This is a genomic window from Robertmurraya korlensis, assembly GCF_023715225.1.
Taxonomy (GTDB): Bacteria; Bacillota; Bacilli; order Bacillales; family Cytobacillaceae; genus Robertmurraya_A.
The window spans coordinates 1-57,671 of record NZ_JAMBNS010000019.1 but is presented as its reverse complement, the minus strand read 5'-3'; the positions used below and the strand labels follow the sequence as shown (position 1 = coordinate 57,671).

The window sequence follows — 57,671 nt, the reverse complement described above, 5'->3', positions numbered from 1 at the left end:
TAAGCTTAATGGTGGATGTAAGATGTACAGAGACACTGCTCCAGCCATTTATGAGCTCGTTAAAAATTTGTGATGGAGTTGGGAGAAGCCAAGTTGGAATCTCAGTAATTCTTGCGGTGAATTCCCAGCCAATGAATAAAAGGAGGAGAACAAAAATTGGTCTCCACCCTTTTTGTAATTTTTTTATCATGAACGATATTTCTCCGTAAGTGTATCCATTTTTATACCACTTGGTTGATAAAGAATCTTCACCTGCGAAATAACATTGCTGCTTCCCATTTCTATCATCTTTTCATTCATTTTCGTAATAATTGCAAAAAGTTCCTGAAGATCACCCTCCATAGTTGTTTCCAAGGGATGAACCTCATACTTTACTCCTGATGCATCAATAATGGCTATTGCTGCATCGACGTAAGGAATCACATTTTCCCCGTTTTTTGTCTTCGGGATTATTTGTATACTAACAAGTGCGTTTGTCATATAAACAACTCCTATTGTGGTAAAAATTCATTTGTAAAGGCTTTTTCTGCTTCTAACTCAGATTCTAGCAACCCATTCTCAAGCATCCAAGAAGCATAGTTTTCCCATACTTCTAAACGTTGCTCACCCCATTGGTCTGCATCGTCTTGATATTTGGTTGCGAGCCATTCCTGACTTTTCTTTACAAGCTCTGCGTCAAGCTCTGGAGCAGCTTTGATCAGGACGTCCGCCGCATCGGAAGGATGTTCGATAGCGAATTCATAGCCTTTTGAAGCGGCTTTAACAAAAGCTTTTACTGTTTCTGGATCGTTGTTAATCATGTTTTCACTAGTTGTTAACACAGGTGTGTAGTAGTCAAGCTTTTCGGAGTAATCGGTTAAGTAGACCATATTTATGTCTTCTCCTCGTAATTCCGCTTCCACGCCTGTCCAACCGTAGTATATCCATGCAAAGTCAATATCACGTTCAACAGCAGTAAAGAAGTCGGCATCACCAATGTTTACAATATTCACCTTTTCTACATCAGCTTGCTCCTGCTTCATAATGGAGTCGATGACAGATTCTTCAACAGGTGAACCCCAACCACCGTATGTTTTTCCTTCAAAATCCTTAGGAGACTGAATGTTTTTAGAAGCAGGTGATGCGAAACCAGATGTGTTGTGTTGAATGACTGCAGCTATAGAAACAAGAGGTACGCCTTGAACTCTAGCCTGTGTAATACCCTCTTGATAACCTACACCAAAGTCTGCTTTCTCTGAAGCAACAAGTTGGTCAGCACCAGCCTCTCCAGGCATCTGAATATTCACATCAAGACCTTCCTCTTCAAAAAAGCCTTTTTCTTTTGCAACATATAGCCCTGTGTGATTTGTATTTGGGGTCCAATCAAGAACGACAGTTACTTTTTTTAAGTCAGTGCTTGATTCCTCTTTTTCTGTTTGTTGTTCATTTGTTTCTGAACATCCTACGAGTAACACAGAAGCTGCTAATACAGCAATCCATTTTTTCATTTCTTTCTCCTCCAATGGTATAAGTAGGAATATGAACTGGACCTTGTGACGTCAAAAAAACGCCGCAGTTTTTGAACCGGGCGCATATATTTAAACAAGTGTATTGTCTAAAGAATATGTTCCCTACGCTGGTATCATCCAGATCAGGTTCAAAGGGTCAGCATCAGTTGGATGCACTCTCAACCGGTCTTCACCGGTCCCCCTACAATTCTTACCTATTTAGTTTGATTTCTATCTCATTATAGCAGAAATTATTTTCTTGAAAAGGAAGAACTTTCATGAATAAATGAACATAATGATATGTTTGTGATTGCTTTTGTAAAGAACACATTGCAAACTTCCTACAGTCACGATAAGATTGAAGTTATGGATGAATTTGTGTTAGGAAAGAAAGGAATTTCTATAATGGCAAAAAATTTTAAAGATGATGTACAATCGCGTCGCACATTTGCGATCATTTCCCACCCGGATGCTGGGAAAACGACATTAACAGAAAAGTTATTGTTATTTGGTGGAGCCATTCGTGATGCGGGAACAGTTAAAGGAAAGAAAACGGGTAAGTTTGCAACGAGCGACTGGATGGAAATTGAAAAGCAACGTGGTATTTCAGTTACGTCGAGTGTGATGCAATTTGATTATAATGATTGTCGAGTGAATATTCTTGATACACCAGGTCACCAAGACTTCAGTGAAGATACGTACCGTACTCTTACTGCTGTTGATAGCGCGGTCATGATTATCGATTCAGCAAAAGGGATTGAGGAGCAGACCTTAAAGCTATTTAAAGTATGTCGAATGAGGGGTATTCCAATTTTTACCTTTATCAATAAGCTTGACCGTCAGGGGAAATCACCATTAGAACTTTTAGCTGAACTAGAAGAGGTTATGGGAATAGAATCATACCCGATGAACTGGCCGATTGGAATGGGGAAAGAATTTCTAGGGATATATGACCGTTTCTACAAGCGAATTGAACAATTCCGTGTGGATGAGGAAGAACGATTTGTCGGGTTAAATGAAGATGGAGAAATAGAAGGAGATCATAAACTAAAGCAATACTCCTTGTATGACCAAACGTTGGAGGAAATCATGCTATTAAATGAAGCGGGGAATGAATTTTCTCGTGAAAGAATAGCAAATGGGGAACTAACGCCTGTATTCTTTGGCAGCGCCCTAGCGAACTTTGGTGTTCAAACTTTTCTAGAAACATATCTTCAATTTGCTCCTTCACCTCAAGCACGTGAATCTACAGAAGGAAACATTGATCCATTATCAGAGGATTTTTCTGGCTTTATTTTTAAGATTCAAGCAAATATGAACCCTGCTCACAGGGACAGAATTGCCTTTTTACGTGTATGTTCAGGGAAATTTGAAAGAGGGATGACTGTCAATATTCCACGTTTAGGAAAGTCAATGAAGCTTTCTCAATCCACACAGTTTATGGCTGATGACAGAAACACGGTTGATGAAGCGGTTAGTGGAGATATTATTGGTTTGTATGATCCAGGTACGTATCAAATTGGAGATACACTGACAGTTGGGAAAAACAATTTTCAATACGAAAAGCTTCCACAGTTTACTCCTGAACTCTTTGTTCGAGTTTCTGCTAAAAATGTAATGAAGCAAAAGTCTTTTCATAAAGGAATTCAGCAGCTTGTCCAAGAAGGTGCCATTCAGCTCTTCCGTACGGTTCGAACAGATGATTATTTGTTAGGGGCCGTTGGTCAACTCCAATTTGAGGTGTTCGAGCATCGGATGAGAAATGAATACAATGCAGAAGTATTAATGGAAAGACTAGGTTCAAAAATTGTGCGTTGGGTTGAAAATGAAGAAATAAATGAAAATCTTTCTAGCAGTCGAAGCCTATTAGTAAAGGATCGCTATGATAAGAAAGTATTTCTTTTCGAAAACGATTTTGCTCTTCGTTGGTTCCAAGAAAAAAATCCAGACATTACACTATATAACCCTATGGATGATTACCAATAAGTACCTAGAAGTCCTCGTAGCAGAGGGCTTCTTTTTTCTATGAAAAAATGCAGCTTTTGGTATAATAGTATTGATTCTTAAGACCTGGAGGAGCTTTTATGAAAAAATGTACCGAATGCGGAGTTAGTTACCAAATTGATACCTCAGGGTACTTATTTATCGAGGGAATGAATACTGAAAATACTTTAACTGAGTATGAATACTCTTCGTTTCAGGAATTAGAAGAGCATTTAAAAACATTGACTATAGATCTGAAAAACCGTCCGGATATAAAAGCAGCTTTATCCAGTAATAGAGTAAAACCAACATTGATGACGACATTACCTATTTTATTTGAGAGGGTAAAAAATCGTGATGTTGTTCAAGTTATTCAAACTGGCGAGTTAATTGGCCATTTACAACCTATTATCGATTTACAGAATAACCAATTATTTGCATTTGAATCTCTATTACGGACAAATAGCATGAACCCAATTCCACCAGGGCAGCTATTTCAGGTGGCAGAAAATACAGGACTACTATCGATGCTTGACCAAAGGGCAAGAGAGGTTGCTATACAGACTCGTAGAAAGTATATAAAAAAAGGGGTCAAAAGTTTTATTAATTTTTTGCCTTCGACCATTTATAATCCGGAATTTTGTCTGCAGCATACTTTTCATCTAGTTAATAGATATGGAATTGATCCAACCGATTTAGTATTTGAGGTTGTGGAGACAGAGAAAATTAAAGATGTTGAACATTTGCAAAAGGTGTTTATTACGTACAAAAAACAGGGGATGAAGGTGGCCCTTGATGATGTAGGATCAGGTTTTTCTACAATTGACATGCTAGAACTGTTACATCCTGATTATGTAAAAATTGACCGAAGCTACATTGATCACTGCGATCAAGAGAAGGAAAAGCAAAAGTTTTTAAGGGAAGTTCAACTAGTTGCAAAAGAACTAAACATTCAAGTTCTGGCAGAAGGAATTGAAAGAATGGAAGAACTAGAGTTGTGTAGAGACCTCGGCATGAACCTAGCTCAAGGGTATTTTATTGGAAAACCAAAAGCAGGGGATCAATATATAAATATACAACTTTAAGAATATTTTTTATGTAAGCTTCTCCAATATTGGGGAAGTTTTTTTTGCAGAGAGTTTGAATACAACGCTTATTTGCATACGATATTGTGCTTCTTTTATAATATGGGGCATAAAAGCTTTCAGTCAGCTGAATCTGTTAGGGTTTGAGAGGAGTTAGCGATGGAATGAAGATTAGTGAATATGCTATAAAAAGACCAGTCTTTACAATTGTCACGATGTTCTTAGTGCTCATTCTAGGAATTGTTTCGTTAGTAAATATCCCATTAAAGCTAATACCGGAGATAAAACCTCCTGTAGGTGTGGTAGTAACGAATTATCCAGGTGCAAGTCCTGAGGAGATTGTAGAAAAAATAACAAAACCACTGGAGAGTAACTTAGCCACCCTGCCTGGAATAAAAACACTAACCTCAACTTCGCAAGAAGGCGCAAACTTTATCCTTCTTCAATTTTCTTGGACGACACATATTGATGAAATACAGGATGAAATTATTCAACGTATTGATTTAACAAATCTACCGGACGATGCAGAAAAGCCCAGGTTCTTAAAATTTGACCCTTCTCAGTTTCCCGTAATTCAACTATCGTTAAGTGCGGAAGAGAATGAGGAGATGTTGAGACAGTTAGCCCAGGAATTAGAACTGGAGTTAACAAAAGTAGATGGAGTTGCAAGTGTAAATTTATCTGGAACCTCTGAAAAGGAAGTTAGGGTCGAACTTGATCAGGAAAAATTAAAGGCTTACTCATTAAGTCAAGGTGATATAGTTGATTTGATTCAGGCTAACAATATTTCAATGCCTGGTAACCCTATCCTAACTGAAGGGAAGCAATTAACAACAAGAATAATATCCACCCTTGATTCTATAGACACATTAAAAAAATTAACCGTGTCAATGGATCCTTTATCGGGTGATGAGATTCATTTAGGTGATGTAAGTAATGTAAAACTAGAAAATCGGGATGATCGTACCATTACCCGCACAAATGAAAATCCTTCTGTTCTTCTTAGTGTTCTTCAGCAATCTGATGCAAATACGGCAGAAGTATCTAAAGCATTTGTTCAAGAATTAAAGAAACTGTTGGAAAACGAAAAATATAAAGAGATACAGTCAGATATTATTTTTGATCAAGGGGAATACATAAAAGAAGCCATACAAAATATAACAACTTCCTTACTCCTTGGTGGCCTATTTGCAATGGTCGTTCTTTTTCTCTTTTTAAAAAATGTAAAAAGCCCACTGATTATCGGAGTTTCTATTCCGTATTCAGTTATTTTTACCTTTGTATTAATGTACTTTTCAGATTATACACTAAATATTATGACTCTTGGAGGACTAGCATTAGGGATTGGAATGTTGGTGGACAACTCCATCGTGGTTATAGAAAATATTTATCGTCACTTGGCGTTGGGCAAAGATGCTAAGGACGCGGCTCGTGATGGCTCACAAGAGGTGGGTGGGGCCATCACCGCTTCCACTCTTACCACTGTTGCGGTCTTTTTACCAGTTGTTTTTATTACAGGAATTATTGGAGAGCTTTTTAAAGAATTTGCTGTGACCATTTCGTTTAGCTTAATAGCGTCGTTGTTAGTGTCGTTAACGGTAGTTCCTATGCTAGCAAGTAGGTTATTAAAGACCTCTATACTTAATGTTGAGAAGGAAAGACAAAGCTCCAATGTTCTTCTTCGACTTGAAGGGGGAGTGAGATGGTGTTTACAACATCGAATACTCGTTTTAATCATTTCGACTTTGCTATTAGTAGGAGGAGGGTTTAGTTTAACAACTGTAGGTATGCAGTTTCTACCGAAAACGGACGAAGGATTTTTTACCATTCGTGTTAAGTTAGGAAATGGAATGGCGTTGTCAGAAACAGAAAAAGTTCTAACTTCCATGGAAGAAGAACTTAAAAAGGAATCGGATGTTGAGACATATGTTAGCCTAATTGGAACAACACAGGAGGGCTCCTTCAGAGGAGCAAGAAACGCGAATGAAGCAGAGATGTACGTAAAAATGAAACCGCTTAATGAACGTACACGCTCCATCTTTCAATTCGCGGATGATGTAAAGGAATCGATCGAAGAGGCAGCAAAGTCCACCAATAAAACCGCTAAACTATCATTTAATATGCAGTCAACTGCTGGGTCGAATCCTAATACCCTTACATTCAGCGTCATGGATACGAAAAAGGTGAGGCTAGAAGAATCGGTTGGTAAAATCTATGAAAGATTAAACAAACTGAACGAAGTAAATGAGGTTACAACAGACTTAATGGAACAGCTGGAAGAAATTCAGATCACGGTGAATCGTAAGGAAGCATTAAAGCAAGGCTTAACACCAGCAGCTGTTGCGATGATTGTAAATAACGTGACTCGTGGGAGTGTTGCCACTCAGATCGTAGATGACGATTCAGAAATCCATCGAGTAATTGTTGAATATGATAAAAGTGTAGGCGAAAGTATGGAAAGTATAAAAGGATTGCTAATAAAAAACCCTGCTGGAAAATACGTGGAGTTAGGTGATGTCACTGATATTAACCGTGGATATGGGCCTGTCAAAATAGAAAGAATTAACCAACAGGCTGCTGTTCAATTCACTGTAAAGTATAAAGATTCGACGAATCTGGGTTTTATATCAAGAAGAGTGGATCAAGAGATAGAAAACCTGAAACTAGCTGATGAAACAGAAGTTGTTTTTAGTGGCGATCGTGAATTGCTTGATAGTGCATTAGATCAATTGTTATTAGCATTAGTCTTGGCGATTACGTTTGTGTATCTCGTTATGGCAGCACAATTTGAATCCTTGAAATATCCGTTTGTAATCATGTTTACGGTTCCGTTAATGGTGATAGGAGTTGCCATCGCTCTGACCATTACAAACACGCCAATTAGCTTGACCGTTATCATTGGAGTGATTGTTCTAGCAGGTATCGTCGTTAATAATGCAATTGTAATAATAGACTATATCAATCAAAAGAAAGATCATGGAATGGAAACGACTGAAGCAATTGTAGTATCTGTAAAAGAACGGTTTCGCCCAATTCTAATGACCGCTTTGACAACAATTTTGGGACTTGTTCCGCTCGCGCTCGGAATAGGAGATGGTACAGAAATTAATCAGCCTATGGGGATTACAGTGATTGGTGGGTTAATCAGCTCGACCTTCTTAACATTATTTGTTATCCCAGTTGTTTATAGCCTATTTGATAGAGGAATTAAGAAAAGGAATGGAAATATTGCCTAATGTCGAAAAATGTAGGAAAAGTCTTGAGAGTTCAAGTGATAATTCTTCTATATTTCGTACAACCTATAAGTAATGAAAATTAGCTGGTGATTAGGATGAAAAAACAAGGGAAGTTAGAAGCTGTATTGTGGAGTATTGCGCTGCCTGGATTTAGTCAGCTTCTTCGGGGAAGCTACGTAAAAGGGGTACTATTTGTACTACTTGAATTTGTTGTTAATGTAATGAGTAATTTCAATGAGGCCATTATGTTAAGTTTTTTATGGGAGATAGATCAAGCATTTGCAGTACTTGATTATCAATGGCTGATGTTTTACCCTTGTCTTTATATGTTCGCTATGTGGGATGCATATCGATCTGCCATGCCAGAAACGGAGGAATACTCTTATCTTCCTTTTGCATTCGGAGCTTATTTGGTTACGGTCGGATTGATGTTATCAAAAAAAGTGAAGCTTTTTGGTGTCGTTTTTGGGCCTATTTTTCTTCCGATGATTTTTTTGGTTCCTGGATTGCTTATTGGTTTCGTGATCAGATACTTAATTTTGAGAGCAAAGGTACCAAAAGTGAAGTTCTAACTCTATGTTAGAACTTTTTTTGTTTTTTCTACTTTTACACCCCCATAGTATTCACTTGTTGCTCGTAGGTATTTAGTGACTAGAAGATAGCGGCCGCTTCTTACAATACAACTGAGGTGAATGAGATGAACAAACATACAATCTTTGATACAAACAAAATCATAAAAGGGGCCTTAGCCATTGTTTTAGCTGGTTCACTTTCATTAACAACAACAACTGCATTTGCAGATGAAAACGAGAATGCGGAAACGCAAGTAACTGAAACAACAGTTACAAATGAAGAGACGAATACAAATGAGGAAGTTATCTCATTAGATGATGCCCTTGTTGATGAAAATACAGAAGAAACAGAAAATCCAAAGCTATTACCAGGAGATTTCTTCTATTTTGCAAAAACAGCATTAGAAAAAATTCAGTTAATCTTAACTTTTGATGATGTGAAGGAAGCAAAGCTATTTGCTGAATTCGCAACAGAAAGATTAGCGGAAGCAGAAGCATTGTTCTCAGCAGGTAAAGAGGAAGAGGCTTTAGCTGTAATGGAAAAAGCTTTAGAAAATTTATCTGTTGCTGAAGAGACAGTAACTGAAAATACAGATGCAACTGAGGAAACAACAGAAGAAGAGGTTGATTCTACAGAAGCAACAGAAGAAGTAGATGCAACGATTGAAATTATTGAGAACGATGAAGAAGTTTTTGAAGAAACGGAAAAAGTAGAAAAGCAAATTGCTCAAAATATCATTTCACTAAAGGCTAATATGGAAAAAGTAAAAAATCCTGTAGCTAAAGCTGCTCTTGAGAAGAACATCAAAAAAAGCTATGCTAAGCTAGCTGAAAAAATGGCTAAACTTGAAGAAAAAGCTTCTGAAGAAGAAAGCGAAGAAGTGACTCCTGTTGTAACAGAAGAAGGAACTACTGAAGAAGTAGCTGACGAAACGACTACTGAGCAAACAGTTGTTGAGGAAAACACAGAAGAGGTAACTTCTACAACTCCTGCTCCAGCTACTGTAACAAATCAAGTGAAAGCTGATCAAGCGCAAAAGAAAGCTGAGAAGCAAGAAGCAAAGCAAGTAAAGAAAGCTGAAAAACAAGAAGTAAAACAAGCAAATACACAACAGAAATCTAATGCATCTGAACAAAAAGGAAACGGAAAAAACTAATTTTCCTTCATAAAAAGAGGCCATTTTTAACAATGGCTCTCTTTTTTCCAAAAGCTTACCCTTAAAAATCCCAACAAAGTATCGTATGATATATGGTGATAAGTGAGGTGAAGCTGTTGTTAGGTTTATTATTTTTACAAAAAAAGAAAAAGCGAACATTAGAAGAGACTGTTTTTGCCATTCAAAATGGAGACCAAGGACTTCAAAATGAACTCATTCATCAATATAAACCCTTTATTGCAAAATCTGTATCTTCCGTTTGTAAAAGATATATAAGTGAAACAGACGATGAGTTTAGCATTGGATTAATTGCGTTTAATGAAGCGATACAAAAATATAGTTCAGATAAAGGCAGCTCCCTTCTTAGCTTTGCTGAGGTTATTATAAAAAGGCGAGTAATAGATTATATACGTCAGCAAATCAAGCATCAAAATCTATCAATGGATGTCAATGGATTTGAGGAAACGGACGAAGAGGTTGCTCAGTCAAGTCTAGAAGCAAATATGTCGCTTGAAGAATTCTACAAGAAAACGGACGAAGAGTTAAGAAGGCAAGAAATCATACATTTCTCAAAGCTTCTAACAGAATTTGATCTGTCTTTTAGTGATTTGGTAGAGAATTCTCCAAAGCACGCGGACGCAAGAAAAAATGCGATGCTTGTGGCAAAGGAAATCGTTTCTAATGATGAGATTAAGCAAATATTAGTAGAAAAAAAGAGACTTCCAATTAAGCAAATTGAGGATTCTGTGAGTGTTAGCAGGAAGACGATTGAACGAAATCGAAAATATATTATTGCTATATCTATTATCTTAATGAATGACTATTTATATTTACAGGATTATGTCAAAGGGGTGTTGGAAACGTGAAACAAGGCATCATAATGGAAGTTAATGATCGTTTTTTAACATTATTAACCCCCGAAGGTGAATTTTTAAAGGCACCTAATCAGAAAAGGAATTATCAAATAGGACAAGAAATCTCCTTTGTTCCGGTAAAGAAAGAAAGCTTCTTCAACGGATGGAGCAAAGTTCTTCATAAAAAAACAGCAGGCATCCTTGTCGCGGCATCTCTGCTACTTTTATTTACTTTTATTCCATCAAGAGTAGATAATGAAGTTTATGCTTATATGTCGATAGATGGAGAATCAAGTATTGAACTTGCAGTAAATAAAGATCTCGAAGTTATAAACGTGATTGCTTATAACGAGAGCGGCAAAGAAGTGATTGCTGATATTAATTGGAAAAACGAGCAAGTTGATAAAGTATCATCTGAAATCTTATCTAGTATCGAAAACCAGGAAGTCAACACTGAAACGAAGGAAATCGTTGTTGGAACGGTCTTTGCTGGTACTCAAATTAACAAAACAGATGAAAAACTACATCAGGTGATTGATTCATTAAAGAAAGAAGCTGAAGTGGAAATTGCCGATGTTCAAGCGACTGCTGAAGAAAGAAAAGCAGCAAAAGAACAAGGAGTGTCAGTTGGTAAATACAAATCTCAGCAAGCAAGAGAGAAAGTAAAGGAAAAGAAAGAAGATCACTTGAAGCAAGAGGAGACATCAGTAGAAACACCTGCTCCAAGCGTGACTGAACCAAATAACAATACAACAAACATACCTGCAACTAATAATAATGGGAATGGAAATGCCAATCCAAATGCTCAAAAAGATGAGCTGAATCAACAACAAAACTCTGGAAATGGTAATTCTAATCAAAACAATCCCGGACAACAAAAGAATGAAATAAAAAAAAATGAAAAAAATATAAGTTCAGGAAAGAAAGAAGAAAAATTAAATAATGGTAATAAAGAAGAAAAGCCCCGCAAATAATGCGGAGGCTTTTTGCCATTTGATATGAAGTTTTTAAAAGTTACGACCTGACATTTGTGCCTGTGCTTGTTTGACAAGTCGCTTTGTAATTTCTCCACCAACTGAACCGTTACCTCTTGATACTGTATCTCCACTTAACGTAACGCCAAATTCTTGAGCGATTTCGTATTTAACTTGATCTAAAAATTGCTCCACACCTGGAACCAAAAGCTTGTTACTATTTCTTGCCATAATCTCAGCTCCTTTTAAGTAATTACAGAGAAAATTTCTCTGTATGTGTAGTATGCAAGCAATGACTAAATTACATAAGTGGTAAGTTTTCGTATTTTAGGGAAAAGTGTTATTAATCTTTCCCATGGCTAACATCTTTTGTAGGGTGCATAAAAGGATATCCCTTTGGCTTTTTCTTACTTTCCACAAGGTCTCTATTTTCACTTGTATTCCAACCAATATCGTTTGTTGGATGTACCCATTCATCTCCTGACATAATCGCAGGGTCCGTATCCTCACTCCATTGTTCTAATGGTGAATTTGGAGAAGCATATTGGCTATCTCCGATAACAACTCCTTGAGAGTTAATGAATGGTGGTTGAATGGTTATTCCTGTTCCTTTGAAGTCAGGAGAGTTTATTTGATGTGGCAAGGTCCCGTCGATTGAATAATTTTCTTCCATCTTTTTTTTCTTTTTGCTCATAGCATTCATCCCTTTTTCTTTTATATTTTAGTTTTTAGTGGATTTTTATTAGTAGAAATTGAAGACAAAAAAAGGAAGAGTGAAACATGAAAGAAGAGTGAAAAATATATGTAGTTCCATTTAAGGAGGAATGAAAAATGGCTAAAAGAAAAGCAGAGCGAGATGCTGCCGTAAAATATAGCAAAACACCTAAGAAAAATGTGAATGAATCTGAATTTTCAGCAGAGTTCACTTCTGAAGAAAACACGATGAAGGGATTTAATCGAAACTCTAAAAAAGGAAGAAAAGGTAGATCTTAATGAAAAATAAAAAACAAACACCAAATGTTGAATTTGGAAGTGAGTTTGGTGATATCAATGCAGCAAAACATTATGAAGTCCCACTAATGAATAGTGAAAAAAAGCAAAACAATAAGAAAAAGCAAAATAAGAAAAACTAAGGAGGTGCTTAAAAAGCCCTCCTTAGTTTTTTGTTATTTTTTAGTTCCGAATAATAGTGATTGTTGTTTAGTTGGTTCAAAGTAGGCTAAAAGACTTGTTTTTCCTCGTTTAAATACACCTGTTTGCATATATTCTTGATAGTCAAAAGAAAGCTCTTCTACGATGGAGTGCTTGTAAAGCTCCTTTTCTTTTATCCCTAAAGCAACAAAATCTTCTCCTAATAGGCGAGGATCCTCAAGGAACATGTGGTAAAGTGCTGATCTCTCATCTTTCTCAAGACGATCTTCCCACCAGGATTTTCGTGGTTTAAATTTAGCATTTTCCAAATAATCTATCTTCATTAAGCTTAAGATGATATCTTGGTCAGGAAGATTGCTGGATTTAATAAAGTCAAACAAGCGCATAAATAAATCTTCTAGCTGGTGACCTATTCTAGACCATCCCCTATTTTCCCAATAAGATCCAAATTGTTGGAAGAATTCAAAGGGAGAAGAGAACGAGTTCGTAACAATATATTCAATCGTATGGTCCATACGATGATCATTCCAATACTTCTCTAGCACATCTTCAACCTGTTTAATTTTAATAATATCATCAAAGGATAACACATTATTCCCTAGTATTTCATAAGGAGACTGGTCCATATAAATGTACTGGTGGTCTGCCGCTCGTAAACGTAAGCCAGTACCTCTAAGCATTTTTAAGAATCCTAATTGTAATTCCTCAGGTCGCATCTCAAATACATCATTAAAAGTCTTTTTGAACGTATCATAATCTTCTTCAGGGAGCCCTGCAATTAAGTCAAGATGCTGATCAATCTTCTTACCTTCTTTAACCATCGTTACAGTACGAGTAAGCTTTTCAAAGTTTTGTTTTCTCATCACAAGTTCATTTGTATAATCGTTTGTAGATTGAACACCAATTTCAAAGCGGAATAAGCCTGGAGGTGCTTCTTGGTTTAGAAATTCGATAACCTCAGGTCGCATGATATCAGCAGTAATTTCGAATTGAAAGACTGTACCAGGTAAATGTTCGTCAATAAGAAAACGGAACATTTCAAGAGCATAACTACGGCTAATATTAAAGGTACGGTCAACAAACTTAATCGTTTTTGCACCATTTTTCATTAAATAACGAATATCATCTTTTATTTTTTCACGATCAAAATAACGTACGCCTACTTCAATAGAAGAAAGGCAAAATTGACAACTAAAAGGACATCCTCGACTAGTTTCAATATACGACACTCGTTTTCCTAGGTGTTCAATATCTTCTTTAAAACGGTATGGAGAAGGCAGTTCACGTAAATCGAGCTTATGGCGCTGTGGATTTAGTTTGATTTCTCCTGTTTCGGTACGGTAGGAAATTCCAGCCACTTGAAGATAATCTCTTTCAGAGTCTAGCTGTTGAAGGAGATTTTTAAATGTTTCCTCTCCTTCCCCAATGACGATGAAATCAAATTGAGGTACTCTTTCCATCCATTCCATCACATCATAAGTTACTTCGGGACCACCTACAACAATTTGAATCGAAGGATTAATTTTTTTGATCATACTAATTACTTTTATTGTTTCTTCAATATTCCATATATAACAGCTAAATCCAATTACATCCGGCTTTCTTTGGACAAGGTCCGTCACTATATTCATAGTTGGATCCTTAATCGTATATTCCGAAAGCTCGATTTCAAATTCAGGTGCTGCATAAGCTTTAAGATAACGAATAGCTATATTTGTATGAATAAATTTTGCGTTAAGTGTTGCTGCAATAACTTTCATCTTTTGCTCCTTTGTGTTTCTTTATACAATCAGTATATTTTATCATATTTTCTCCAAATATAGAGAAGGGAAAACATAACATACATAGGGATAGAAAAAAAGGAAGCCAAAGTCTTAATGACTGAGCTTCCTTTTTTCTATAAATTGTTGAAATCTTATAAAGAATTGCTTCATGCGTGACATCTTTAGTTCGATTAAAGGCTGCGCAAAGGTCGTAAAAAGCTTGCTAGAGAGCAGCACTGTAATAACAAATGAAATTAGTAGAAGTAAGAAGAAGGTTTCCATATTATAAAAATAATCTTGTACTTCACTATGTCGGAATGGCTGAACAATAAATCCGTGAAGCAAATAGACGTAAAGTGTATTTTTCCCAAAGGGAGTAAAGAATAGTTGCCTTTTAGGAATGAGTGAGAAGAAGGATAGAACCAGCATAGTACTAAGCAAAAGAAGTCCCAATCTCATCATAGGTGCAGTATAGATTTCCGCGCCTAGTGCTTCGTAAGGTTTTGATCCAAATAACCATTGATAGTTCATGTCAGGTGCTACATAAAAACCAGTGAAGACAATAGCAAATAAAATAAATGATGCTGCTCGGAACGGTGCACTTGTAAGTACTTTAAAATGCTCCTTTTTTAAATAAAACCCAAGTAAAAAGAGCGGGAAAAATACAAATGTCCTTGAGAGACTTAAATAATTCGTCATCCAATCTACATAGCCAACAAGTAAACTTAGAATAACAGCCATCGTAAGAGCGATTTTTCTATCCACTTTCGTAAAAGCAAATAAAAATAGATTCCAAAAGAAAAGACTCATTAAAAACCAAAGTGACCAATGGGGATCGAAGGGGTCCACAACAAAAGTCTCTTTAGAATCTAAAAAGAAATAGAAAATCGAATAGATTAGTTGGAAAATTAAATAAGGGATAATTAATTTAAAGGAAATTTTCCGCAAATAGCCTTCCTTCTGAAATCCTTTAGCAAAGTAGCCTGAGATAAGAATGAAAGCTGGCATATGAAAGGTGTATATCGTTTTGTATATAGTATAGACCGTATGATGGTCTTGAATGAACGATTGGATTAAGTGACCAAACACAACAAAAAAGATTAAAATAAATTTTGCATTATCAAAGTAGTAGTCTCGTTTTTTCATCTTATCCTCCTTCCGAAAGTCTACTATTTCTTACCCTCTTTTTCTAGTCATAAAACCTGACACTTTTTGCCAACCCTCTTTCTTCTCTGTTTTAGTACAAAAAAATATCTGTTATATAACGGATTTTGCTTAATTGTAGAGGGAAAAATCCAAAATAAAGGTGCTGTTTCATAAAAATAATGCAATTGTTTGATATTTATCACAGCGTAAAATGGTTCATTGCCTTAAAATTTAAACAATTACGTTTCGTTTTGGGGGGAGCTTATGTCAATTTTACCTGTTAAAAATGAATTAGGATTTTTTGAAATACGATTGGAATCTATTGGAGGATTAGGTGCGAACTTAGCTGGAAAAATGTTAGCTGAATCTGGAGTACTTGGGCACGGATTAAATGGTTCAAACTTTTCTTCCTATGGATCAGAAAAGAAAGGTTCACCCGTAAAAAGTTTTATCCGGTTTTGTGATGCTGAAGTTGCCATTAGAGATCATAGTCCAATAGAGCAGCCTCATGTGATTGGAGTTTTTCACGAGGCTTTATATAAAACCGTTGATGTCGTAAGCGGTTTAACTGGTGATGGTATTGTATTGGTTAATTCAACTAGAGATTTTGATGTCGTGAAAAAAGACTTGAAACTAAACTATGGTACATTGGCCATCGTTGATGCACTTGGCATTGCCGTTGAAGAAAAAACAAAAGTGAATACTGCTATGCTAGGTGCCTTATTCCGCATATGTAGTTTTTTAAATCCAGACAGCATGAGGAATGTTATTCGAAAAACATTTGAAAAGAAATATCCACACTTAGTTGAACCGAATATTCGTACATTTGATCGTGGATATAATGAAGTGCAATTCAAAACGTACAAGGTACCAGTGGGTGCTGAAGGACGATCCTTTACAAGATCTGTGCCGCAACTAGGATATAACACACAGGCTATTGGGGGAGTAATGATTTCTCAAGCGAATAGTATTTTGAAGGATTTAAGTGGCTCTAGACAAGGGTTTATACCGGAATTCCATCAAGAAAAATGTATCAATTGTGCTGCTTGCGATACAGTTTGTCCTGACTACTGCTTCGTTTGGGAAGAAGGAGAAGATAAACGAGGTCGGAAACAGACATTCCTTAAAGGAATTGACTATCAATATTGTAAAGGCTGTTTAAAATGTGTAGAGGCTTGTCCGACAGAAGCATTAAATGACCTTAGAGAAGTGATTGGTTATGCAAAAGAACATTCGGTAAAACAATACTTTCCATTTGTAGGAGGTGTAAGGTAATGGCAACTTTAGAAAAAGAATTACAAGCAATGGGTTTGCCTGAACAATTAGCTACATTTGAATCTGGGAATGAAATGGCGGCTATGGCAGCTGCACAAATCAACTATCATCTAATGGGATACTTTCCTATTACCCCATCAACAGAGGTGGCACAGTATTTAGACCAGATGAAAGCTCGTGGAGAGCATAATATAAAATTGATTGCAGCGGATGGAGAGCACGGGTCGGCAGGGATTTGTTACGGAGCTGCTGTAACCGGTGCACGTGTGTTTAATGCAACAAGTGCAAACGGATTAATGTATATGCTTGAACAGCTTCCGGTTCAATCTGGCACGAGATTCCCGATGGTTATGAATCTGGTTACTAGATCTATTAGTGGGCCGCTAGATATAAGAGGAGACCACTCGGACTTATATTTTGCGTTAAATACAGGCTGGGTAATATTAACAGCAAGAACGCCTCAGGCAGTATATGATATGAACATAATGGCTCTAAAAATAGCTGAGCACTCAAAGGTCAGATTACCGGTAATTGTTGCTTATGATGGTTTCTTTACTTCACATCAAAAGCGTAAGGTAAACTATTTTAAAGATCGAAAAGTAGTACAAAATTTTGTAGGCGAATGTCCAACTGATTATCATTTTGCTCGAGATCCTAAAAAACCTGTCACTATCGGAGCTCATATGAATGGGGACGATCTATTAAACAATCATTTCCAGCAATCAGAAGCCATGTATGCGGCTGGCGATGTTTTTAAAGAGGTAGCAGAGCAGTACAAAAAAATATCAGGTAGGGAATATCCTGTACTTGACCTGTACGGGATGGAGGATGCAGAAGTTGCTTTATTCTTATTAAATTCTGCCGCCGAATCTGCAAAGGATGTAGTAGACCAGCTCCGAGCTAAAGGAATAAAAGCTGGGGTAATTAGTCCGAATATTATTCGTCCATTCCCTTCTGAACAGATTCGTGAGGCACTGAAAAATATAAAAGCACTCCTTGTTGGAGAACGGGCAGATTCATATGGAGCAAACGGACCAAACCTTACTCATGAGGTGAAATCTGCCTTACAGGAAGATAAAGAAAATCAAACACTTGTATTAAGTCGTGTGTTCGGACTTGGAGGCAAGGATTTTTACGCGGATGATGCGGCGAAGTTTTTTGAGCTTGCACTTGATGCAAAGGAAAAAGGCTATGTTGAGAAAGCATTTGATTACTATGGACATGTGCCTGGTGAAGTTGAAAATGTGCTGAAACCAGTTATAGAACATCAGTATGGAGATACATTCAAAACGGGGTTAATTGAAGTGAAACAAGATGAAGAAACGAACAAGCTCAAAGTAAAAATCCCGCCTTTACGAGCTTTGACGACAAAGCCAAAGAGACTAGCATCAGGACATGGTGCGTGTCCAGGCTGTGGAATCTTTCCAGGACTTGAGCTATTCTTTAAAGGGATAGAGGGAGATGTGGTAGTTTTATTCCAAACAGGATGTGCGTATGTTGTTACAACTGCGTATCCACATTCATCACATAAGCAAACCATGATCCATAATTTATTCCAAAATGGTCCTGCAACTCTATCGGGAACTCTTGAAGCATTTTTAGAGTTAAAGGAAAGAGGAGAAGTACCGGTTTCAGATGATGTTACGTATGTGATGATTACTGGTGATGGTGGCATGGACATTGGGATGGGTTCTGCAATTGGAACGGCCTTAAGAAATCATAAACTAATTATGCTTGAGTATGACAATGAAGGTTATATGAATACTGGGTCACAAATGTCTTATTCTACTCCGATGGGGCATATGACAAGCACAACCAATGTAGGTAAAGCACAGCAAGGAAAGGCATTTCATCATAAAGATACGGCACAAATAATGGCATCAACGAATATTCCTTATGTGTTTACAGGTACAGAAGCATTTCCGCAAGATTTGATAAAGAAGGCGGCAAAGGCACAATGGTATGCTCAAAATGTAGGAACGGTTTATGGAAAGATCTTAATTACTTGCCCATTAAACTGGAAGTCTGAGGAGAGATTTGGTCAAACCATTATGGAAGCTGCTGTAAATTCATGTTTCTTTCCTCTATATGAAGTGGAACAAGGGGAAACGACTATTACGTACAATCCGGAAGATAAGAAAAAGCGTATACCTTTGTCAGATTGGTTAGCCTATATGGGTAAAACTAAACACTTACTGAAGGAAGAAAACAAGCCAATGCTAGATGATTTTGGTAAGGAAATAGAAGCGAGATGGCAACGTCTAAAGGCGAAGCACGAAAATCCATTTTTATAAAAGGGAGGAGCAAAGTTAATGACTTTGCTCCTTTTACTTTTGGATTCGAAATATTTTTACTATTTGTATTTCAAAATCATAGTTTCTTTATTATAATGAGTAAAAGTAACTACATGTAGGTAAATAGACTTGTAAGAATACCTAACAAGAACAGGGCAAACGGGGGAGTAGAATATGTTTAGGGAGAAAAACCGACTCTTTAGTTTATTAAGTCGAAAAAGGACATCAAGTAATAAAAGGAATAGATATATTTTTCAATATCCTTCGAGATTTCCTCTTAAAAGTAAGTGGGATTCATTAAGACTAGGGCAGAAATACGGATCAGCTCTTGTTTTAATGCTTATTTTGTTTACTGCCTCAACAACCATAGCATTTACCCTATTAACATTAGCAAACAAACAAATGGAGAATGTAAAGGCAGCTGGTGAAAAGGCAGTGATGATCTCAGAAGCTAGTGCTATTTTTCATCAAAAGAACAGCATGATTGGTACTTACATAGTTGATACAAAATCTAGACATGTTGATCAGTTTAATAAGATATCAAAGGAATTTAATCAACTTAAAAAAGAAATTCAACCGGCTTTACAATCAGGTAAAACTCAAACAATTTTCTCAGAAATTGATAAAAATGATCAAAAAATCACCGATCTTTTTACCGATGTAATTGTTACTGAACTGCAAGCAGGGAACGAATATAAGTACCGACTTGGTAAATTACAGGTAGATAATATTGTTTATGAAACGGTCGTAAAACTCAATGATCTCTCAGAAGAATTAAAAAAGGAATCCTCCAAATCAGTTTCAACGGCAAAAGCGAGTTTAACCACTGTATTGGTGGTATTAGTTATTTCTATTATCGTATCTGCTGCCATAGGTATTATTACGATTATTCTTGTATCAAGAGCAATTTCAAATAGATTAAATCAAATAGTAGAAGTTACAAATGAAATTTCAAATGGAAATCTAGATGTTGAATGGGTTATAACAAGTGACAAAGATGAAATTACAGATTTAAGTAATGCGATAGGCACAATGAAAAACCAGCTGCAATCTATGATTCAAGAGATTAGCGCTGTTTCTTCGGCGGTAAATGACAGCAGTGGTGAATTAACACTTGCTTCTTTGGAAGTAAAGGCAGCTAGCCAGCAGGTGGCCTCTACAATGGAGGAGTTATCTGCAGGAGCTGAAGAGCAAGCACATTCTTCTTCAAAGCTGGCAGAAATGATGGATGATTACTTAACAAAGATAGATCAGGCAACCAATAGTGGGACAGTTATTAAAGATTCCTCGAATCATGTACTAAGCTTGACCGATCAAGGTCATGAGCTAATGCAGCAATCTCAGGCACAGATGAAGACGATTAATGAGATTATGAATTCTTCTGTGGAAAAGGTACAAGGATTAAATGAAAGTACAAAGAAGATTACCTCTCTGGTCAAAGTAATACAAGATATTGCATCACAAACCAATTTACTTGCATTAAATGCAGCCATAGAGGCGGCAAGGGCAGGTGAACATGGAAGAGGGTTTGCCGTTGTTGCAGATGAGGTTCGTAAATTAGCAGAACAAGTTACCTTATCAGTAGGAGATATTACTAATATCGTGAACGGAATTCAGGTGGAATCAAATGAAGTGGTGAACTCCTTAAAGGATGGGTATAATCAAGTAGAGAAAGGTACACAGCAAATTAATGTTACTGGCGAAACATTTAATCGTATTTACCATTCGGTAAATGAGATGTCCATTCATGTGAAAGAGATATCTACGAGTTTGGATGATATTTCCTCTCAAACAATGAATATGAATAGGTCTATTGAATCAATTGCGTCTGTATCACAGGAATCGGCAGCAGGAATTGAAGAAACAAGCGCTTCAGTTCTACAAACAAACCGGTCTATGGAAGGAATATCAGACAATATCCAATCATTATCAGAACTTGCAGACCAGTTAAATGCAATGGTTTCTAATTTTAAAATATAGTACTGTAAAAATATGAAAAAGTTCGCTTTCTTTAGAAAGCGTTCTTTTTTCCTATAGAGGAGTTTTAGGAATAGTGTAGAATTCATAATAAAGAAGTTCCTTTATAAGGAGAGATCCCGTGAATACGTTCCTTTCAAGTATAGGTATGGAAAATATACGAATCAATCAAATGAAGAAAAATAATATAGAGATACCAATTGAGGATCTCTTTAAATCATTTTTTATAGAATCACTAGATGCGATTATTTTCTGGAATGAAAATATGAATATCATAGATGCAAACGATGCTGCCTGTCGTTTATTTGAATGTAGTCTTGATCTATTAAAGCAATATCCTATCGATGCTTTTGTGTACGAAAAGGACGACAAGTATCATGCCATCATAAAAGATTTAAACAGAAGAGGTTCCATTCGAGACGAATTGCTATTTCAAATGTACAATGGTCAAATGAAATATCTAGAGTTTTCTACTAAGCTATTTGTCGTTGACGGATATCACATGACCATTTTTAGAAATGTGACTGAACGGTACCAAATGGAAAAAAAACTTAGAGAGAGTGAGCAGAAATTCCGAAAGATCTTTGAAGGCTCTCTTGACGGAATGTTATTATGGGATGAAAATCAAAGAATTATTGATTTGAATTCTGCCGGTGAAAAATACTTAAAAGCAAATAAATATGAAATTGTCGGAAAAACAATGCGTGATTTACTGATCAATTGTCATTTTCCAGATGACGAGTTAAATGAAGTTATGAAAAATCTCATGATTGAAGGTCATGCAACAGGTACATTAACCTTAACAACAAGAAATGGGAAGACTTTGCATTATGAGTATACCACCAAGCAAAATGTAGTAAGCAACCTAAGTTTAACTACCTTCAGGGATGTTACGGAAAAGCTTGAAATGGAGGCAAATCTTCATAAATCTGATACCCTTAGTGTAATCGGTCAGTTGGCAGCTGGAGTTGCACATGAAATTCGTAATCCGATGACTGCATTGAAAGGTTTTATTCAGCTTTTAGAAGACTCTAGTGAAGGACAACATTCCATGTACTTTGATGTGATTTCAACAGAACTAAATCGCATTGACGCGATCATAAATGAATTTTTAATATTAGCAAAACCACAAGCGATTAAATTTGTCGAGCATAGTATTACTCAGATCATGTCAGAAACAGTCAATCTATTAAGTGCACAAGCTGTTTTGTACAATGTTCAGTTCCTCCTTCATTATGATGATGATTTACCAATATTAATCTGTGAACCTAATCAGCTGAAAAAGGTCTTTATTAATATGATTAAAAATGGCATAGAAGTGATGCCGAGCGGTGGATTTATCACGATTTCAATGAATCATACAACAGATAATCGGATACATATTTCCATAAAGGATGAAGGCTATGGCATACCAGAGGAAAAACTGAAAAAGCTCGGTCAGCCGTTCTATACGACAAAGGAAAGAGGAACTGGCCTAGGTCTTATGGTTTCTTATCGGATTATAGAGGAACACCAGGGGACGATAAAAGTCGAAAGTGAAGTTGGAAAAGGGACGGTATTTCATGTGTATTTACCAGTTGGAAAATAAAGGTGGAGTCATATATGAATAGATGGTTTGGAACGGTTGAATCAGAGTTAGGGACCATTTATATAGTAGTCGAAGATGGACTGGTATCGGCCGTTCATATTGGAGAAGAGGATTTTCAGAAGCACGAAAAAGGTAAGCAACCGATTTTTTCACTTGATAATGAACTGATAAAAGAAGCGGTACAGCAAATGGAGGACTACTTTTCAAAAAGAAGAAAGGACTTTGATTTGCCACTTCGGATAGAAGGTACTGAGTTTCAACAGTCTGTTTGGAAGGTCCTTCACTCGATTCCATTTGGAACAACTTACAGCTATCAGGAAGTAGCAGAAAAGATTGGAAATAGTAAAGCGGTTCGCGCGATCGGACAGGCGAATAAAGCAAACCGTCTTCCTATTATCATTCCATGTCATAGAGTTATAGGGAAAAATAAGAAGCTAACTGGCTATGCAGGCACACGTATTGATATAAAGGAAAAGCTCCTTACTTTAGAAGGAGCTGGCTTTAAACAATAGTAAGATTACGAGTAGAGAATCCATCTACTCGTATTTTTTTGTGCGCAAAAATGTAACTAACTCTTCAATGGATCTGATTTCATTACGCTTAAGAATTAATGCTCTACCTATCTCTAAAGCTTTTTCTTTCGCAGAAATTCGTTCCTTTTCATCCGAAAGGCTATCCAAGTCTGCAACATGGGCAAGACCGATTGTTCTTCTTATAAGTTCACATCCAGCAAAGCCGACCGCATCCTGAAAGTATTTTTGTAGAGTAGAAGAAAGGAAACCTTCAATACGTGCAAATGGTTCTAAATTGTCATGTTCCCATAGTACTGAAAATTGATTTTCATACTCATTCCAGAAGGTTCTTACATGTGAATATACTGCATCGGTTTTTTCTTCGAAGGCAATTGCTTGGAACAATAGATTGGCAATTACTTGACCAATATCAAAACCGACAGGACCAAAGTATGCAAATTCTGGGTCAATTACTTTTGTTTCTTCCTTCGAAACAAATAAGCTTCCTGTATGAAGATCTCCATGTAAAAGTGCTTCAGCTTCCGTTAAAAAGCTTTTTCTTAGTAAGGCTACTTGAAGTTTTAACTTTGTATCACTCCATAGTTTTTCAACAGTTGAAGTGAGCTGTGGTTCAAAGTCATTTGTCTCTGCATTAAAATAAGGATCTGAGAAAATGAGGTCTTCAGTAATTTTACATAATTCTGGGTTAATAAATTTTCCAACAAGCTCTTTCTTTTGTCCCTTATCCAAACCAAACTCCGATGTGAAAAAAGTAGTATTGGCTAAGTATGTTCCAAGATGGGTTGCTAGCAAGGGATATTCATTTCCATCAATTAACCCTTTTCTGGCGATAGTCAAATGAGATAAATCTTCCATAATCGTTATTGCTAACACTTCATTCGTATAATACACTTCAGGAACAAATTCAGGAGCGTGCTTTTTAAATAGTTTTAATGCTTCAGCTTCAATCGTTGCTCGTTTTAACGTAAGGGGCCATGACTCTCCTACTACTTTTGCATATGGAAGAGCTTGTTTGATAATGATTCCTTTTCCATCTTGTTCTTTAATATGAAAAACTAGATTTAGGTTTCCATCTCCTATTTCTGTACACGATAAAGTACTATCTTCGGAGAATAGATTTCTCTCTTTTACTAGTGAGATGGCTGTTTCTTCTGTTAGTGGTTGATAGGTTTCTTGTACTATTGTTGACATAATGATTATCCTCCTATTGCATAAGAAAAACCTCTTTCTGCTTGAAAGAGGTTTGAGGCTTAAGTCAACAAACCTCTTATCTACCAGAAAGGAAATTTCTTTCTGTTGGAATTAGCACCGTGCCTTACGGATTTTCCGGCGCTAAATTGATAGCGCCCCATTTCACAATGGTATTACGGTCGGTTGCTGGGCTTCATCGGGCCAAATCCCTCTGCCTACTCTTGATAAGAGATGTAATTTTCAGTTAATATTTTCTGATGAGAATCATATCAGCATAGTGTTAAAGTTGTCAATAGTTTTTAATATAAGTCTGTTCGACGGTCTGAAAATATCGGAATCGTGTTGCGGACTTTTTTCACTTCTGCTAAATCAATTAGACCAGTAACGATGGATTCATTTTCGTCTCCCTCTGCAATTACTTCTCCCCAAGGATTAATAATCAAAGAATGACCAGCAAACACATTGTCGGGGTCTGAGCCAGAACGATTACAGGCTATGACAAAGCATTGATTTTCAATTGCTCTTGCAATTAATAAAGATCTCCAATGATTCAAACGAGGGAGAGGCCACTCAGCAACTACTACGATGGTCTCTGCTCCTTCTGTCGTATGAGCACGAATCCATTCAGGAAATCGAATGTCATAGCATATTAATCCTGCAAATAGATGATTGTCGAGCGCAAAGATTCCTTTTGAACTTCCAGATTGAAGATGTTCATGTTCATTCATTAGCTTAAAAAGATGAGCTTTGCTATACGTAGAAACAAGTTCACCTTCGTTATTTATGACAAGCAGTGTGTTATACACACCGTTGTTTTCTTGAGAGGCAACAGATCCACCAACAATATGCACATGATGTTGTTTAGCTAATTTCTGCAGAAATTCAATGCTGTTTTTGGCTTCCACGTCTGCAAGAACATCAAGGCGGGTTAAATCATAGCCTGTTGTCCATAACTCTGGAAGAATGACTAAGTCTGGTTTTTCAGCCATTGCTGACTCTATTAAACTTTCTGCTTTTAGAAAGTTATCTTCTACATTTCCAAAGCTTATATCCATTTGAATACAAGAAACTCTCATAAGAAATCACCTTTTCTAAAAAAATATTAGTAAAAATACTTTACAAGTTGTCATTTACGATATACATTTGTGACTAGTTTTTCAATATAAAAATTGCCAATTACCCGAATATTTAAAGTAGGTGGAAAAAAGATGATATATCCTCAATCCAAATTATTAAAAAGCTTACCAAAACAATTCTTCGCTTCACTTGTTGCTAAAGTAAATAAACAAATCAGTGAAGGTCATGATGTGATAAACCTGGGACAGGGAAACCCTGATCAACCGACAGCTTCGCATATCGTAAAAGCCCTACAAGTAGCAGCAGAGAATCCGAATAATCACAAATACTCCCCTTTCCAGGGCTTCGCATCATTAAAAGAAGCTGCTGCGACATTTTACAAAAGAGAATATAACGTAGATATTAATCCAGAGAAAGAAGTTGCCATCCTTTTCGGAGGAAAAGCTGGGCTTGTTGAAATCCCTCAATGTCTATTAAATCCAGGTGAACATGTTCTCGTCCCTGATCCGGGTTATCCTGACTATTGGTCGGGTGTTGCTCTTGCACAAGCAGAAATGATAACCATGCCGTTGAAAGAAAAGAATCAATTTCTTCCCGATTATACGGCGCTATCAGATTACGAGCTAGAAAAGGCAAAGCTTATGTTCTTAAATTATCCGAATAACCCGACTGGTGCAATAGCCAATGCAGATTTTTTTGAGAATACAGTGGCACTAGCTAAAGAGCATGAGATTTGTGTTGTTCATGATTTTGCATATGGAGCGATAGGTTTTAATGGTCATAAACCAATTAGTTTTCTACAAACAGAAGGTGCAAAAGACGTGGGGATTGAAATATATACGTTATCTAAGACGTATAATATGGCAGGTTGGAGAGTAGGCTTTGCGGTTGGAAATGAAAGTGTCATTTCAGCTCTTAATTTGTTGCAAGACCATTTATATGTAAGTCTTTTTGGAGCTGTCCAAGAAGCAGCAGTTGCAGCATTAACTGAGTCTCAAAGTTGTGTTCGGGAGTTAAATTCATTATACGAATCTAGAAGAGACGTGTTTATCGGAGGACTTCAAGAATTAGGTTGGAATGTGGTAGCTCCTGAAGGGTCATTTTTTGCATGGCTAAAGGTTCCTACCGGCTATACATCTGAACAATTTTCAGATCTATTGCTAGAAAAGGCACATATTGCTGTTGCCCCTGGAGTTGGTTTTGGTTCATGGGGAGAAGGTTATGTCCGAGTTGGGTTATTAACCTCGGAAGCGCGTTTGAAAGAAGCGGTTGAAAGAATTTCAAAGCTCCAAATTTTTAGTTAATGTATTGACAGTCGAATTAAATTCTGGAATAATCAAAATCAATTGAAAGTATAAACAATAATTCCATAATGAAAACATTCGTTTTCTTATCAAGAGCAGGTGGAGGGACGAGCCCGACGAAGCCCGGCAACCGACTTACATGTTTTGTAAGCACGGTGCTAATTCTTGCAGCAATGGCTGATAGATAAGGAGATGTTAGTTTACGATACTAACCTCTTCTTGATGACAAGAAGAGGTTTTTTTATGTATACCCGTATAGGAGAGAAAGGACGAAAGCAAATGAGTGAAATCATCGCAACGTACTTGGTACATGACGCCAAACACAACCCTGAGAAAAAAGCAGAGGAAATTGCGCTTGGTTTAACGGTTGGATCATGGACTCAATTACAAAAGCTTGAGCAAGAGCAATTGAAAAAATATAAAGGTAGAGTTATTTCTGTAGAAAAATTACACATAGATGAACATACGAATGAAACGGTAGCGGTGTTAAAAATCGCCTATCCTTCAAATAACTTTTCGCTAGACCTTCCAGCTATTTTAACAACAGTGTTTGGAAAGCTGTCTCTTGACGGGAAGATTAAGCTATTAGATCTTGATTTTTCAAAAGAGTTAAAAACGGCTTTTCCAGGTCCTAAGTTTGGTATTAATGGTTTAAGAGAGAAGCTTGGGGTATATAATCGTCCGTTATTAATAAGTATTTTTAAAGGAATTCTTGGTAGAGATCTTCCGTTCCTCGTCAGCCAATTGCGCGAACAGGCATTGGGAGGAGTCGATTTTGTAAAGGATGATGAAATTCTTTTTGACAATCCATTAACTCCTTTTGAACAGAGAATTACTGGTGGAAGAGAAGTTCTGCAACAGGTTTATGAAGAAACGGGACATCGGACCTTGTATGCTGTGAACTTGACAGGTCGTACGTCTCAATTAATTGACAAAGCAAAAAGAGCAAAAGAACTTGGTGCGGACTTATTATTATTTAATGTGTTTGCGTATGGACTTGATGTTCTCCAAGAATTACGTGAAGAAGCGGCTGTCGATCTTCCGATAATGGCACATCCAGCTGTAAGTGGAGCACTCACTTCGTCTGATGTATATGGAATTTCTCATTCCTTGCTACTAGGAAAATTGTTGCGTTACGCTGGAGCAGACTTGTCTTTATTCCCATCTCCATACGGTTCGGTAGCTTTGGAAAAGAAAGCAGCATTATCAATTGCCGAAGCATTAACAGATCCGTCAGAACCTATGAATAAGAGTTTCCCAGTGCCTTCAGCAGGAATTCATCCTGGTCTTGTTCCACTTTTACTACAAGATTTTGGCTTAGATAGTGTCATTAATGCTGGTGGTGGTGTTCATGGGCATCCGGCTGGAGCGAAAGGTGGAGGTCTTGCTTTCCGCCAAGCGATCGAGTTAAGTCAAAAAGGATTGCCATTGAGAGAAAACTCGCAGCAATATCCTGAACTAGCAACTGCGATCGAACTGTGGGGAGTTACTGAGGTGGCAAAACCATCATGAGCAAGAAATTAGCCGTATTTTGTGATTTCGATGGCACGATTACCGAAAAGGATAACATTATTGCCATTATGAAAAAATTTGCTCCCCCAGAATGGGAAGCGCTGAAGGACGACATATTATCTGAGCGCATTTCAATTAGAGAAGGAGTGGGAAAGCTTTTTTCGTTGCTACCTTCCTCAAAAAAAGAAGAAATCATTACGTATGCGATTGAAAATGTAAAAATTCGTGAAGGATTTACTGATTTTGTGAAGTTTTTAAAGAATCAGGATATCCCTTTGTATATTGTTAGTGGTGGAATTGATTTCTTTGTATATCCGATATTACAAGCGTATGGTCCCTTTTCAGGAGTGTATTGTAATGCTGCTGATTTTAGAGGTGAATATATCAATATTCTTTGGCCGAATGCATGTGATGAGCATTGTCAAAATGATTGCGGATGCTGTAAACCTAGTATTATTCGTGGACTTAATGAAAATTTCTACAAAGTCGTTATTGGTGATTCAGTAACCGATTTGCAAGCAGCTAAGCAAGCGGACCTGGTCATTGCAAGAGAACTGCTCCTAGAAAAATCAAAAGAGTATGGACTGAATCATAAAGAGTTTGTTAATTTCTATGATGTGATCAATCATATGTCGCAGGTAAAGGAGTTGATTGGATGAGTCTGTTAACAAAACGTTGGGAGGAGCTTGCTGATGTGAAGGATGAGCTCGCTGTTCGAGATTGGTTTATGGGAACGAGCGGGAATTTAGCCATAAAGGTTAGCGACAATCCATTGCAATTCTTAGTAACAGCAAGTGGCAAGGATAAGAGAAAGCGAACGTCAGAGGATTTTCTACTTGTCAATGGAAATGGAAAACCAGTAAATGAGACCCATTTGAAGCCTTCTGCTGAAACCTTATTACATGTTGAAATCTATAACAAAACAGCTGCTGGTTGTAGTTTACACGTTCATACAATCGATAATAATATCATTTCTGAATTATATGGCGATCAAGGAGAAATCACCTTTACTGGACAGGAGCTCATTAAAGCATTTGATTTATGGGAAGAGGATGCCGTTCTCAAAGTTCCCATTATCAGTAATCCAGCTCATATTCCAACACTAGCACAGGAGTTTAGTGAGCATGTAAAAGAGGATAAAGGTGTTGTGTTAATCAGAAATCATGGGATAACCGTTTGGGGAAAAAATGCATTCGATGCAAAAAAACTACTCGAAGCATCCGAATTTTTATTTCGCTATCATCTAAGACTTTTAGAATATAAAAAATAAAATTTAAAGGAGTAAAAAAAATGGCACATATCGTATTTCAAAGTTCAAAAGAAGAAATTAGAGATCAAAAAGAAGTGGCAGCGTTTTTACAATCTCAAGAGGTAATCTATGAGCACTGGGATATTACAAAACTTCCTAGTAATCTTCAAGAGAAATATATTTTAACAGATGAAGAAAAAGCAGAAATCCTAACAGCATTCTCAAATGAAATTGCAGAAATTTCAGAGAAGCGTGGATACAAAGCACAGGACGTTATTTCTCTTGCTGAACACACTCCAAACCTAGAGCAACTATTAACGAACTTCCAACAAGAACATCACCATACAGATGATGAAGTCCGTTTTATTGTTAGTGGACACGGAGTGTTTATTATCCAAGGATTAGATGGTGAATTTTTCGAGGTGTTTCTAAGCCCTGGTGATCTTATTTCTGTACCACCGAATGTTAGACATTATTTTACCCTACAAGAGGATAGAAAAGTAGTTGCCATCCGTATTTTTGTAACAACTGAAGGTTGGGTTCCAATCTACGAAAAGAATGAAGTAGAAGCTTAAAAATAGTTTACAAGGCACTAGAGTCTAAACTCCTAGTGCCTTTATTACTTTTGGTGGATAAAATCGATAATTGTCGAAATATACTAGGGATTTCAGGGTGTTTTTTGTCGTATGCAAAAATATTAAGAAAACTTTGTCTTATTTTGCGATTCTATTTACTTTTATTCAATTTCTTGCAATAATTCATCAAGTGATGAATTTTATTTAGGGGATTTAAGGAGTATTAGGAGGTTAACGGGGTGCAGCAGAATAGCAGGGAAATGCTTGCCACGATTCAACAAATGAGAGAGAAAATGATTGAATCTGCACAAGCAAATGGTCTAAGTGGGGTAGAGACAATTGAGTGTAGTCAAGAGCTGGATAAACTAATTTTTGAATATCAATGTTTATCACAAGAGAAGAAAAAAAGCAAAAAAGAGAGAAAGATTACCAGAAAACAATCTATGTTTGTTTGGCCTAATAACATCATATGCATTTAAATAGATTGAAAAGGAAGGAGACGATTGCGCTCCTTCCTTTTTTGTGGATATTCTAATGAATGGCTCGTTTTTTAAATCTTCCTCCTCTAACTTCAGCAATATCTGCAACGGCTAGAAAGGCATTGCTATCAAGATCTTCCACAATGAGCTTGAGCTTTGCTTCTTCAAGTCGTGTAATTACACAGAAGATCACCTTTTTATCATCTCCTGTATAGGCTCCTTCTCCAGTTAGGAAGGTGACACCCCGGCCGAGTCGGGCCAAAATCGCATCACCAATTTCTTTATACTTATCGCTAATGATCCATGCAGATTTTGATTGATCTAACCCTTCAATAACGATATCAATGGTTTTAAAAGCAATAAAATAAGCTAGGATCGAATACATCGCTCGGTCCCATCCAAACACAAATCCCCCTGTACCAAAAATAAAAATATTAAAAAACATGATTACTTCTCCAACAGAAAAAGGAACCTTTTTATTAATTAATATGGCAAGGATCTCTGTACCGTCCAGTGATCCTCCATAACGGATGACGATTCCTACACCAGCTCCTAAAGCAATTCCTCCAAAAACGGTTGCTAATAGGATGTCATCAGTAAAGGCAGGAACAGGATGAAGATATACGGTTGTAATTGATAATATGGTAATAGCGAAGAGTGTAGATAGTGCGAAGGTTTTTCCGATTTGTTTATATCCGATGAAAAAGAATGGAACATTTAAAATGAAGATAATTAGACCAATTTTAATAGCAGTAATATGAGACAAAATTATTGAAATCCCGACAATTCCACCATCCATAATTTGATTAGGTATAAGAAAAATCTCTAATCCTACAGCCATAAGGATAGCACCAATAAATATAAAAATGGCTCTTTTAATAATACTCTTTTTTGGTAATTTCCGGTGCTGTATATGGTTCTCTAAATTCATTTGAATGGCTTCATGAACAATTTGTTTTTCCATTAAGTCACCTCCATAAGTATTGATCCTTGTTTTTTATTATACAATAAATCGTTTCAATGTAGGTAAAGCTGGAACTTGATCTTGCAAAGGGAATAAAAAAATCGGCATGAATCTCTCATGCCGATTTCATATTAAGAAAAGAGGTCAATTAACAAAATCATAAACAGTAATCCAGAAATGAAGGAATAAGTTGATGTTCGTTCATTTCCATCCCCATGACTTTCAGGTATTAGCTCTTTATATATAATGAACAGCATAGCACCAGCTGCAAAGGCTAGGCCATATGGGACGAGGCTTTCAACAAAGGAAGTTAAATAGAATCCTAGTAAACTTGTAACAATCTCAATTGCTCCTGTTAAAGTAGCAACTATAAACGCTTTGACTTTCTCAATTTTTTGATTTACTAAAAATAGTGCAACTAAAAACCCTTCTGGAGCATTTTGGAGTCCGATTGCAAAAGCGATTAAATTACCTGTATTAGCTTCAGCATTTGTAGCATAACTAACTCCAACTGATAATCCCTCGGGAATATTATGGAGAGTAATCGCTGCAATAATCAACATTGCTTTTTCATCAAATTCCATTTCGTATTTTTGAGTCGTATGCTGTAAATCAATATGAGGAATTCTCATTTCTAACCAAGTTAAGGTAATGACCCCTAAAAGGATACCAATCATTAGAGGTATAAATCCGCTAGTATTAAGGGCTTCAGGAATCAGGCCCATCGTGGAAGCTGCCATCATAATACCCGCCGTAAAAGCAAGTAAACTATCTCTCCAACGGTGTGTCACAGAGCGATGCATAAACAAAATGATTGCTGCTCCTAATCCCGTTGACATTGCAGAGAGAACACTTCCAAGCAAAACTTCATTCATTCAGGTTCCCCCTAAAAATAAAACTTAGGTAATACTCTCTATTATAAGGAAGAGCGATTGCTCACACAATTACATATATGATAATTACCTGCCATCTGTGATTTTTATCATATGGAAAATGTTCAATTTCTTTTAATATAGTAACTATAATGGTAAGTACTTTATCATTCCCTTCAAAAAATAATTGTTATTCCATCATAGTCGATAAACCCCATCGTTTACATATGCAAAGACACAAAAATGAAGATTCCGTAAGCAACCCATACCTCAAATGTTACCAATATTGAAAACGCATACAAAATTATATTATTCACATAAAATATTAATTAATTTGTTTGTACTATGCTCGTAAACCGATACATATATCGTTATTACGAAGCTTTGCAAAATATATATAGGTGATTTAGCCATTAGTGATTAAGGAGGGGGATTTTTATGCACATTGTAGTATGTGTCAAGCAGGTACCTGACACAAAGATCATTAAGATTAATCCTAAGACAAATACGCTTGATCGTCGAAGTGCACCAGCTATTTTGAATCCTTATGATGCACATGCTGTTCAAGAAGCCGTTCGGATGAAGCGTCTCATCAAAGATGTATATATTTCTGTTTTATCTATGGGTCCACCACAAGCAAATGCGATTATTAAAAAAAGCGTAGAAATTGGTGCTGAAGAGGGTTATTTAATTTCTGACCGTGCCTTTGCTGGCGCAGATACATTAGCAACCAGCTATGCATTATCAAAGGCTTTAGATAAAATCGCCAGTATTAGACCAATTGATATGATTCTTTGTGGAAAGCATGCAATTGATGGAGATACCGGGCAAGTGGGACCTGGAATTGCAAGAAGATTAGATATTCCTCCAGTTACGAACGTGATCGAAGTGACAGAGCTTGATGAAAAGGAGCAAACCGTAGTTGTTAAGAGAAAGCTGTCAGGTGGTTACCAATTGCTCCAAATCCAAGTGCCATGTTTATTGACTGTCGAAAAAGAAATCAATGAGATTGAATATTCCCCTCTTCCTAATATGTTAAAAGCTGCAAGGTACGAGCCAATTGTTTGGACAGTCAACGATTTAGAAGACGTGGACCGTACACAGCTTGGACTCAAGGGATCACCTACCATCGTTGGTAAAATGTTTACTCCACCGAAGCATGAAGGTGGGAAGCGTTTAGAGGGCTCATCAGATGAACAAGTAAGAGAGCTGATCAAATGCTTACTTGAAGAGAAAAAAGAGCTTTTTTATGTGAAGTGATACACATTAATAATCGATGATGGGGGTGCTAGGAATGAGTAAAGAATACCGTGGTGTGTGGGTATTCATAGAACAAAATGAAGGCGAGATTGAAGGTGTTTCGCTAGAATTGCTTGGAGCTGGAAGGAAATTAGCTGATAAGCTAAGTGTTTCACTTGGGGGAGTTTTGCTAGGTAAAGATGTTAAAGCCCTATGTAACCAAGTCATCTCATACGGGGCGGATGAAGTATATGTGATTGATCATCCAGTATTAGAGGATTACCGAACAGAATCATATATGAAGGGCGTGGTACTCCTCGCCGAAAAATACAGTCCTGAAATATTTTTATACGGAGCCACGCCAAATGGAAAGGACCTTGCAAGTGCAGTTGCAACCGATTTAAGTACGGGTTTGACTGCAGATACAACCATGCTTGATGTGGATCTTGAAAAAAGATTATTGGAGGCAAGTAGACCAGCCTTTGGTGGAAACATTATGGCAACGATATTGTGTAAAAAGCATCGCCCCCAAATGGCAACGGTTCGACCGAAAGTAATGAAAGCTCTTGAACCAGATAAAGAACGACAGGGAGTGATCATTGAAGAAAATATTGAATTGCATGAAGAAGATATGAGAACTAAAGTGCTCAAAGTGGTGAAGGATGTTTCAAAAAGAGCCAATCTTGCGGATGCACATATCATTGTTTGTGGTGGAAAAGGATTAGGAGATCAACAAAATTTCTCACTAATATATGAGCTCGCAGAAGTGATTGGTGCAAGTGTAGGTGGTACGAGGGATGTAGTAGAAGCAGGATGGCTCCCACATGAGTTACAAATTGGCCAAACGGGTGAAACAGTAACACCTAAAATATATTTCGCCGTTGGTATATCAGGTGCTATTCAGCACGTAGTCGGTATGAAGAATTCAGAAATAATAATCGCTATTAACAAAGATGCAAGTGCACCTATTTTTGATGTCGCAACGTATGGAATTGTTGGGGATGCTTTGGAAATTCTCCCGAAACTCATCCAACAATTTAAAGAAATACGTACAGAAAAGGGTGGTGAAATCAGTTATGCCTGAAAAATTTGACGTCATTGTTGTTGGTGCTGGACCTGCAGGAACTTCCTGTGCCTATACATGTGCCAAGAATGGCTTAAAGGTGCTCCAACTTGAGCGAGGGGAGTATCCGGGTAGTAAAAATGTAATGGGTGGCGTACTATACAGGAAACAAATGGAGGAGATCATTCCTGAGTTCTGGAAGGAAGCACCATTAGAAAGACCTGTTATTGAACAACGCTTTTGGATGATGGATAAGGAGTCTACCGTTTCCTTTGGCTACAAAGGGTTAGAGTGGGGAATGGAGCCCTATAATAATTTTACCGTATTAAGAGCTCCGTTTGATCAATGGTTTGCAGCAAAAGGGGTGGAACAAGGGGTACTACTCATCAATGAAACGGTAGCCAATGAGTGTATAGTAGAAAATGGTAAGGTGGTGGGTGTTCGAACCGATCGTCCTGATGGAGATGTGTACGCGGATGTAGTTGTCTTGGCTGATGGTGTAAACTCTCTGTTAGGAAAGCAACTTGGGTTTCATAAAGAATTTCGACCTGATGAAGTCGCACTAACGGTAATGGAGGTGATTAATCTATCAAAAGAGAAGATTAACGACCGCTTTAACCTCGAGGATAACCAAGGTTGTACAATAGAAATCTTTGGTGATTCAACAAAGGGAAATCTCGGTACAGCGTTTATTTATACCAATAAGGAAAGCATCAACATCGGTGTAGGTACGACCCTATCCAGCATGATAAAAGCAAAACTCAAACCTTATGATTTATTAGATTATTTGAAAAATCATTCCATGGTAAAGCCACTCCTAGCCGGTGGGGAGTCTGCCGAGTATTTGGCACATTTAATTCCTGAAGGAGGATACCACTCTGTACCAAAGGTGGCAGGCAATGGTGTAGTGGTAGTGGGAGATGCGGCACAATTAGTAAATGCTATCCATCGAGAGGGCTCTAATATGGCCATGTCATCAGGGAAAATGGCTGCTGAAGCCATTATTCGTGCAAAGGAAAGAAATGATTTTAGCGTGGCAAGCTTAAATTCTTACCGTGAAGCTTTATACAATAGCTTTATTATGAAGGACTTAGAAAAATATAAAGACGCTGCCCATACATTTGAGCATCACCCACAGTATTTCAGAGAGTATATTCCAATGATGAACCAGGCAATGAGCAAGTTCTTTACGGTAGACGGAACACCAAAGCGTGAAAAACAAAAACAAATCATGAGAAGTGTAACTGGGGCAAAAGGAACGTTCAAGGTCATTCAAGATGTCTATCGTGCTTGGAAGGCGGTGAAATAATGTCAACGAAAACAATCGAGGAAAAACAGTACTTATTGCGTTTTAAGTGTGACACGAAATCTCATCTAACAGTACTTGACCACGATATTTGTATGACTAAATGTCCTGATAAAATCTGTACCGTATTCTGTCCAGCAGAAGTATACAAGTGGGAAGGTACGAGAATGCAGGTGGGATACGAGGGCTGCCACGAGTGTGGAAGCTGTAGAATTGGTTGTCCATATCAAAATATTAAATGGGAATATCCGAAAGGCGGCCATGGAATTGTGTTTCGATTAGCGTAATGGTGAATAAATAGTTGGCGGAGACACCTTCATTAGATATGAGAGGTGTCTTTGTTATTTCAGGATCTTATGTATAAATTGTGAATTGTTAAAAGATTTAGATAATATAGTTGAAAACGAACGAGCGTTCCGTTACTATTAAAATAGGTACTATTAATAGATAGGAGGAGACAGTATGGATCGAACATCGTATTTAGCTGGGATACTCTACTATTTGACAAGTGATGTACAAGTTCAGGAGGCAGCCATTGATATATTAAATGGAGAATTAACAGTGAAAGAGGCGGGGGCTCGTCCTACTTTGCATCCTTTTATTTTACAGGCGAAAAAGCGGCTAAAGGAACTTGAAAAGAACAAAACCGATAAGCAACATTTAGAAATTGTTCAGTTTGTTGAAAACTACTTATATAGCTATCAATTATAGATTTACCTCAACATCTTCGATAAACCTCTATGAATTCCATCCTATTTTATGTTATGTATAAATTTTCACATAGTAGCCTAAAAAGGAAAAGCCAAAAGTAATAATAATAATCTCTGTTTAGCTGATTCTTACTCTAACCGTGTATTTCATCATCTCGTCGTTAAGTCCACTAATCATTAGATCCTTAGCTGTATTACAAGCCTGATCAAAGCAGGAATAACTTTCCGTACAATAGTGTGGCTGGCTTAACTCAAAGTTCCCGTGAATGTCTGCTAGGTAAACAAGAACATTCCAAACATAAAAATCTTCTGCTCCGTTTTTAGGATGACCATCTAATGCGACTAGCCAGTGTACAGAAGCCTCAGACATGAATCGACTTCCTTTTAGCATGGACTGGTCATTCTCGCCAATTCGAATAAATGCGGTTGGGTAAAATTCTTGTAGATTACATTGATACATTTTAACCCCTCCTAACTTCTCATGTTTACAAAAGAAATTTTCTATATTTTTATTATATGAGCTTTTATTAAAAATTACCTCCAGAATTATTAAAATTTTTAGAATTTTAAAAGCATTTACATTAATCTGTTACTGTGATACACATCACAACAGAATAGCACGTACTTTCTTATAATCATAGTAACAATATGATTATAAGGAGAAATGAACTATGCAAGGTTGTATGAGCTCAATGATGGATAGAAATGTAGAATTATGCGAGGGATTACAGCAATTAAAAAATGAGCATCCTCCACTGCTTTTAATGCTTGATGAACTCCTTGACACTTGTCAGCAAATAGAAAGTGTTAAAACTACAAGGGAAACGATGTTTCAGGAATTAATTCAAAAGGTACAAGCTTTTTTTCATGAATTAGAGCCCCATTCAGAAAGGGAAGAGGGCGTGCTATTCTCCATGATGGAAAAGTATATTGGCAGGGAAAGTGGACCTATTGCAGTAATGGAATACGAGCATGATCAGGCAAAAGGCTTTATCGGGACATTCTTAAAGGCAGCGCACTCTAATGACGCTATTACGGATGAAGAAATACTGGAACTTGCTGGACTTATAAAAAATGCGTATTTCACGCTTGTTGATCACTTTGCTAAGGAAGAAAATGTGCTATTCCCTATGGCACAAAACTTTTTTACAGAAGAAGAAAAGCAGGAATTAAAGGAAAGAATTAATCAATAAATGGAAGAGGGTGCACCTCTTCCATTTATTTGTATAGATCTGCGATTTGTTTGTCTGAGGGAAGGAGCAATGTTAGAAACCCTAGTAATGGGAGAAAACCGGTTGAAATAATCGTTAGGGGTAATCCAATCGTATCTGCTAGTATACCTAAAAACACAGATCCTAGAGCACCCATTCCAAAAGCCAATCCTACTGTCAAACCAGCCATTGTCCCTATCTTACCCGGAACGAGTTCTTGGGCATAAACAACGGTAACTGAGAAACTAGACATAAGTATGAAGCCCGCTATTCCAAGTAAAATTACCGAGAAATAATGAGGCACAAAAGGAAGCAAAATGGTGATTGGAGCAGAACCAATCATGGATAGCAGGATGATGGTTTTTTTTCCAAACCTGTCAGCTAGAGGTCCACCGAAAAATGTACCTAATGCACCTGCAACAAGAAAAACAAATAAATAAAGCTGAGCTTGCTGTATGGAAAAGCTATACTTGTCAATCGCATAAAACGCATAGTAATTTGTAATTCCTGAGATATACCATGAACGAGCGAAGATTAAGAACAAGATCACAAGCAAATAGAACCGAATTTGACGTTGAAATGAAAATGATGCTGGAGCTAAAGTCTGCTTTTGTTTTGATTTCCGACTATCAATCTTGAGTTTGTTCGCGTACCAAAAAGCAATATAAATAAGCAGTCCTACTGCAACAGCTGCGACAATCGTAAACCAGCCTGCGCCTCTTTGGCCAAAAGGAACGAGTATGAGTGCAGTAATTAATGGAGCTAGTGCTTGCCCGGAATTTCCACCAACTTGATAAATGGACTGTGCAAGCCCTCTTCTAGGTCCAGCAGCCATATAGGCAACCCTTGAACCTTCTGGATGAAATACGGCGGACCCTAATCCAATAAAGACCACTGAAATAACTATAAGTAAGAAACTAGGGGCAAAGGCAAGCCCTAGAACTCCCATTAAAGTAAACGTTAAACCGATGGGTAAAGCAAATGGCATGGGTTTACGGTCTGTAATTATTCCAACAAAGGGTTGCATGATAGAGGATACGATATTTAAAGAAAATCCAATGATTCCTAATTGAGTGAAGCTTAGTCCCATTGATTGTTCAAGTATAGGGAACATGGCGGGTACAACCGCCTGAATCGAATCGTTTAACAGGTGACATAATGCGATAATGAATAAGATTTTATACGTTGTTGCACTGTCAGGTTTTTTAAATTCTTGAACAGTAGCAGTTTGTGCCATAATAAAAAGATCTCCTTTGATTGTTGAAGAATGGTATAAAGATATCTTACTAAATTTCCAGTGATTAAGAAATGGTTTATTTCGTGAGGCGAAGTATGTGATAGAGCAGTAGATAAGTTTTTTTTCAAATGGTCTATGAATGGGAAGTGACTTATGGAGAATCAAAGAGCCAATAGTATCCGTAAAAAAATAGAGAGCCAAAAAAGCTCTCTATTTTCTCATTAGTGGAAATGTTACAGTCACAGTTGTGCCTTTGTTCTCGATACTCGAAATTTTAATTTCACCATGAAACGATTGGACGATTCTTTTACAAACTACAAGCCCTAAGCCAGTACCTGAGGCCTTTGATGTATAAAAAGGGTGAAAAATCTTTTCAAGCTCTTCTTTTCCGATCCCAACTCCCGTATCAGATATCGTAAGTACACATTTTTCCCTTTCTTTCGAAATACGGATGTCAAGTGCGCCACCTAAAGACATGGATTCAAATGCATTTCTCGTAATATTTAAGATGACTTGCTTCATTTGATCCTTTGTACACAGGAGGACAACCGGTTCTTCAGGGAATGTATACTGACATATCACATTGCATAAGTTTGCTTCAGAAGAAATAAGTGGTTGTAGCTCTTGGATGATCATTTTTAAATCAATTGGCTCATTTTTCATGGCTGTCGGTTTTCCGAGAATTAGAAACTCGCTCACAATTTGGTTAATACGCTTAATTTCGTTATTGATAACCGAAAAATAGAATTGATCTTCTTCATCTTTATATTTTTCACTTAGTAATTGGACAAGTCCGTTAATTCCAGTCAATGGATTACGTATTTCATGTGCAGTTCCAGCAGCTAATGTTCCAACCAACTCGAGTTTTTGTGCCTCATTTTGATTTCTTTCCTTAATTGATTGTCGCTTTAGTAAAATATACTTAACTAACAGAAACAGGATATGCGTCAAAATAAAGAACAACGTAATCGTTCCCACTAAATGGGAGATATTTGTCCGTGCCGCTTCTTCATCTACCTGTACTTTAATGGTCCAAGGGAGCTGATTCATTGGCGTTGATACCCAATGTCCACCTTGCTTGTATAAATGTTCGGAATCGAAATCAATGATCACCTCATCTTCCTGATTAAGGATCACTATTGGTGTCTCGGGTGTTAGTATTTTCATTATGTTTTGAACATGATCAACTCGAAGCAGTGCAAGAGTGATAAATGTTAGTTGATCTTGTTCATCCAAAACAGGCGATGCAAGTCCAATTACTTTTTGATTATTTTTTAATGTATTCACCTGAGCAGATATAATAATATCCTTTGTACGAATAACTTCCTGAATATACGAGTGTTTGTAGAGATTATCGTCTAATAGATTGTTAGAGCCGACAATCATTCGCCCTTCTTCGTTCAATAAAAACAACCCACTGTATCTAGGATCTGTCTGAAACGCTTTTTGTAGTAATGGGGCCATTTTGTCTGGGCTGTTAACGTATATCTCTGACGTAAGGGACAGAGTTTGAATAGAAGTGACTGTTTCACTAATAAATTGATCCCAATGAGATTTATGAATAGAAGCAACCCATTCAGCATGTTGAACCTGCTCTAAAAGATTTTTTTCTTTTTCAATCTGTGAAAATATATAACTGCCGCCTAGTGTTGGTAGTACTACGATGAGGCTATATAAAAGTAGGTTTAAGAAGTGTCTTTTCATGTAATTACTCCAAACACGTAATGTTTTTTATAGCTTTGCTTATTATATCACTATATAAGTAAGCTTTTTATAGGAATTATGGATTAGATGGATATTTGACAGAACAAAGCTAGTTTTTCTATAATAGTCTTAATTAAAAATATGTTATAAAAAAAGGTAAATATATTGGATCTTAAAGGAATGAGACTCATGGAAGCTGAAATCAGTCAATCTTTAAAACTTTTTATTGTACTATCAAGAGCATATCGCTCAGTCAATGAAAATGTTAATAAACTTATTCAAACATATGGACTAAATCCAACAGAATTTGCTGTTCTTGAACTTTTATACCACAAAGGAGATCAGCCTTTACAGCAAATAGGAGAAAAAATCCTTCTAGCGAGTGGAAGTATTACGTACGTGGTTGACAAGCTGGAACAAAAGGCATTACTTGCTAGAGTAGCTTGTCCGAGTGATCGAAGAGTAACATATGCTCAAATCACAGAGCAAGGAAGGGCGTTTATCGAGGATATTTTTCCAGACCATGCACAGAAAATACATGAATTAATGAAAGAGCTTACAGCTGCTGAAAAAGATCAAGCAACAGAACTTCTTAAAAAATTAGGATTATCTATTGAGAATAAGTAATATTAGTATGCAAGGTATCTACTGGGGTACCTTGTTTTTTTTGTGCTTCTCAGCCGCCTGAGTTATAATAAAAGAGAGTTTTTTTCGAAATTTTTAAATAAAGGGGGATTCACTTTGCAATTTGAACAGTATACATATGAGAGACCAAATTTTGAGGTTGTTGAAAAGCAATTTTTAGATGCCTTAGAGGTTTTTTCAAAAGCAGCCTCTGCAAATGAGCAAAATGAGGCGATGAAAGATATAAATAAAATACGTAATGATTTAGGCACGATGTTTAACCTCGTATATATTCGCCATTCAATCGATACGAATGATGAATTTTATAAAGCGGAGCAGGATTATATAGATGAAATTCAACCAAGTGTTGAAGGATTAGTTACTAAATATTACGAAGCGCTTGTAAACTCACCTTTTAAGCTCGAGCTAGAAGAAAAGTGGGGAAAACAGCTTTTTGCCTTAGCAGAAGCACAGTTAAAGGTTTTTTCTCCTGAGATCATTCCTTTGCTTCAACAAGAAAATAAACTTACCACTGAATATACAAAACTCCTTGCTGCTGCGAAAATTCCTTTTGAGGGAGAAGAACGAACATTAGCTCAAATGGAACCGTTTACAGAGTCAAAGGATCGAGATATGAGAAAAAAGGCAAGTGAAGCACGTTTTAATTATTTTTCAGAAAACGAAAGTGAGTTAGATCGTATTTATGATGACTTGGTCAAGGTGCGTACAGAGATTTCTCAAAAACTTGGCTATAAAAACTTCGTTGAACTAGCTTATTACCGTATGTATCGTACCGATTATAACGCAGAAATGGTCGCAGGGTTTAGAAAACAAGTGGAAGACTATATTGTGCCGATTGCCACAAAACTAAAGGAACGACAAAGACAAAGAATTAATGTTGATACACTCAAGTATTATGACGAGAACTTCAAGTTTAAGTCAGGGAATGCGGTACCGAAGGGTGATCCTGAATGGATTATCCAAAATGGACAAAAGATGTATGATGAACTCTCAAAGGAAACAGGCGAGTTCTTTCATTATATGGTAGAAAATCATTTAATGGACTTGGTGGCCAAGAAAGGAAAAGCTGGCGGCGGATATTGTACATATATTGAAAACTACAAGTCTCCATTTATTTTTTCAAATTTTAATGGTACATCAGGGGATATCGATGTTTTAACACATGAGGCGGGGCACGCATTCCAGGTTTACTCAAGCAGTCATTTTGAGATTCCAGAATACAATTGGCCTACATATGAGGCAGCTGAAATACATTCAATGAGTATGGAATTTTTCACATGGCCATGGATGGAGCTATTTTTTAAGGAAGATACGGATAAATATAAATTTGCTCATTTAAGCTCTGCTCTTTTATTCCTTCCATATGGGGTAAGTGTGGACGAATTTCAGCATTGGGTGTATGAACATCCTACTGCTACACCAAAGGAAAGAAAGTTAGCTTGGCGTGAGATTGAAAAGAAATACATGCCTCACAAAGATTACGACGGAAATGAATATTTAGAAGGTGGCGGCTTCTGGCAGCGTCAAGGTCATATTTACACGACTCCTTTCTATTATATTGATTACACATTGGCACAAATTTGTGCATTCCAATTCTGGAAACGATCTGGTGAGGATCATAAAAATGCATGGAATGATTATCTACATCTTTGTACTTTAGGGGGTAGCATGCCATTTACTGAGCTTGTAAAAGCAGCAAATTTAATTTCACCTTTTGAAGATGGATGTGTACAATCTGTTGTAGGCGAAATTGAGGCTTGGTTAAACTCCATCGAAGATCAAAAGTTATAAGAAAAAGAGCGAAGCCAATGATTCATGTGCTTCGCTCTTTCAATTTCTATGCTTTCTTAATCATAATTGTGTCGTCCTCAACAACCGCAATTAACTCCTTACAATCAGGATCATTTATAATAAAGTCCGAAATTTGATCTTCAATCTGGTCTTGAATCACTCTTCTTAATGGACGTGCTCCAAATGAAGGGGAGTATCCTAATATAGCAAGCTTTCTTCTCACATCTTCAGTTACTGTCACTGTCATCTGTTGCTCTTTAAGCGTAGTATTTAAGTCATTGATCATAATATCAACAATTTTGAGTAAATCATCTTCTTTTAATGTTGAGAACTCGATGATTGCATCAAAACGATTGAGGAATTCCGGCTTAAAGTATGATCCTAGTGTGGCTAATAAATTGCTTTCGTTTTCAAGATGATCCTTTCCAAAGCCAACCTTCACCGTTTTATGACCGACACCTGCATTGGAAGTCATAATAATGACCGATTCTTTAAAGTTAACTGTTCTTCCTTGACTGTCCGTTAATCTACCATCTTCAAGGATTTGAAGGAACATATTTAGAACGTCTGGATGAGCTTTTTCAATCTCATCTAGCAAAATAATACTATAAGGATTCCGTCTTACTTGTTCTGTTAACTGTCCTGATTCCTCATGTCCAACATAACCAGGAGGAGAACCAATTAATTTAGAAACACTATGCTTTTCCATGTATTCACTCATATCTAAGCGAATCATAGAGTTTTTTGAACCAAATAGTTCATCGGCTAATGACTTGGAAAGTTCTGTTTTCCCCACACCCGTTGGACCAACAAATAGGAAAGATCCAATAGGGCGACCTTTTGCTTTTAATCCAGCTCGACTTCGGCGAATGGCTTTAACTACTTTTTTCACAGCTTCATGCTGTCCAATTACCTTATTGGATAGATGGACTTCAAGTTTTTGTAGCTTTTCTTGTTCTGATTGCTCAAGCTTACCTACAGGAATTCTTGTTTTCTTTTCAATTAATTCATGAATATGCTCGACTTTTACAATTGGTATATGGTCAAGTTCACTATGAGAAAGTTTCTGTTCAAGTTCTTTCTCTTCTTCACGTAGCTTAGCAGCGAGTTCGTACTTTTCTACTTTTAAAGCTTTTTCTTTTTCTTTAGCGATTTCCTTTAAGCGATTTTCGATACCTTCCGTATTAGAATAATTAGCGCTTAAATTTAATTTTGAACCAGCTTCATCGAGTAAATCAATCGCTTTATCAGGAAGAAAACGATCTTGAATATATCGATGTGATAAATTCACACAGGCTTCGATCGCCTCATCTGTGTAGATAACCTCATGATAATCCTCGTATTTACTTTTCAGACCTTTAAGAATTTCAATCGCTTCAGTAATCGTTGGTTCTAGTACTTGAACAGGTTGGAAGCGTCTCTCAAGGGCGGAATCTTTCTCAATTTTTCTATATTCTTTTAAAGTCGTTGCACCAATAAGTTGAAGTTCTCCTCGTGCTAATGCTGGCTTCAAAATATTACTAGCATCCATCGAGCCTTCTGCACTCCCAGCACCAACTAACTGGTGAATTTCGTCGATAAATAGAATAATATTTTTCTTTTGCTGAAGCTCGTGCACAATTTGTTTCATTCTTTCTTCAAACTGGCCACGAATACCTGTGTTCGATACTAATGAAGCCACATCCAAAAGATACACTTGGCTATTTTTTAATTTGTTTGGTACACTTCCTTCAGCAATTTTTACTGCTAAATGCTCAGCAATCGCTGTTTTTCCAACACCAGGTTCACCAATTAAAACAGGATTATTTTTATTTCTTCTATTTAATATTTCAATGACACGGTTAACCTCTTCATCACGTCCAATGACTGGATCAATTAGACCAGCTTGTGCCAATGTGGTTAAGTTTCTTCCATATTGATCAATAAAGCCTCCATTCCCATTACTTTTCTGCGGAGCCTCCATACTACTTTGCTGTTTACCTTTTTGATTCATATTCATTGGTTGAAAGAATGATTCGAAAGGGGAAAAGGATTGAAAATCAGATAGGTTTGGTCCAAAAGTCGATAACATCTTTTCACGCTCCTTCTGGAAGCAGCTTTGACAAAGATGTAGTTGATTTTCATTCCCATTAATAGTCATTCTTACAGCAATAGATGCTTCTGTTTTTTGACATGTTTGACAAAGCATACATTTTTCCTCCCTTTTTTATATTTTGACTTTGACTAACTTTGACCTTTTTGTATTTCAATTATACTTTGACCTATTTTGACTTTCAAGTATTTTGATTTAATTTTTTATTGTAAGATTATTCCACGGATGGATGATATTCTTATCTTCCTGAAAAAGCTCGTCATTGTTTGTCCTTCTTTTAAATATAAATAAAAGGAAGGGGGAGATGGAGTGAAAAAGAAATGGGGGGCAGCGTTTCAGCTCGCTGCAGTTTACGTAGGAACTGTGGTAGGTGCTGGATTTGCCACAGGCAAGGAAATCGTAGAGTTTTTCTCCCGATTTGGTTTTATTGGGCTAATAGGGATTTTAATGAGTGGTTATATTTTTATCTTTTTAGGCTCTAAGCTTATGCGACTTGCTGCAAGAATGCGAGCAAAATCGTATCAGGAATTAAATACGTTCTTATTCGGCCCTTATTTAGGAGGGGCTATAAATATTTTAATGTTATTCATGTTACTTGGAGTTAGTGCTGTAATGCTAAGCGGTGCAGGAGCCGTTTTTCAGGAGCAGCTGGGTCTTTCAAGAAGCTTAGGAATTATGCTAACGATCGCCCTTTCATTTATCGTTATGATTGTTGGAACAAAAGGTTTATTTGCCGTTAACACTTTTGTGGTACCTATGATGATCTGTTTTAGTTTTCTGTTATTTATAGTTACTATTCAGCAACCTAATTTTCTTGAACAACTCTTGTTTATTCCTCCGGCTGATGATGGCTGGAAGTCTGTTGTTAACCCGTTTTCTTATACGGCCTTTAATATTGGGCTTGCACAAGCGGTGCTTGTCCCTGTTGCAGCAGAAATAGAGGATGAAGATACGGTTAAGTGGGGGGGGATTATCGGAGGTGCAGCGTTAACGGTTATTCTTCTCTCTAGTCATGCGACATTAATCATGCTTCCTAATTTAGAAATATACGAGATTCCAATGGCTGCTATTATGAAGAATCTAGCGTATGGTTTTTATTGGATTTATGTACTTATTATATACGGAGAGATTTTTACATCCGTCATTGGTAATGTATATGGTCTCGAAAAGCAACTCAATAATTACTTAAAGCTTCCAAGCATTGTGTGGGTATGTATCATTTTTATCATTTCATACTTAGGTAGTTTTGTAAATTATGGAACATTACTTTCGTACCTATACCCTATATTTGGTTATGTAACGATCATTTTTATTGTTCTATTGTGGATGAAGCCTCTTGATTCTGTAAAAAAATAAGACTCGGGAAAAATCCCCGAGTCTTATTTCGATTCGTTAACGATCGTTTCTGCCATTTTAATAAAAGAGTCACGATGATCGGCTGATTCTTTGGTAAATAATGTGAGTTTGATTACTCCTTCATTATTGTTTACTAGGTAAGAAGTAATAACTTCCCCGTTTATCTTTGCTTCATATATCTTACTATTTGTAAAAAAGTCAAGTTTCGGTGGTGTCACTTCATTTACTTCATCAGCAACAGCCTGCAATTGTTCTACAGCTGTCTGTTCAGTAGCATTCCAGTCAACATCCTCAGACAAGAGTTCAATTCTCATAAAAATTTCACCATTGTTTGTGAGCATGACAACATCTTTATCTGGTTCCTCTGCAGTTAGTTCATACTCTGGGAGGATATACATGGAATAACCTTGATTATCACTATGTTTTAAAAATGCTGTTTCTTCTTTTGTTTCTCCATTTAATGTGAAAGATAATTTATTTTCAAGAAGACGAATCATTGTATCTGATGGATCCGTTTCTTCATTACTCTCCTCTTGAAGTGATTCTTCCTCTGATTCTACGTTCTCCTGTTCAGGGGTTGTCCCATTTTGTGCTTCTTCTAGGCTTGTTTCTCCCGTTCCACACGCTGTTAATACCGCAGCAAGTATGCCAATTGTTATATACAAATTCATAAATTTCAATTACATATCCTCCTAGTCGTCTATTGAGTCTCATAATAATAGACGGAGATGGTACAGAAAGGTTACAAGACAACTACCTTAAAGGAAATAAGACTAACAAAAATAAATCAAAGACGAGATGTGAAACAATTAGTAAAGGAATGCTCTTCTTCCAAACATAGAGGCTTGACCAAACGAGTCCAGCCACAATCGAAGCAAGAATCAGGTGACTTGAATCCGAGTATATGTTAACAGAAGTATATAATAATGTTGATAACAGAATACTTGGTAGAATTTTTATCCGACCAAGAAGTCGTTTTAAAATAAATCCTCTCCAAAAGATTTCTTCCCCTGGAATTATGATAAGAAATAAGATGATGTACTGCCATATTTGAGTAGGTGCCATTTGTTTATACAACTTTGTGACCGATCCCTTTAACGGAAGATCCATCATATGTAATAAGATATTACCTAGGTAAAATAAGACATACAAACTTACACCTGAAATTACACCATACATAATATAAAATTTAAATGGTTGTTGATCATCCATTTCCTCTTGAAGAATGGAATAAGTAATTAGAAACAGCATGGAAGCTGTGAATAGGTACCAAAATACACTTTTCTCTTGAAAAGTAATAAATAATAATACGTGAGCAAGTAATATACCGAAAATCATTCTTACATCCATTTGTTTCTGAAGCATTTATTGACTCCTCTCAAAAGCATGGTCTTCCATTAGTTTATAAAAAAGAAGAAACCTCCTAGATAAGAGGTTTCCCCATATTATAACCTATTTTTATTTTCGAGACAAAAAGCACACTACTAAACATGTAGAATGCGCTTCCATAAGTTCGTTTTTAAAATGAAGATTCTTTAATAACTTTATAGTTTTTATGATTTACAACCGTTCTTTGGTCTAATTCAAGATCTCGATAATTATCCATATAAGTAAGGTCAACAATTACTGAATTTTCATTTACTTTTTCAACAATTCCTTGTAACCCGTCTCTAAATTCGATCACGTTCCCCACTTCAGCTCTTTTCAATGTCGCTCTCTCCTTTTCTTTCCAGATGACGATATTATAAACATTTTGCACTACTTTTTCCTGTACGTAAAGAATTTTTTGTAAATTTTAATAATTATTTAATATTGTTATAGTTTTTAAGAGAATGAACAGTCGATTTTGAAACCCTTTATCTTTTTTATATAATAAGTGTAGAGGGAGGGATTCATTATGGAAAAAGACCTGATTTTAGAAATGATCGAAAAATTAAGAAGTGGACAAATAAATGAGTGGTATGTACATAAAGAAGTATTCCTTGATGTAAGGTCTATAGTTGTTGCATTGGAGGATTTTAAACATTTTAGAGGAATTGCCCAAAGAAGTGGAGATGTGATTTATCAGTATTTACAAGAACCTAGAAGCTAGGGTAGGAGGAAAAAATATGTACAGTGACAAAACTGTCATTATTACAGGCGGTGCCAGAGGGATTGGAGCCGGAATAGCTCATGCTTTTTATGAAGCTGGAGCAAAGGTAGTTATTGCTGATTACCATGCAGAGAATGGAAAGCAAGCAGAGAAGAAATATGACTGTGAGAGAGTAAGTTTTTTTGAAACAGATGTATCAAACGAGCAATCAGTTATCGCTTTAGTTACCTACGTAATGGAAAAATTCGGTCGAGTCGACATCCTGATTAATAATGCCGGTATTTCCTCTTTCTCAAATTTCTACGAAATGACCGTGGAGGAGTGGGATCGAGTACTAAATACCAATTTAAAGGGTGTTTTTCTCTGTTCGAGGGAGGTAGCTAAGGTGATGGAAGAAGGGGGAGCAATCGTAAATATTTCCTCCACTAGGGCCTTTATGTCTGAACCGAATTCGGAAGCATATGCAGCATCAAAAGGTGGGATTATAGCATTAACTCATGCATTAGCGGCTACATTATCTGAAAAGAAAGTGAGAGTCAATTGCATAAGTCCAGGTTGGATTGAAACGAATAATTATGAAGAACTTCGTGAGAGCGACCATTTACAGCATTTTTCCAAAAGGGTTGGAAAGTCAAGTGACATTGCACGAGGTTGTTTATACTTATGTGACCCAAATAATGATTTCATTAATGGTACAAATATTACCATTGATGGAGGAATGACGAAAAAGATGATTTACGAAGAGTAAGTAAAAAGCTACCTCCAGTTAGGTAGCTTTTAGTCTGGACTTTTTGATTCGTTGTAGATCATTTTTGTATAAATTTTAAGGACATTGACGATTTCTTTCTTTGTTTCCTTGTCATCTAAACCAGTAAATCCGTATACGCACATTTTGCCAGCGATCTTTTTCCATTTTGGCTTTCCTAGAACTCGAATTAATTGGTCAGCTAATAAAAAGGAAATCTCTAGCAAAAAATCATTTTGTTCAATGGGTAAGTTAATTGGTGATTTGAATTTTATCCCATTTGGGCTAATATCTATAATATAAGCAATAGCGGATTTAACATCCCCTTGCATTCCATTTATGCTTACAATCTTGAATGTTCCATGAATAGGCTGTTGAAATTGAAATCGAAAGGCCTCTTGTCTTTTATAAATCACGCATATCACCTTGTAAGAAAATGTAACAAATTAACTATTACTAAAATCATACATTTTCCATTTATTGATTACAAGTATTTTATTTTCATTGTTTACATTAAAAACTCACTTTATTGGTTAATATTTACCATTCTAACTCATGTTGGAAAAATTCAGTATAATGAGTAAAAATGTAAGCGGTTAAATAAAAAAACTGTGAAAATTCCTCTACATTTGTGGCTTTTTCATTGTATACAAGCTAAGGAAATGCTATTCTTTTTTTTGAGATGTCGATTGTCTGATGACCCTATGAACTTTAGTCGGCGTTAGCTATATTTAATGAATAAAAAGGACAATGGAAAAAATACTAAAGTATGCTATATATTTTTCAATGTCTGAATGAATAGGTAAAGTGAAGGAATTAGGCAATTAACGAGAAACATCTTAGCAAATATATGTATAGGAAAAAGGAGTTTGATTAACCATGGCAGAAAAACAATTTAAAATTATAGCTGAAACAGGAATTCACGCTCGTCCTGCAACATTACTAGTACAAGCAGCTAGCAAGTTCGATTCTGATATTAACCTTGAGTACAAAGGGAAAAAAGTAAACCTTAAGTCAATCATGGGTGTTATGTCCCTAGGAGTTGGACAAGGAGCTGACATTACTATTTCTGCAGTAGGTGGAGATGAGCAAGAAGCTCTAGCTAGTCTTGAAGAAACTTTGAAAAAAGAAGGTTTAGCATAAAAATGAACTTTTTAAATGGAATTGCTGCATCTAGCGGAATCGCAATCGCAAAAGCATACCGTTTGGTAGAACCTGATTTAACCTTTACAAAAAAGTCAATCGACAACGAGACAGTTGAAATTGATCGTTTCCGTGCGGCATTAAATCAATCAAAGGTTGAACTTGAAGGTATTAGAGACAAGGCAAAAGTAGAATTAGGTGCTGATAAAGCAGCTATTTTTGAAGCGCATTTGCTCGTACTAAGTGATCCAGAGCTTGTTTCTCCAATCGAAGATAAAGTTAAAACTGATAAAGTAAATGCTGAATTTGCTTTAAAAGAAACAGCTGATATGTTTGTAGCGATGTTTGAGTCAATGGACAATGAATATATGAAGGAAAGAGCTGCTGATATTCGCGATGTTACAAAACGCGTTCTTTCTCATTTACTAGGTGTACAAATTGTTAACCCTAGTATGATTTCAGAAGAAGTAATTATCGTTGCTGAAGATCTAACACCATCAGACACAGCACAACTAAACCGTCAATTTGTGAAAGGCTTTACAACGGACATCGGTGGTAGAACCTCTCACTCTGCCATTATGGCTCGCTCAATGGAAATTCCAGCAGTTGTAGGTACAAAGACAGCAACGGAAGAAATTCAAAACGGCGATCTTGTAATCGTAGATGGACTAAATGGACAAGTCTATATTAATCCAACTGCTGAGGAAGTTGAACGTTTCAAGTCTGAGCATGCTGCTTTTGAAGCTCAAAAAGCTGAGTGGGCAAAGCTTGTTAACGAGCAAACGGTTACCTCTGATGGTCACCATGTGGAGCTTGCTGCAAATATCGGAACACCTAAGGATCTAAAAGGTGTTATTAATAATGGTGGTGAAGGTGTAGGTCTTTACCGTACTGAATTCCTTTACATGGGTCGTGACCAGCTTCCAACAGAAGAGGAGCAGTTTGAATCTTACAAAGCTGTTCTAGAAGGCATGGATGGAAAGCCAGTTGTTGTGCGTACATTAGACATTGGTGGAGACAAAGAGCTTCCTTACTTAAACTTACCGAAGGAAATGAATCCTTTCTTAGGATTCCGTGCAATTCGTTTATGTCTTGAAGAACAAGATATGTTCCGTACACAACTTCGTGCACTTCTTCGTGCAAGTGTATATGGAAACTTAAAAATTATGTTCCCAATGATTGCAACACTTTCTGAATTCCGTCAAGGAAAAGCTATCCTTGAAGAAGAGCGTCAAAAGCTTCAAGCTGAAGGAGTAGCTGTTTCTGAGAAAATTGAACTAGGAATCATGGTAGAAATCCCTTCTACTGCTGTTATTGCTGATCAATTTGCTAAAGAAGTTGATTTCTTCAGTATTGGAACAAATGACTTGATTCAATACACAATGGCTGCAGACCGTATGAACGAGAGAGTATCTTACTTGTATCAGCCTTACAATCCAGCGATTTTACGTTTAGTAAAAATGGTTATTGACGCTGCACACAAAGAAGGCAAGTGGGCTGGAATGTGTGGAGAAATGGCGGGCGACGAGCAAGCGATCCCTGTTCTTCTTGGTTTAGGTTTAGATGAGTTCTCTATGAGTGCAACTTCTATCCTTAAAGCACGCTCTCAAATCCGTAACTTGTCAAAAGCAGATATGGAAGCATTAGCTTCAGAAGTGCTTCAAATGAGCACAACAGAAGAAGTGTTAGAAGCAGTTGCTAAAGCAACTCAACGCTAATAAAGAAGCCCAACTGATTTTAATCAGTTGGGTCTTTTTGATAAGAAAGGATTTTGCCATTCCATCAGAAGTCCGTAATTTAACGAATGTTCATCCTTTAAATAATCCTCTACAGCTACGACAGGAGTTCTCCCGCATCTCAATAAAAAAGTGATAACAGGATCTTGTAATTCTCCTAGTATTAACTTCTCAACATACTCCTCTACCGAAAGTTGATCCGCATGCTTATGATATCCAGGCATGCGTCCTCCTCCAAGTAATCGGTCAAGCTTAAGTTGAACCACTGTTTCATACATGGACTGCATAAGCCATTTTCCTAATCCTAGTTTTCGATAAGGTGGTGAAATGCAGATATCCACTATGTACAAGGTATTACCATTTGCCACATGGTTAGTAATGTACCCGTTGTCAGTTGCTTCCTCCCAAGTATGACTTGGATGGTTTTTATCAAAGTTAGTAATTAATCCTGTGATCGAACCGCAAATAACACCTTCTACTTCTACACATAATGAACCTTCAGGGAACAATTCGACATGATTGTTTAACTGTTCTTCATTCCACCAAAGCTCAGAAGGAAATGGGGGAGGAAATGCCTCTTGTTGAATCCGTATTAGTTCTTGAAAATCGTCTTTTGTATACGTTCGGATAATCGCTTTTGTTGGTTTTGAGGAGTTAAACACATATAGTTCTTTATAATACATAATATTCCCCCTTCTTTTTCCTGATTGTAAAATGAATGGAGTTGTGTAGTCAAATATCATTGCATTGTAAACTTTTCTAATTGTTTGTTTATACTTTACATTTCTAGGCAAAGGTAAGTGGTAAAGGAGGACGATCATGAAGAAAGCATTTTTCGTATTATGTTGTTCACTTATTCTAGTAGGTTGTGCAGGTAATCAAAAACAATCGTTTATTAATCAGTATGCAGATGTTTTACTTACAAAAAATAATGAACTTCAGTTCCGATTTAAATTTAATGAACGATTATTTTCTGAAGAAGATATGTACAAAGTAAAAGTCTTAATTGAAAATAAAGAGTTAGCGAAAGCGTTAGGGACAGCAGAAATTTATTATGGTGAGCAATATGTTCATGATGGAAAACTACTACATGTAGGAAATCAGGAGGAAATTTATCTGTCAATGGATCCGATTCCTTTGCAGATCGATTTACATACATTCGTTTTAGAAGAGATGATTCAGCAAGAAAATGCGGTCAAGGTACAGATTTTTAACGAAGATGATATGATCATTTCAGGTTATGTTCAGAACTTTCAATCTCAGCTATAGTCATTTCTTTGAACAAATTGGTAATAAGTGATAAAATACTACTTATTTCTAGCGGGGAGAAGTGAGTATGAAACTGAAGGCAAATAGCATAATCGGATTTATTGGATTAGGGGTTATGGGGAAAAGTATGGCGAGAAATCTAGTAAAAGAAGGCTACAAGGTCATTGCCTATACCCGTACAAAAGAAAAAGCACAAGATATTTTAGATGAAGGTGTCGCTTGGATTGAAACACCAGAGGCTATTACTGAAAAGGCTGATATCATCATAACAATGGTTGGATATCCATCTGATGTTGAACAAATTTATCTCGGAGAAAATGGAATTGTACATACAGCGAAATCAGGTTCTTTTTTTATAGATATGACGACTTCTACACCTACATTGGCTAAAAAAATATATAACGAGGCTAAGAAAAAGGGAATCTATTCAGTTGACGCTCCCGTTTCAGGTGGAGATATTGGAGCGAGAGAAGGCAAGCTTTCCATAATGGTTGGTGGAGACGAAGAGGTTTTTGATGCATTACAACCTATTTTTCAGGTATTAGGAAGCAATATTGTGTATCAAGGAAGTGCTGGAGCTGGTCAGCATACGAAAATGTGTAACCAGATTGCCATTGCATCTAATATGCTTGGTGTCTGTGAGGCGGTTGTATACGCAGAAAAGGCAGGGCTTGACCCGACAACCGTACTTAAAAGTATTTCATCGGGAGCAGCGGGGAGCTGGTCTCTTTCGAATCTTGCGCCAAGGATTATTGGAGGGGATTTTTCTCCAGGTTTTTATATTAAACACTTTATTAAAGATATGAAAATTGCTTTAGATGAGGCAGAACAAATGGGAATGATAACTCCTGGATTATCACTTGCAAAATCGATATACGAACAATTGGCAGAACAAGGCGAAGAAAATAGTGGTACACAGGCACTATATAAATACTGGAAATAAATGAAACCCAAGCTCGTAAAGGAGCTTGGGTTTCATTTTTATGACTGATGATCTTTTAAAAATGCCTCCAGCCTATCTAATCCCTCAGCAAGAACTTTCATAGAATAAGCAAACGAGATACGTATATATCCTTCACCAAGTGGAGAAAATGCACTTCCAGGTACGACAGCTATTCCTCGTTTTTCTACTAATTGTAGGGCAAAGTCAAACGAATTGGTAAACGGTTCTGGTAGTTTTACAAAGAAATAAAAGGCTCCATCTGGTTTCACAACGGACAGATTCATGTTGGTTAATCTGTCGTAAACATATTCTCTTCGTTCCAAATAGGCTTGTCTCATTTCAACTGCATCGTTTATGCCTGCAGTAAGTGCTTCTAGGGCAGCCATTTGTGAAACAGAAGAAGCACAAGAAACATTATATTGGTGAACCTTCAATATATGTTCAGTTATTGAACTAGGAGCAAAAATCATACCAATTCTCCAACCGGTCATCGAATGTGATTTGGAAAGACCATTGATGACGATTGTTTTTTCTTTTAGAATCGTACCAATTGAGAAATGGTTATGGTCAAATACTAATTCACTGTATATTTCGTCAGCTAATACAAATATTTCTTTGTCTTTAAGCAATATCGCAATATCACTTAATTCTTCCTTTGTTAAACTCACTCCAGTAGGGTTGGAGGGATACGGTAAGACGATACAGCGCGTTTTATCAGTTATGTAATTACTAATAATATCAGCAGTCATTCGGAAGTTATTATCTCTCGTATCTGCATATACAGGCTTAGCCCCGCATAATTTGATTATTGGCTCATAACCAGGATAGACAGGTCCTGGTAAAATAACCTCCACACCTTCTTCTAATATGGTCCGAAACGTAATATCAATTGCCTCGCTAGCTCCCGACGTGATAATAACTTCATCGTTTGGATTGTAAGATAAACCGTATTTAGTTTGAACGAATTGAGCAGCTGCTGCACGCAGTTCAATGTAACCAGCATTATGAGTATATGTAGTGAAATTTTCATCAATTGCTCTTTTTCCTGCTTCTTTTACATGCTCTGGAGTAGGGAAGTCTGGTTGGCCCAGAGTTAGTGAAATCATATCCTTTGTGCCAGCAACCATATTAAAAAACTTACGAATTCCTGATATTTCAATGTTTTTTACTTTTGAATTAACCAAATGTTCCAAGTGATCACTCTCCTATTCGTTTATTTTATCATGTGAAGGTTTGAGAGTGAAAAAATCTCTTAATTTTCATATTAATAATAGCTTCCTATGAGGTATTATGTAAGTATTGGAAAAATTGTTTTTTAGGAGGAAAAGGGTTTGAATAAAGTAGAAATTTCTCAAGCTTATGAAAGTTTAAATCAATGGATTCAATCATTAACTAATGTAGAAGAACAAAAGTGGTTTGCACCCATAGATGAAGGGAAATGGTCAATGGCAGCAGTTATTTCTCACCTGTTATTCTGGGACCGCTTTTCACTCGAGGAAAGATTTCCTTTCATGAAGGAAGCGGCAAGTTTGCCACCATTTCCTGATTTTCAAACGGTAAATGACAAGGCACGTGAATATGCGGAGAGTGGAATAACAAAAAACGAATTGGTGCAAGAATTAATTCACACTAGAATGGAGCTTCTCTCACTTTTAAGTTCCTATAGTGAAGAAGAACTAGATACTTCATTTTCTATTGGTGATCATCAGTTCACGATACGTGAATATTTTGTAGATTTCATTCAGCATGACTATCATCATAAAAATCAAATAGAAGTGTTACTTTCATAGTCTACTAGTTGTCTAAAGATGGTAGAAAAGTCACATATTTTATGTGAAAGTTGACTGTTAATTAGACCATTTCGTGGTATAGTATTTGTATGCTAACACAGATTTTATGCTAGCCAAAAGGGGTCGAACCGTTAATGGATAATAAAAAAGGAATTTTGTTAGAAAGTGGAACAAATGAACTAGAGATCGTTGAATTTAGTATTGGAAAAAATAAATTTGGTATCAATGTTATAAAGGTAAAAGAAATAATAAATCCCGTTCAAGTTACTCAAGTACCTCATTCTCACCCACATGTAGAGGGAATCATTGAGCTTAGAGGGGAAGTACTACCGGTTGTGAATGTGGCAAATGCATTAGGATTTCCTCCTTCACAGTCTCCCGAACAAGATAAGTTTATAGTAGCAGAATTTAACAAACAAAAGATTGTCTTTCATGTTCATACCGTTACACAAATTCACCGTATTTCTTGGGACCAAATTGAAAAGCCTTCAGAAATGTATCAAGGGCCAGAGAGTCAAATAATTGGTGTTGTAAAGCTTCATGGTGAAATGATCTTGCTACTTGATTTTGAAAAGATTGTAGTTGAGATTAACCCAGAAACAGGGATTAATGTTCAGCAAGTTAAAAAGCTTGGCCAAAGAGAAAGATCCACGAAGAAATTAGTGGTTGCAGAGGATTCACCTTTATTAAGAAAGCTTCTTCATGACACATTAAATGAAGCTGGGTTTACCAATATTGAGTTTTTTGAAAATGGAAAAGATGCCCTTCAATATTTAGAAGCGATCATTTCTCAAGGGAAAAACATTACAGATGAAGTTCAGCTGGTTATCACTGATATTGAAATGCCTCAAATGGATGGACATCATTTTACAAGAAGAATAAAAGAAAATAGTCAAACAGCAAAATTACCAGTTATTATTTTCTCTTCGTTAATTACCGATGACCTTCGTCATAAAGGACAAATGGTTGGTGCAAATGCACAAGTTAGTAAACCTGAAATAGCTGAATTAGTTCAATTGATTGATGAGAATATATTATAGCGTAAAGGGTGTTCCTAAGAATTTTGAACTGAGCCCCATTTTACGGACAGTTTAAAAAAAGGTGCTTAAGCTGCTAATAGATGACTCCGGTATTGTACCGGGGTCATCTTCTTTAAGCCCCACTGATAACGAAGATTGTTATATTCCTCAATAACCCGATTAACTTCTGCACTTACTTCCGCTAGATTCTCACAGGACTTATACTCGGCGAGATCTTTAAAATGCCCAAAGAACCCTTCCATTGGGGCGTTGTCCCAACA

The 57,671-nt window shown here is 36.7% G+C and carries 59 protein-coding genes and 3 riboswitches (1 of these 62 running past the window's edge); of the genes, 37 read left to right on the top strand and 22 right to left on the bottom strand.

The window, feature by feature from the left end; translation table 11 throughout:
• The 3 genes in view from M3175_RS22980 to M3175_RS22970 are tightly spaced (at most 11 nt apart) and all read right to left on the bottom strand, a layout consistent with a single transcriptional unit that may run on beyond the window.
• Nucleotides 1-190, bottom strand: the 5' end (the start) of a protein-coding gene (locus M3175_RS22980; RefSeq protein ID WP_251523945.1) for an ABC transporter permease. It extends 584 nt beyond the left edge of the window; 190 of the gene's 774 nt are visible here — the first part of the coding sequence; the start codon lies at nucleotides 188-190; its stop codon lies beyond the left edge, outside the window.
• Nucleotides 187-480 (bottom strand): thiamine-binding protein, encoded by a 294-nt coding sequence (locus M3175_RS22975; RefSeq protein ID WP_251523943.1) that lies wholly within the window; start codon nucleotides 478-480, stop codon nucleotides 187-189. The genes M3175_RS22980 and M3175_RS22975 overlap by 4 nt, the downstream gene beginning before the upstream one ends.
• Before the next feature lie 11 nt (nucleotides 481-491).
• Nucleotides 492-1,487, bottom strand: coding sequence for an ABC transporter substrate-binding protein (locus M3175_RS22970; protein ID WP_251523941.1), 996 nt, complete (start codon nucleotides 1,485-1,487; stop codon nucleotides 492-494).
• Between the two features lie 103 nt (nucleotides 1,488-1,590).
• A riboswitch (TPP riboswitch) is annotated at nucleotides 1,591-1,701 on the bottom strand.
• A 191-nt stretch (nucleotides 1,702-1,892) separates the two neighbouring features.
• On the opposite strand from M3175_RS22970, the gene M3175_RS22965 reads away from it, so the two are divergent.
• The 7 genes from M3175_RS22965 to M3175_RS22935 all read left to right on the top strand — a co-directional run bounded on the left by M3175_RS22965 (nucleotide 1,893) and on the right by M3175_RS22935 (nucleotide 11,348).
• Nucleotides 1,893-3,473, top strand: a complete 1,581-nt coding sequence (locus M3175_RS22965; RefSeq protein ID WP_251523965.1) for a peptide chain release factor 3 — start codon at nucleotides 1,893-1,895, stop codon at nucleotides 3,471-3,473.
• 98 nt (nucleotides 3,474-3,571) lie between these two features.
• Nucleotides 3,572-4,555: an EAL domain-containing protein gene (locus M3175_RS22960; protein ID WP_251523939.1), complete on the top strand. Its 984-nt coding sequence runs from the start codon at nucleotides 3,572-3,574 to the stop codon at nucleotides 4,553-4,555.
• 164 nt (nucleotides 4,556-4,719) lie between these two features.
• A complete protein-coding gene (locus M3175_RS22955) occupies nucleotides 4,720-7,791 on the top strand; it encodes an efflux RND transporter permease subunit (RefSeq protein ID WP_251523938.1) in 3,072 nt (1,023 codons plus the stop codon).
• 95 nt (nucleotides 7,792-7,886) lie between these two features.
• Entirely contained in the window at nucleotides 7,887-8,363 is a 477-nt protein-coding gene (locus M3175_RS22950; protein ID WP_251523936.1) for a hypothetical protein, read from the top strand.
• Between the two features lie 125 nt (nucleotides 8,364-8,488).
• Nucleotides 8,489-9,520: a DUF5667 domain-containing protein gene (locus M3175_RS22945; RefSeq protein WP_251523934.1), complete on the top strand. Its 1,032-nt coding sequence runs from the start codon at nucleotides 8,489-8,491 to the stop codon at nucleotides 9,518-9,520.
• Between the two features lie 116 nt (nucleotides 9,521-9,636).
• The gene (sigI, locus tag M3175_RS22940; protein ID WP_285852440.1) at nucleotides 9,637-10,386 is read left to right on the top strand and encodes an RNA polymerase sigma factor SigI; all 750 of its coding nucleotides are present in this window, start codon (nucleotides 9,637-9,639) and stop codon (nucleotides 10,384-10,386) included.
• Nucleotides 10,383-11,348: an anti-sigma factor domain-containing protein gene (locus M3175_RS22935; protein ID WP_251523930.1), complete on the top strand. Its 966-nt coding sequence runs from the start codon at nucleotides 10,383-10,385 to the stop codon at nucleotides 11,346-11,348. Before sigI ends, M3175_RS22935 begins: the two co-directional genes overlap by 4 nt.
• A 33-nt stretch (nucleotides 11,349-11,381) precedes the next feature.
• Here M3175_RS22935 and M3175_RS22930 read toward each other — a convergent pair whose 3' ends face one another.
• Together M3175_RS22930 and M3175_RS22925 are read right to left on the bottom strand one after the other, a co-directional pair.
• Nucleotides 11,382-11,579 (bottom strand): alpha/beta-type small acid-soluble spore protein, encoded by a 198-nt coding sequence (locus M3175_RS22930; RefSeq protein ID WP_119707319.1) that lies wholly within the window; start codon nucleotides 11,577-11,579, stop codon nucleotides 11,382-11,384.
• Between the two features lie 112 nt (nucleotides 11,580-11,691).
• On the bottom strand, nucleotides 11,692-12,042 hold the full coding sequence (locus M3175_RS22925; RefSeq protein ID WP_251523928.1) for a DUF3905 domain-containing protein: 351 nt from the start codon (nucleotides 12,040-12,042) through the stop codon (nucleotides 11,692-11,694).
• 137 nt (nucleotides 12,043-12,179) lie between these two features.
• Between M3175_RS22925 and ykzP the strand changes: the two genes are divergently transcribed.
• Complete coding sequence (gene ykzP, locus M3175_RS22920; RefSeq protein ID WP_251523926.1) at nucleotides 12,180-12,341, top strand: protein YkzP; 162 nt, start codon at nucleotides 12,180-12,182, stop codon at nucleotides 12,339-12,341.
• A complete protein-coding gene (locus M3175_RS22915; protein WP_251523924.1) occupies nucleotides 12,341-12,481 on the top strand; it encodes a hypothetical protein in 141 nt (46 codons plus the stop codon). Before ykzP ends, M3175_RS22915 begins: the two co-directional genes overlap by 1 nt.
• A 33-nt stretch (nucleotides 12,482-12,514) precedes the next feature.
• On the opposite strand, the gene M3175_RS22910 is transcribed toward M3175_RS22915, so the two are convergent.
• A complete protein-coding gene (locus M3175_RS22910) occupies nucleotides 12,515-14,260 on the bottom strand; it encodes a B12-binding domain-containing radical SAM protein (protein ID WP_251523922.1) in 1,746 nt (581 codons plus the stop codon).
• A gap of 114 nt (nucleotides 14,261-14,374) precedes the next feature.
• The gene (locus tag M3175_RS22905) at nucleotides 14,375-15,409 is read right to left on the bottom strand and encodes an acyltransferase family protein (protein ID WP_251523915.1); all 1,035 of its coding nucleotides are present in this window, start codon (nucleotides 15,407-15,409) and stop codon (nucleotides 14,375-14,377) included.
• 264 nt (nucleotides 15,410-15,673) lie between these two features.
• On the opposite strand from M3175_RS22905, the gene M3175_RS22900 reads away from it, so the two are divergent.
• The 5 genes from M3175_RS22900 to M3175_RS22880 all read left to right on the top strand — a co-directional run bounded on the left by M3175_RS22900 (nucleotide 15,674) and on the right by M3175_RS22880 (nucleotide 23,055).
• Nucleotides 15,674-16,684, top strand: a complete 1,011-nt coding sequence (locus M3175_RS22900; protein WP_251523913.1) for a 2-oxoacid:acceptor oxidoreductase family protein — start codon at nucleotides 15,674-15,676, stop codon at nucleotides 16,682-16,684.
• Nucleotides 16,684-18,978 (top strand): thiamine pyrophosphate-dependent enzyme, encoded by a 2,295-nt coding sequence (locus tag M3175_RS22895; RefSeq protein WP_251523910.1) that lies wholly within the window; start codon nucleotides 16,684-16,686, stop codon nucleotides 18,976-18,978. The genes M3175_RS22900 and M3175_RS22895 overlap by 1 nt, the downstream gene beginning before the upstream one ends.
• Before the next feature lie 336 nt (nucleotides 18,979-19,314).
• Nucleotides 19,315-20,958: a methyl-accepting chemotaxis protein gene (locus M3175_RS22890; protein WP_251523908.1), complete on the top strand. Its 1,644-nt coding sequence runs from the start codon at nucleotides 19,315-19,317 to the stop codon at nucleotides 20,956-20,958.
• A gap of 118 nt (nucleotides 20,959-21,076) precedes the next feature.
• A complete protein-coding gene (locus M3175_RS22885; protein ID WP_251523906.1) occupies nucleotides 21,077-22,543 on the top strand; it encodes a PAS domain-containing sensor histidine kinase in 1,467 nt (488 codons plus the stop codon).
• Nucleotides 22,544-22,557: 14 nt separating this feature from the next.
• Nucleotides 22,558-23,055 (top strand): methylated-DNA--[protein]-cysteine S-methyltransferase, encoded by a 498-nt coding sequence (locus M3175_RS22880; RefSeq protein WP_251523904.1) that lies wholly within the window; start codon nucleotides 22,558-22,560, stop codon nucleotides 23,053-23,055.
• Nucleotides 23,056-23,079: 24 nt separating this feature from the next.
• On the opposite strand, the gene mtnK is transcribed toward M3175_RS22880, so the two are convergent.
• Together mtnK and M3175_RS22870 are read right to left on the bottom strand one after the other, a co-directional pair.
• Nucleotides 23,080-24,267 (bottom strand): S-methyl-5-thioribose kinase, encoded by a 1,188-nt coding sequence (mtnK, locus tag M3175_RS22875; protein WP_251523902.1) that lies wholly within the window; start codon nucleotides 24,265-24,267, stop codon nucleotides 23,080-23,082.
• A gap of 73 nt (nucleotides 24,268-24,340) precedes the next feature.
• Nucleotides 24,341-24,498, bottom strand: a riboswitch (SAM riboswitch).
• A 68-nt stretch (nucleotides 24,499-24,566) separates the two neighbouring features.
• On the bottom strand, nucleotides 24,567-25,343 hold the full coding sequence (locus M3175_RS22870; RefSeq protein WP_251523900.1) for a carbon-nitrogen family hydrolase: 777 nt from the start codon (nucleotides 25,341-25,343) through the stop codon (nucleotides 24,567-24,569).
• 132 nt (nucleotides 25,344-25,475) lie between these two features.
• Between M3175_RS22870 and M3175_RS22865 the strand changes: the two genes are divergently transcribed.
• The 6 genes from M3175_RS22865 to M3175_RS22840 all read left to right on the top strand — a co-directional run bounded on the left by M3175_RS22865 (nucleotide 25,476) and on the right by M3175_RS22840 (nucleotide 30,463).
• Complete coding sequence (locus M3175_RS22865; protein ID WP_251523898.1) at nucleotides 25,476-26,648, top strand: pyridoxal phosphate-dependent aminotransferase; 1,173 nt, start codon at nucleotides 25,476-25,478, stop codon at nucleotides 26,646-26,648.
• 83 nt (nucleotides 26,649-26,731) lie between these two features.
• Nucleotides 26,732-26,839, top strand: a riboswitch (SAM riboswitch).
• A gap of 88 nt (nucleotides 26,840-26,927) precedes the next feature.
• Nucleotides 26,928-28,160, top strand: coding sequence for a 2,3-diketo-5-methylthiopentyl-1-phosphate enolase (locus M3175_RS22860; RefSeq protein WP_251523962.1), 1,233 nt, complete (start codon nucleotides 26,928-26,930; stop codon nucleotides 28,158-28,160).
• On the top strand, nucleotides 28,157-28,819 hold the full coding sequence (locus tag M3175_RS22855; RefSeq protein WP_251523896.1) for a 2-hydroxy-3-keto-5-methylthiopentenyl-1-phosphate phosphatase: 663 nt from the start codon (nucleotides 28,157-28,159) through the stop codon (nucleotides 28,817-28,819). The genes M3175_RS22860 and M3175_RS22855 overlap by 4 nt, the downstream gene beginning before the upstream one ends.
• Nucleotides 28,816-29,430, top strand: coding sequence for a methylthioribulose 1-phosphate dehydratase (locus tag M3175_RS22850; protein WP_251523893.1), 615 nt, complete (start codon nucleotides 28,816-28,818; stop codon nucleotides 29,428-29,430). Before M3175_RS22855 ends, M3175_RS22850 begins: the two co-directional genes overlap by 4 nt.
• Nucleotides 29,431-29,450: 20 nt before the next feature.
• Nucleotides 29,451-29,984 (top strand): acireductone dioxygenase, encoded by a 534-nt coding sequence (gene mtnD, locus M3175_RS22845; protein ID WP_251523891.1) that lies wholly within the window; start codon nucleotides 29,451-29,453, stop codon nucleotides 29,982-29,984.
• Nucleotides 29,985-30,223: 239 nt separating this feature from the next.
• Nucleotides 30,224-30,463, top strand: a complete 240-nt coding sequence (locus M3175_RS22840; protein WP_251523889.1) for a Spo0E family sporulation regulatory protein-aspartic acid phosphatase — start codon at nucleotides 30,224-30,226, stop codon at nucleotides 30,461-30,463.
• Between the two features lie 52 nt (nucleotides 30,464-30,515).
• On the opposite strand, the gene M3175_RS22835 is transcribed toward M3175_RS22840, so the two are convergent.
• Both M3175_RS22835 and M3175_RS22830 read right to left on the bottom strand, forming a co-directional pair.
• On the bottom strand, nucleotides 30,516-31,394 hold the full coding sequence (locus M3175_RS22835) for a YitT family protein (protein ID WP_251523960.1): 879 nt from the start codon (nucleotides 31,392-31,394) through the stop codon (nucleotides 30,516-30,518).
• Between the two features lie 164 nt (nucleotides 31,395-31,558).
• Nucleotides 31,559-32,302, bottom strand: coding sequence for a ZIP family metal transporter (locus M3175_RS22830; protein ID WP_251523887.1), 744 nt, complete (start codon nucleotides 32,300-32,302; stop codon nucleotides 31,559-31,561).
• A 435-nt stretch (nucleotides 32,303-32,737) separates the two neighbouring features.
• On the opposite strand from M3175_RS22830, the gene M3175_RS22825 reads away from it, so the two are divergent.
• From M3175_RS22825 to M3175_RS22805, 5 genes are all read left to right on the top strand, one after another.
• Entirely contained in the window at nucleotides 32,738-33,559 is an 822-nt protein-coding gene (locus M3175_RS22825; RefSeq protein WP_251523885.1) for an electron transfer flavoprotein subunit beta/FixA family protein, read from the top strand.
• A gap of 34 nt (nucleotides 33,560-33,593) precedes the next feature.
• Nucleotides 33,594-34,622: an electron transfer flavoprotein subunit alpha/FixB family protein gene (locus M3175_RS22820; RefSeq protein WP_251523883.1), complete on the top strand. Its 1,029-nt coding sequence runs from the start codon at nucleotides 33,594-33,596 to the stop codon at nucleotides 34,620-34,622.
• The gene (locus M3175_RS22815; protein ID WP_251523881.1) at nucleotides 34,615-35,910 is read left to right on the top strand and encodes an FAD-dependent oxidoreductase; all 1,296 of its coding nucleotides are present in this window, start codon (nucleotides 34,615-34,617) and stop codon (nucleotides 35,908-35,910) included. Before M3175_RS22820 ends, M3175_RS22815 begins: the two co-directional genes overlap by 8 nt.
• Nucleotides 35,910-36,194: a ferredoxin family protein gene (locus M3175_RS22810; RefSeq protein WP_160549486.1), complete on the top strand. Its 285-nt coding sequence runs from the start codon at nucleotides 35,910-35,912 to the stop codon at nucleotides 36,192-36,194. Before M3175_RS22815 ends, M3175_RS22810 begins: the two co-directional genes overlap by 1 nt.
• Nucleotides 36,195-36,369: 175 nt before the next feature.
• The gene (locus M3175_RS22805) at nucleotides 36,370-36,618 is read left to right on the top strand and encodes a DUF4315 family protein (RefSeq protein ID WP_251523878.1); all 249 of its coding nucleotides are present in this window, start codon (nucleotides 36,370-36,372) and stop codon (nucleotides 36,616-36,618) included.
• 117 nt (nucleotides 36,619-36,735) lie between these two features.
• Here M3175_RS22805 and M3175_RS22800 read toward each other — a convergent pair whose 3' ends face one another.
• The gene (locus M3175_RS22800) at nucleotides 36,736-37,077 is read right to left on the bottom strand and encodes an SAM domain-containing protein (RefSeq protein WP_251523876.1); all 342 of its coding nucleotides are present in this window, start codon (nucleotides 37,075-37,077) and stop codon (nucleotides 36,736-36,738) included.
• 211 nt (nucleotides 37,078-37,288) lie between these two features.
• Between M3175_RS22800 and M3175_RS22795 the strand changes: the two genes are divergently transcribed.
• On the top strand, nucleotides 37,289-37,810 hold the full coding sequence (locus M3175_RS22795; RefSeq protein ID WP_251523874.1) for a hemerythrin domain-containing protein: 522 nt from the start codon (nucleotides 37,289-37,291) through the stop codon (nucleotides 37,808-37,810).
• Between the two features lie 25 nt (nucleotides 37,811-37,835).
• Here M3175_RS22795 and M3175_RS22790 read toward each other — a convergent pair whose 3' ends face one another.
• Together M3175_RS22790 and M3175_RS22785 are read right to left on the bottom strand one after the other, a co-directional pair.
• Nucleotides 37,836-39,065 carry an MFS transporter gene (locus M3175_RS22790; protein ID WP_251523872.1) on the bottom strand — a complete coding sequence of 410 codons (1,230 nt, stop codon included), beginning with the start codon at nucleotides 39,063-39,065 and terminating at the stop codon, nucleotides 37,836-37,838.
• Between the two features lie 210 nt (nucleotides 39,066-39,275).
• The gene (locus tag M3175_RS22785) at nucleotides 39,276-40,769 is read right to left on the bottom strand and encodes an ATP-binding protein (RefSeq protein ID WP_251523870.1); all 1,494 of its coding nucleotides are present in this window, start codon (nucleotides 40,767-40,769) and stop codon (nucleotides 39,276-39,278) included.
• Nucleotides 40,770-40,949: 180 nt separating this feature from the next.
• Between M3175_RS22785 and M3175_RS22780 the strand changes: the two genes are divergently transcribed.
• Both M3175_RS22780 and M3175_RS22775 read left to right on the top strand, forming a co-directional pair.
• The gene (locus tag M3175_RS22780; protein WP_285852425.1) at nucleotides 40,950-41,396 is read left to right on the top strand and encodes a MarR family winged helix-turn-helix transcriptional regulator; all 447 of its coding nucleotides are present in this window, start codon (nucleotides 40,950-40,952) and stop codon (nucleotides 41,394-41,396) included.
• A gap of 114 nt (nucleotides 41,397-41,510) precedes the next feature.
• Entirely contained in the window at nucleotides 41,511-43,205 is a 1,695-nt protein-coding gene (locus M3175_RS22775) for a M3 family oligoendopeptidase (RefSeq protein WP_251523869.1), read from the top strand.
• A 46-nt stretch (nucleotides 43,206-43,251) separates the two neighbouring features.
• On the opposite strand, the gene M3175_RS22770 is transcribed toward M3175_RS22775, so the two are convergent.
• The gene (locus M3175_RS22770) at nucleotides 43,252-45,393 is read right to left on the bottom strand and encodes an ATP-dependent Clp protease ATP-binding subunit (RefSeq protein ID WP_251523868.1); all 2,142 of its coding nucleotides are present in this window, start codon (nucleotides 45,391-45,393) and stop codon (nucleotides 43,252-43,254) included.
• A 213-nt stretch (nucleotides 45,394-45,606) separates the two neighbouring features.
• Here M3175_RS22770 and M3175_RS22765 point away from each other — a divergent pair, with 213 nt between their 5' ends.
• Nucleotides 45,607-46,653: a YkvI family membrane protein gene (locus M3175_RS22765; protein WP_251523866.1), complete on the top strand. Its 1,047-nt coding sequence runs from the start codon at nucleotides 45,607-45,609 to the stop codon at nucleotides 46,651-46,653.
• Nucleotides 46,654-46,676: 23 nt separating this feature from the next.
• Here the strand turns inward: M3175_RS22765 and M3175_RS22760 are convergent, their stop codons facing one another.
• From M3175_RS22760 to M3175_RS22750, 3 genes are all read right to left on the bottom strand, one after another.
• Nucleotides 46,677-47,324 (bottom strand): DUF8580 domain-containing lipoprotein, encoded by a 648-nt coding sequence (locus M3175_RS22760; RefSeq protein ID WP_503328624.1) that lies wholly within the window; start codon nucleotides 47,322-47,324, stop codon nucleotides 46,677-46,679.
• Between the two features lie 82 nt (nucleotides 47,325-47,406).
• Nucleotides 47,407-48,018, bottom strand: coding sequence for a CPBP family intramembrane glutamic endopeptidase (locus tag M3175_RS22755; protein WP_251523862.1), 612 nt, complete (start codon nucleotides 48,016-48,018; stop codon nucleotides 47,407-47,409).
• A gap of 154 nt (nucleotides 48,019-48,172) precedes the next feature.
• Nucleotides 48,173-48,361, bottom strand: a complete 189-nt coding sequence (locus M3175_RS22750; protein WP_066058257.1) for a YkvS family protein — start codon at nucleotides 48,359-48,361, stop codon at nucleotides 48,173-48,175.
• A 189-nt stretch (nucleotides 48,362-48,550) separates the two neighbouring features.
• On the opposite strand from M3175_RS22750, the gene ykzS reads away from it, so the two are divergent.
• Both ykzS and M3175_RS22740 read left to right on the top strand, forming a co-directional pair.
• On the top strand, nucleotides 48,551-48,745 hold the full coding sequence (gene ykzS / locus M3175_RS22745; RefSeq protein ID WP_251523854.1) for a protein YkzS: 195 nt from the start codon (nucleotides 48,551-48,553) through the stop codon (nucleotides 48,743-48,745).
• Nucleotides 48,746-48,761: 16 nt separating this feature from the next.
• Nucleotides 48,762-49,493: an SDR family NAD(P)-dependent oxidoreductase gene (locus M3175_RS22740; RefSeq protein ID WP_251523852.1), complete on the top strand. Its 732-nt coding sequence runs from the start codon at nucleotides 48,762-48,764 to the stop codon at nucleotides 49,491-49,493.
• A gap of 29 nt (nucleotides 49,494-49,522) precedes the next feature.
• Here the strand turns inward: M3175_RS22740 and M3175_RS22735 are convergent, their stop codons facing one another.
• A complete protein-coding gene (locus tag M3175_RS22735; RefSeq protein WP_251523844.1) occupies nucleotides 49,523-49,906 on the bottom strand; it encodes a PilZ domain-containing protein in 384 nt (127 codons plus the stop codon).
• A 463-nt stretch (nucleotides 49,907-50,369) separates the two neighbouring features.
• Between M3175_RS22735 and M3175_RS22730 the strand changes: the two genes are divergently transcribed.
• Nucleotides 50,370-50,633: a phosphocarrier protein HPr gene (locus M3175_RS22730; RefSeq protein ID WP_066058111.1), complete on the top strand. Its 264-nt coding sequence runs from the start codon at nucleotides 50,370-50,372 to the stop codon at nucleotides 50,631-50,633.
• A 2-nt stretch (nucleotides 50,634-50,635) separates the two neighbouring features.
• The gene (gene ptsP / locus M3175_RS22725) at nucleotides 50,636-52,351 is read left to right on the top strand and encodes a phosphoenolpyruvate--protein phosphotransferase (RefSeq protein WP_251523842.1); all 1,716 of its coding nucleotides are present in this window, start codon (nucleotides 50,636-50,638) and stop codon (nucleotides 52,349-52,351) included.
• A gap of 23 nt (nucleotides 52,352-52,374) precedes the next feature.
• Here ptsP and M3175_RS22720 read toward each other — a convergent pair whose 3' ends face one another.
• Nucleotides 52,375-53,052: a GNAT family N-acetyltransferase gene (locus tag M3175_RS22720; RefSeq protein WP_251523840.1), complete on the bottom strand. Its 678-nt coding sequence runs from the start codon at nucleotides 53,050-53,052 to the stop codon at nucleotides 52,375-52,377.
• A 136-nt stretch (nucleotides 53,053-53,188) separates the two neighbouring features.
• On the opposite strand from M3175_RS22720, the gene M3175_RS22715 reads away from it, so the two are divergent.
• On the top strand, nucleotides 53,189-53,638 hold the full coding sequence (locus tag M3175_RS22715; RefSeq protein WP_251523838.1) for a hypothetical protein: 450 nt from the start codon (nucleotides 53,189-53,191) through the stop codon (nucleotides 53,636-53,638).
• A gap of 67 nt (nucleotides 53,639-53,705) precedes the next feature.
• Complete coding sequence (locus tag M3175_RS22710) at nucleotides 53,706-54,581, top strand: NAD(P)-dependent oxidoreductase (RefSeq protein ID WP_251523836.1); 876 nt, start codon at nucleotides 53,706-53,708, stop codon at nucleotides 54,579-54,581.
• 38 nt (nucleotides 54,582-54,619) lie between these two features.
• Here M3175_RS22710 and M3175_RS22705 read toward each other — a convergent pair whose 3' ends face one another.
• Nucleotides 54,620-55,774, bottom strand: coding sequence for an aminotransferase A (locus M3175_RS22705; RefSeq protein WP_251523834.1), 1,155 nt, complete (start codon nucleotides 55,772-55,774; stop codon nucleotides 54,620-54,622).
• Nucleotides 55,775-55,912: 138 nt separating this feature from the next.
• On the opposite strand from M3175_RS22705, the gene M3175_RS22700 reads away from it, so the two are divergent.
• Nucleotides 55,913-56,371, top strand: coding sequence for a DinB family protein (locus M3175_RS22700; RefSeq protein ID WP_251523832.1), 459 nt, complete (start codon nucleotides 55,913-55,915; stop codon nucleotides 56,369-56,371).
• Nucleotides 56,372-56,505: 134 nt separating this feature from the next.
• Complete coding sequence (locus tag M3175_RS22695; protein ID WP_251523830.1) at nucleotides 56,506-57,411, top strand: chemotaxis protein; 906 nt, start codon at nucleotides 56,506-56,508, stop codon at nucleotides 57,409-57,411.
• Between the two features lie 65 nt (nucleotides 57,412-57,476).
• Here the strand turns inward: M3175_RS22695 and M3175_RS22690 are convergent.
• Nucleotides 57,477-57,671: IS3 family transposase (locus tag M3175_RS22690; protein ID WP_251523828.1), on the bottom strand; the 195-nt coding region annotated here is incomplete at its 5' end.

Coding starts and splice junctions, on each gene's coding strand:
- M3175_RS22975 (WP_251523943.1), bottom strand. CDS start 480: ATGACAAACGCACTTGTTAGTATACAAATAATCCCGAAGACAAAAAAC.
- M3175_RS22970 (WP_251523941.1), bottom strand. CDS start 1,487: ATGAAAAAATGGATTGCTGTATTAGCAGCTTCTGTGTTACTCGTAGGA.
- M3175_RS22965 (WP_251523965.1), top strand. CDS start 1,893: ATGGCAAAAAATTTTAAAGATGATGTACAATCGCGTCGCACATTTGCG.
- M3175_RS22960 (WP_251523939.1), top strand. CDS start 3,572: ATGAAAAAATGTACCGAATGCGGAGTTAGTTACCAAATTGATACCTCA.
- M3175_RS22955 (WP_251523938.1), top strand. CDS start 4,720: ATGAAGATTAGTGAATATGCTATAAAAAGACCAGTCTTTACAATTGTC.
- M3175_RS22950 (WP_251523936.1), top strand. CDS start 7,887: ATGAAAAAACAAGGGAAGTTAGAAGCTGTATTGTGGAGTATTGCGCTG.
- M3175_RS22945 (WP_251523934.1), top strand. CDS start 8,489: ATGAACAAACATACAATCTTTGATACAAACAAAATCATAAAAGGGGCC.
- M3175_RS22930 (WP_119707319.1), bottom strand. CDS start 11,579: ATGGCAAGAAATAGTAACAAGCTTTTGGTTCCAGGTGTGGAGCAATTT.
- M3175_RS22925 (WP_251523928.1), bottom strand. CDS start 12,042: ATGAGCAAAAAGAAAAAAAAGATGGAAGAAAATTATTCAATCGACGGG.
- ykzP (WP_251523926.1), top strand. CDS start 12,180: ATGGCTAAAAGAAAAGCAGAGCGAGATGCTGCCGTAAAATATAGCAAA.
- M3175_RS22915 (WP_251523924.1), top strand. CDS start 12,341: ATGAAAAATAAAAAACAAACACCAAATGTTGAATTTGGAAGTGAGTTT.
- M3175_RS22910 (WP_251523922.1), bottom strand. CDS start 14,260: ATGAAAGTTATTGCAGCAACACTTAACGCAAAATTTATTCATACAAAT.
- M3175_RS22905 (WP_251523915.1), bottom strand. CDS start 15,409: ATGAAAAAACGAGACTACTACTTTGATAATGCAAAATTTATTTTAATC.
- M3175_RS22900 (WP_251523913.1), top strand. CDS start 15,674: ATGTCAATTTTACCTGTTAAAAATGAATTAGGATTTTTTGAAATACGA.
- M3175_RS22895 (WP_251523910.1), top strand. CDS start 16,684: ATGGCAACTTTAGAAAAAGAATTACAAGCAATGGGTTTGCCTGAACAA.
- M3175_RS22890 (WP_251523908.1), top strand. CDS start 19,315: ATGCTTATTTTGTTTACTGCCTCAACAACCATAGCATTTACCCTATTA.
- M3175_RS22880 (WP_251523904.1), top strand. CDS start 22,558: ATGAATAGATGGTTTGGAACGGTTGAATCAGAGTTAGGGACCATTTAT.
- mtnK (WP_251523902.1), bottom strand. CDS start 24,267: ATGTCAACAATAGTACAAGAAACCTATCAACCACTAACAGAAGAAACA.
- M3175_RS22870 (WP_251523900.1), bottom strand. CDS start 25,343: ATGAGAGTTTCTTGTATTCAAATGGATATAAGCTTTGGAAATGTAGAA.
- M3175_RS22865 (WP_251523898.1), top strand. CDS start 25,476: ATGATATATCCTCAATCCAAATTATTAAAAAGCTTACCAAAACAATTC.
- M3175_RS22860 (WP_251523962.1), top strand. CDS start 26,928: ATGAGTGAAATCATCGCAACGTACTTGGTACATGACGCCAAACACAAC.
- M3175_RS22855 (WP_251523896.1), top strand. CDS start 28,157: ATGAGCAAGAAATTAGCCGTATTTTGTGATTTCGATGGCACGATTACC.
- M3175_RS22850 (WP_251523893.1), top strand. CDS start 28,816: ATGAGTCTGTTAACAAAACGTTGGGAGGAGCTTGCTGATGTGAAGGAT.
- mtnD (WP_251523891.1), top strand. CDS start 29,451: ATGGCACATATCGTATTTCAAAGTTCAAAAGAAGAAATTAGAGATCAA.
- M3175_RS22835 (WP_251523960.1), bottom strand. CDS start 31,394: ATGAATTTAGAGAACCATATACAGCACCGGAAATTACCAAAAAAGAGT.
- M3175_RS22830 (WP_251523887.1), bottom strand. CDS start 32,302: ATGAATGAAGTTTTGCTTGGAAGTGTTCTCTCTGCAATGTCAACGGGA.
- M3175_RS22825 (WP_251523885.1), top strand. CDS start 32,738: ATGCACATTGTAGTATGTGTCAAGCAGGTACCTGACACAAAGATCATT.
- M3175_RS22820 (WP_251523883.1), top strand. CDS start 33,594: ATGAGTAAAGAATACCGTGGTGTGTGGGTATTCATAGAACAAAATGAA.
- M3175_RS22815 (WP_251523881.1), top strand. CDS start 34,615: ATGCCTGAAAAATTTGACGTCATTGTTGTTGGTGCTGGACCTGCAGGA.
- M3175_RS22810 (WP_160549486.1), top strand. CDS start 35,910: ATGTCAACGAAAACAATCGAGGAAAAACAGTACTTATTGCGTTTTAAG.
- M3175_RS22805 (WP_251523878.1), top strand. CDS start 36,370: ATGGATCGAACATCGTATTTAGCTGGGATACTCTACTATTTGACAAGT.
- M3175_RS22800 (WP_251523876.1), bottom strand. CDS start 37,077: ATGTATCAATGTAATCTACAAGAATTTTACCCAACCGCATTTATTCGA.
- M3175_RS22795 (WP_251523874.1), top strand. CDS start 37,289: ATGCAAGGTTGTATGAGCTCAATGATGGATAGAAATGTAGAATTATGC.
- M3175_RS22790 (WP_251523872.1), bottom strand. CDS start 39,065: ATGGCACAAACTGCTACTGTTCAAGAATTTAAAAAACCTGACAGTGCA.
- M3175_RS22785 (WP_251523870.1), bottom strand. CDS start 40,769: ATGAAAAGACACTTCTTAAACCTACTTTTATATAGCCTCATCGTAGTA.
- M3175_RS22780 (WP_285852425.1), top strand. CDS start 40,950: ATGAGACTCATGGAAGCTGAAATCAGTCAATCTTTAAAACTTTTTATT.
- M3175_RS22770 (WP_251523868.1), bottom strand. CDS start 45,393: ATGCTTTGTCAAACATGTCAAAAAACAGAAGCATCTATTGCTGTAAGA.
- M3175_RS22760 (WP_503328624.1), bottom strand. CDS start 47,324: ATGAATTTGTATATAACAATTGGCATACTTGCTGCGGTATTAACAGCG.
- M3175_RS22755 (WP_251523862.1), bottom strand. CDS start 48,018: ATGCTTCAGAAACAAATGGATGTAAGAATGATTTTCGGTATATTACTT.
- ykzS (WP_251523854.1), top strand. CDS start 48,551: ATGGAAAAAGACCTGATTTTAGAAATGATCGAAAAATTAAGAAGTGGA.
- M3175_RS22740 (WP_251523852.1), top strand. CDS start 48,762: ATGTACAGTGACAAAACTGTCATTATTACAGGCGGTGCCAGAGGGATT.
- M3175_RS22730 (WP_066058111.1), top strand. CDS start 50,370: ATGGCAGAAAAACAATTTAAAATTATAGCTGAAACAGGAATTCACGCT.
- ptsP (WP_251523842.1), top strand. CDS start 50,636: ATGAACTTTTTAAATGGAATTGCTGCATCTAGCGGAATCGCAATCGCA.
- M3175_RS22720 (WP_251523840.1), bottom strand. CDS start 53,052: ATGTATTATAAAGAACTATATGTGTTTAACTCCTCAAAACCAACAAAA.
- M3175_RS22715 (WP_251523838.1), top strand. CDS start 53,189: ATGAAGAAAGCATTTTTCGTATTATGTTGTTCACTTATTCTAGTAGGT.
- M3175_RS22710 (WP_251523836.1), top strand. CDS start 53,706: ATGAAACTGAAGGCAAATAGCATAATCGGATTTATTGGATTAGGGGTT.
- M3175_RS22695 (WP_251523830.1), top strand. CDS start 56,506: ATGGATAATAAAAAAGGAATTTTGTTAGAAAGTGGAACAAATGAACTA.